This is a genomic window from Roseibium sp. QJM3NY_11 (assembly GCF_056173175.1).
The window spans coordinates 5054264-5108862 of record NZ_CM149660.1 but is presented as its reverse complement, the minus strand read 5'-3'; the positions used below and the strand labels follow the sequence as shown (position 1 = coordinate 5108862).

At 63.0% G+C, this 54599-nt stretch carries 58 protein-coding genes, 1 pseudogene and 1 riboswitch (2 of these 60 running past the window's edge); of the genes and pseudogenes, 27 read left to right on the top strand and 32 right to left on the bottom strand.

Features of this window, described 5'->3' with window-relative positions:
• The 3 genes from AC0VX3_RS23415 to AC0VX3_RS23405 form a co-directional block, all read left to right on the top strand.
• On the top strand, positions 1–968 hold the 3' portion of the coding sequence (locus AC0VX3_RS23415; protein ID WP_475522536.1) for an adenylate/guanylate cyclase domain-containing protein. It extends 799 nt beyond the left edge of the window; the window shows 968 of its 1767 coding nt (coding positions 800–1767); its start codon lies beyond the left edge, outside the window; it ends in the stop codon at positions 966–968.
• Between the two features lie 158 nt (positions 969–1126).
• A complete protein-coding gene (locus AC0VX3_RS23410; RefSeq protein ID WP_475522535.1) occupies positions 1127–2500 on the top strand; it encodes a glutamate--cysteine ligase in 1374 nt (457 codons plus the stop codon).
• Between the two features lie 149 nt (positions 2501–2649).
• Positions 2650–3438, top strand: a complete 789-nt coding sequence (locus tag AC0VX3_RS23405) for a DUF937 domain-containing protein (protein ID WP_475522534.1) — start codon at positions 2650–2652, stop codon at positions 3436–3438.
• A gap of 159 nt (positions 3439–3597) precedes the next feature.
• Here the strand turns inward: AC0VX3_RS23405 and AC0VX3_RS23400 are convergent, their stop codons facing one another.
• A complete protein-coding gene (locus AC0VX3_RS23400; RefSeq protein ID WP_475522533.1) occupies positions 3598–3915 on the bottom strand; it encodes a DUF1127 domain-containing protein in 318 nt (105 codons plus the stop codon).
• 264 nt (positions 3916–4179) lie between these two features.
• On the opposite strand from AC0VX3_RS23400, the gene AC0VX3_RS23395 reads away from it, so the two are divergent.
• Positions 4180–5055 (top strand): LysR substrate-binding domain-containing protein, encoded by an 876-nt coding sequence (locus AC0VX3_RS23395; RefSeq protein ID WP_348145389.1) that lies wholly within the window; start codon positions 4180–4182, stop codon positions 5053–5055.
• Positions 5056–5219: 164 nt separating this feature from the next.
• Positions 5220–6110: a LysR substrate-binding domain-containing protein gene (locus AC0VX3_RS23390; RefSeq protein WP_475522532.1), complete on the top strand. Its 891-nt coding sequence runs from the start codon at positions 5220–5222 to the stop codon at positions 6108–6110.
• 45 nt (positions 6111–6155) lie between these two features.
• On the opposite strand, the gene AC0VX3_RS23385 is transcribed toward AC0VX3_RS23390, so the two are convergent.
• The 3 genes and pseudogenes from AC0VX3_RS23385 to AC0VX3_RS23375 all read right to left on the bottom strand — a co-directional run bounded on the left by AC0VX3_RS23385 (position 6156) and on the right by AC0VX3_RS23375 (position 9169).
• Entirely contained in the window at positions 6156–7073 is a 918-nt protein-coding gene (locus AC0VX3_RS23385) for a DMT family transporter (RefSeq protein ID WP_475522531.1), read from the bottom strand.
• 151 nt (positions 7074–7224) lie between these two features.
• Positions 7225–8362 (bottom strand): annotated as a pseudogene (locus AC0VX3_RS23380) (alpha-hydroxy acid oxidase).
• Between the two features lie 18 nt (positions 8363–8380).
• Entirely contained in the window at positions 8381–9169 is a 789-nt protein-coding gene (locus AC0VX3_RS23375; protein WP_475525238.1) for a FadR/GntR family transcriptional regulator, read from the bottom strand.
• Between the two features lie 205 nt (positions 9170–9374).
• Between AC0VX3_RS23375 and AC0VX3_RS23370 the strand changes: the two genes are divergently transcribed.
• The gene (locus tag AC0VX3_RS23370; protein WP_475522530.1) at positions 9375–10643 is read left to right on the top strand and encodes a DUF3422 family protein; all 1269 of its coding nucleotides are present in this window, start codon (positions 9375–9377) and stop codon (positions 10641–10643) included.
• Positions 10644–10775: 132 nt separating this feature from the next.
• Here AC0VX3_RS23370 and AC0VX3_RS23365 read toward each other — a convergent pair whose 3' ends face one another.
• A complete protein-coding gene (locus tag AC0VX3_RS23365) occupies positions 10776–11171 on the bottom strand; it encodes a c-type cytochrome (RefSeq protein WP_475522529.1) in 396 nt (131 codons plus the stop codon).
• A gap of 183 nt (positions 11172–11354) precedes the next feature.
• Complete coding sequence (locus AC0VX3_RS23360; RefSeq protein ID WP_342891119.1) at positions 11355–12299, bottom strand: LysR family transcriptional regulator; 945 nt, start codon at positions 12297–12299, stop codon at positions 11355–11357.
• Positions 12300–12479: 180 nt separating this feature from the next.
• On the opposite strand from AC0VX3_RS23360, the gene AC0VX3_RS23355 reads away from it, so the two are divergent.
• The 4 genes from AC0VX3_RS23355 to glcF all read left to right on the top strand — a co-directional run bounded on the left by AC0VX3_RS23355 (position 12480) and on the right by glcF (position 17143).
• On the top strand, positions 12480–13961 hold the full coding sequence (locus AC0VX3_RS23355; protein ID WP_475525237.1) for an FAD-linked oxidase C-terminal domain-containing protein: 1482 nt from the start codon (positions 12480–12482) through the stop codon (positions 13959–13961).
• A 12-nt stretch (positions 13962–13973) separates the two neighbouring features.
• The gene (gene glcE / locus AC0VX3_RS23350; RefSeq protein WP_475522528.1) at positions 13974–15200 is read left to right on the top strand and encodes a glycolate oxidase subunit GlcE; all 1227 of its coding nucleotides are present in this window, start codon (positions 13974–13976) and stop codon (positions 15198–15200) included.
• Between the two features lie 44 nt (positions 15201–15244).
• Entirely contained in the window at positions 15245–15604 is a 360-nt protein-coding gene (locus tag AC0VX3_RS23345) for a DUF4870 family protein (protein ID WP_342891116.1), read from the top strand.
• A gap of 201 nt (positions 15605–15805) precedes the next feature.
• Positions 15806–17143: a glycolate oxidase subunit GlcF gene (glcF, locus tag AC0VX3_RS23340; RefSeq protein ID WP_475522527.1), complete on the top strand. Its 1338-nt coding sequence runs from the start codon at positions 15806–15808 to the stop codon at positions 17141–17143.
• Between the two features lie 22 nt (positions 17144–17165).
• Here glcF and clcA read toward each other — a convergent pair whose 3' ends face one another.
• The 3 genes from clcA to AC0VX3_RS23325 all read right to left on the bottom strand — a co-directional run bounded on the left by clcA (position 17166) and on the right by AC0VX3_RS23325 (position 20696).
• On the bottom strand, positions 17166–18521 hold the full coding sequence (clcA, locus tag AC0VX3_RS23335) for a H(+)/Cl(-) exchange transporter ClcA (RefSeq protein WP_475522526.1): 1356 nt from the start codon (positions 18519–18521) through the stop codon (positions 17166–17168).
• Positions 18522–18766: 245 nt separating this feature from the next.
• A complete protein-coding gene (locus AC0VX3_RS23330) occupies positions 18767–19519 on the bottom strand; it encodes a L,D-transpeptidase (protein WP_475522525.1) in 753 nt (250 codons plus the stop codon).
• A 310-nt stretch (positions 19520–19829) separates the two neighbouring features.
• Positions 19830–20696, bottom strand: a complete 867-nt coding sequence (locus AC0VX3_RS23325) for a DUF2927 domain-containing protein (protein WP_475522524.1) — start codon at positions 20694–20696, stop codon at positions 19830–19832.
• 160 nt (positions 20697–20856) lie between these two features.
• On the opposite strand from AC0VX3_RS23325, the gene AC0VX3_RS23320 reads away from it, so the two are divergent.
• Together AC0VX3_RS23320 and AC0VX3_RS23315 are read left to right on the top strand one after the other, a co-directional pair.
• Positions 20857–21561: a protein phosphatase CheZ gene (locus AC0VX3_RS23320; RefSeq protein ID WP_342891111.1), complete on the top strand. Its 705-nt coding sequence runs from the start codon at positions 20857–20859 to the stop codon at positions 21559–21561.
• Between the two features lie 144 nt (positions 21562–21705).
• Entirely contained in the window at positions 21706–22380 is a 675-nt protein-coding gene (locus tag AC0VX3_RS23315; RefSeq protein ID WP_475522523.1) for a DNA-3-methyladenine glycosylase I, read from the top strand.
• 56 nt (positions 22381–22436) lie between these two features.
• On the opposite strand, the gene hisG is transcribed toward AC0VX3_RS23315, so the two are convergent.
• The 5 genes from hisG to AC0VX3_RS23290 all read right to left on the bottom strand — a co-directional run bounded on the left by hisG (position 22437) and on the right by AC0VX3_RS23290 (position 27157).
• Positions 22437–23405: an ATP phosphoribosyltransferase gene (gene hisG, locus AC0VX3_RS23310; RefSeq protein WP_475522522.1), complete on the bottom strand. Its 969-nt coding sequence runs from the start codon at positions 23403–23405 to the stop codon at positions 22437–22439.
• Positions 23402–24553, bottom strand: coding sequence for an ATP phosphoribosyltransferase regulatory subunit (locus AC0VX3_RS23305; protein WP_475522521.1), 1152 nt, complete (start codon positions 24551–24553; stop codon positions 23402–23404). Before AC0VX3_RS23305 ends, hisG begins: the two co-directional genes overlap by 4 nt.
• 3 nt (positions 24554–24556) lie before the next feature.
• A complete protein-coding gene (gene hisS / locus AC0VX3_RS23300) occupies positions 24557–26023 on the bottom strand; it encodes a histidine--tRNA ligase (protein WP_475522520.1) in 1467 nt (488 codons plus the stop codon).
• Between the two features lie 308 nt (positions 26024–26331).
• A complete protein-coding gene (locus AC0VX3_RS23295; RefSeq protein ID WP_342891837.1) occupies positions 26332–26610 on the bottom strand; it encodes a GIY-YIG nuclease family protein in 279 nt (92 codons plus the stop codon).
• A gap of 268 nt (positions 26611–26878) precedes the next feature.
• Positions 26879–27157: a GIY-YIG nuclease family protein gene (locus AC0VX3_RS23290; protein WP_475522519.1), complete on the bottom strand. Its 279-nt coding sequence runs from the start codon at positions 27155–27157 to the stop codon at positions 26879–26881.
• A gap of 414 nt (positions 27158–27571) precedes the next feature.
• On the opposite strand from AC0VX3_RS23290, the gene AC0VX3_RS23285 reads away from it, so the two are divergent.
• The 4 genes from AC0VX3_RS23285 to AC0VX3_RS23270 all read left to right on the top strand — a co-directional run bounded on the left by AC0VX3_RS23285 (position 27572) and on the right by AC0VX3_RS23270 (position 32118).
• Positions 27572–28741 (top strand): glycosyltransferase, encoded by a 1170-nt coding sequence (locus tag AC0VX3_RS23285; RefSeq protein ID WP_475522518.1) that lies wholly within the window; start codon positions 27572–27574, stop codon positions 28739–28741.
• 13 nt (positions 28742–28754) lie between these two features.
• Complete coding sequence (locus AC0VX3_RS23280) at positions 28755–30251, top strand: ArnT family glycosyltransferase (protein WP_475522517.1); 1497 nt, start codon at positions 28755–28757, stop codon at positions 30249–30251.
• A 96-nt stretch (positions 30252–30347) separates the two neighbouring features.
• Complete coding sequence (locus AC0VX3_RS23275; RefSeq protein WP_475522516.1) at positions 30348–31145, top strand: ChbG/HpnK family deacetylase; 798 nt, start codon at positions 30348–30350, stop codon at positions 31143–31145.
• Between the two features lie 283 nt (positions 31146–31428).
• Positions 31429–32118 (top strand): Crp/Fnr family transcriptional regulator, encoded by a 690-nt coding sequence (locus AC0VX3_RS23270; protein WP_342891103.1) that lies wholly within the window; start codon positions 31429–31431, stop codon positions 32116–32118.
• Here AC0VX3_RS23270 and AC0VX3_RS23265 read toward each other — a convergent pair.
• On the bottom strand, positions 32115–32546 hold the full coding sequence (locus AC0VX3_RS23265) for an RrF2 family transcriptional regulator (RefSeq protein WP_475522515.1): 432 nt from the start codon (positions 32544–32546) through the stop codon (positions 32115–32117). The two genes, AC0VX3_RS23270 and AC0VX3_RS23265, sit on opposite strands and share 4 nt — an antisense overlap.
• 96 nt (positions 32547–32642) lie before the next feature.
• On the opposite strand from AC0VX3_RS23265, the gene AC0VX3_RS23260 reads away from it, so the two are divergent.
• The 3 genes from AC0VX3_RS23260 (at position 32643) to AC0VX3_RS23250 (ending at position 33941) form a co-directional block, all read left to right on the top strand.
• Positions 32643–33143: a group III truncated hemoglobin gene (locus AC0VX3_RS23260; protein WP_475522514.1), complete on the top strand. Its 501-nt coding sequence runs from the start codon at positions 32643–32645 to the stop codon at positions 33141–33143.
• The gene (locus AC0VX3_RS23255; RefSeq protein ID WP_475522513.1) at positions 33137–33358 is read left to right on the top strand and encodes a hypothetical protein; all 222 of its coding nucleotides are present in this window, start codon (positions 33137–33139) and stop codon (positions 33356–33358) included. The genes AC0VX3_RS23260 and AC0VX3_RS23255 overlap by 7 nt, the downstream gene beginning before the upstream one ends.
• Before the next feature lie 238 nt (positions 33359–33596).
• A complete protein-coding gene (locus AC0VX3_RS23250; protein ID WP_342891836.1) occupies positions 33597–33941 on the top strand; it encodes an acyl-CoA thioesterase in 345 nt (114 codons plus the stop codon).
• A gap of 36 nt (positions 33942–33977) precedes the next feature.
• Here the strand turns inward: AC0VX3_RS23250 and AC0VX3_RS23245 are convergent, their stop codons facing one another.
• Positions 33978–34325: a hypothetical protein gene (locus tag AC0VX3_RS23245; RefSeq protein WP_475522512.1), complete on the bottom strand. Its 348-nt coding sequence runs from the start codon at positions 34323–34325 to the stop codon at positions 33978–33980.
• Positions 34326–34366: 41 nt separating this feature from the next.
• Positions 34367–34491: riboswitch (SAM-I-IV-variant riboswitch) on the bottom strand.
• An 86-nt stretch (positions 34492–34577) separates the two neighbouring features.
• Between AC0VX3_RS23245 and AC0VX3_RS23240 the strand changes: the two genes are divergently transcribed.
• Positions 34578–35279, top strand: coding sequence for a YoaK family protein (locus tag AC0VX3_RS23240; RefSeq protein WP_475522511.1), 702 nt, complete (start codon positions 34578–34580; stop codon positions 35277–35279).
• A gap of 43 nt (positions 35280–35322) precedes the next feature.
• Here the strand turns inward: AC0VX3_RS23240 and AC0VX3_RS23235 are convergent, their stop codons facing one another.
• The 5 genes from AC0VX3_RS23235 to AC0VX3_RS23215 all read right to left on the bottom strand — a co-directional run bounded on the left by AC0VX3_RS23235 (position 35323) and on the right by AC0VX3_RS23215 (position 39626).
• Positions 35323–36039 (bottom strand): ABC transporter ATP-binding protein, encoded by a 717-nt coding sequence (locus tag AC0VX3_RS23235; protein WP_475522510.1) that lies wholly within the window; start codon positions 36037–36039, stop codon positions 35323–35325.
• Entirely contained in the window at positions 36036–37274 is a 1239-nt protein-coding gene (locus AC0VX3_RS23230) for an ABC transporter permease (RefSeq protein WP_475522509.1), read from the bottom strand. Before AC0VX3_RS23230 ends, AC0VX3_RS23235 begins: the two co-directional genes overlap by 4 nt.
• The gene (locus tag AC0VX3_RS23225) at positions 37271–38284 is read right to left on the bottom strand and encodes an efflux RND transporter periplasmic adaptor subunit (protein WP_475522508.1); all 1014 of its coding nucleotides are present in this window, start codon (positions 38282–38284) and stop codon (positions 37271–37273) included. The genes AC0VX3_RS23230 and AC0VX3_RS23225 overlap by 4 nt, the downstream gene beginning before the upstream one ends.
• Before the next feature lie 78 nt (positions 38285–38362).
• On the bottom strand, positions 38363–39364 hold the full coding sequence (locus tag AC0VX3_RS23220; protein ID WP_475522507.1) for an NADP-dependent oxidoreductase: 1002 nt from the start codon (positions 39362–39364) through the stop codon (positions 38363–38365).
• 37 nt (positions 39365–39401) lie between these two features.
• Positions 39402–39626: a SlyX family protein gene (locus tag AC0VX3_RS23215; protein WP_475522506.1), complete on the bottom strand. Its 225-nt coding sequence runs from the start codon at positions 39624–39626 to the stop codon at positions 39402–39404.
• Positions 39627–39809: 183 nt separating this feature from the next.
• On the opposite strand from AC0VX3_RS23215, the gene AC0VX3_RS23210 reads away from it, so the two are divergent.
• On the top strand, positions 39810–40514 hold the full coding sequence (locus AC0VX3_RS23210) for a glutathione S-transferase N-terminal domain-containing protein (RefSeq protein ID WP_475522505.1): 705 nt from the start codon (positions 39810–39812) through the stop codon (positions 40512–40514).
• A gap of 301 nt (positions 40515–40815) precedes the next feature.
• Entirely contained in the window at positions 40816–41661 is an 846-nt protein-coding gene (locus tag AC0VX3_RS23205; RefSeq protein WP_342891090.1) for a transglutaminase-like domain-containing protein, read from the top strand.
• Positions 41662–41695: 34 nt separating this feature from the next.
• Here AC0VX3_RS23205 and AC0VX3_RS23200 read toward each other — a convergent pair whose 3' ends face one another.
• Positions 41696–42607, bottom strand: a complete 912-nt coding sequence (locus AC0VX3_RS23200; protein ID WP_475522504.1) for a hydrogen peroxide-inducible genes activator — start codon at positions 42605–42607, stop codon at positions 41696–41698.
• Between the two features lie 104 nt (positions 42608–42711).
• Here AC0VX3_RS23200 and AC0VX3_RS23195 point away from each other — a divergent pair, with 104 nt between their 5' ends.
• Together AC0VX3_RS23195 and AC0VX3_RS23190 are read left to right on the top strand one after the other, a co-directional pair.
• Positions 42712–43155, top strand: coding sequence for a Dps family protein (locus AC0VX3_RS23195; protein ID WP_475522503.1), 444 nt, complete (start codon positions 42712–42714; stop codon positions 43153–43155).
• Between the two features lie 67 nt (positions 43156–43222).
• Complete coding sequence (locus AC0VX3_RS23190) at positions 43223–44095, top strand: MBL fold metallo-hydrolase (RefSeq protein ID WP_475522502.1); 873 nt, start codon at positions 43223–43225, stop codon at positions 44093–44095.
• Positions 44096–44161: 66 nt separating this feature from the next.
• Here AC0VX3_RS23190 and AC0VX3_RS23185 read toward each other — a convergent pair whose 3' ends face one another.
• The 6 genes from AC0VX3_RS23185 to AC0VX3_RS23160 form a co-directional block, all read right to left on the bottom strand.
• Positions 44162–44407 (bottom strand): NnrT protein, encoded by a 246-nt coding sequence (locus tag AC0VX3_RS23185; protein WP_342891086.1) that lies wholly within the window; start codon positions 44405–44407, stop codon positions 44162–44164.
• The gene (locus AC0VX3_RS23180; RefSeq protein ID WP_475522501.1) at positions 44404–44592 is read right to left on the bottom strand and encodes a hypothetical protein; all 189 of its coding nucleotides are present in this window, start codon (positions 44590–44592) and stop codon (positions 44404–44406) included. Before AC0VX3_RS23180 ends, AC0VX3_RS23185 begins: the two co-directional genes overlap by 4 nt.
• A gap of 1 nt (position 44593) precedes the next feature.
• Positions 44594–46516: a nitric oxide reductase activation protein NorD gene (locus AC0VX3_RS23175; protein ID WP_475522500.1), complete on the bottom strand. Its 1923-nt coding sequence runs from the start codon at positions 46514–46516 to the stop codon at positions 44594–44596.
• Between the two features lie 12 nt (positions 46517–46528).
• The gene (locus AC0VX3_RS23170) at positions 46529–47338 is read right to left on the bottom strand and encodes an AAA family ATPase (RefSeq protein ID WP_475522499.1); all 810 of its coding nucleotides are present in this window, start codon (positions 47336–47338) and stop codon (positions 46529–46531) included.
• On the bottom strand, positions 47335–48690 hold the full coding sequence (locus AC0VX3_RS23165) for a cbb3-type cytochrome c oxidase subunit I (RefSeq protein WP_475522498.1): 1356 nt from the start codon (positions 48688–48690) through the stop codon (positions 47335–47337). Before AC0VX3_RS23165 ends, AC0VX3_RS23170 begins: the two co-directional genes overlap by 4 nt.
• Before the next feature lie 109 nt (positions 48691–48799).
• On the bottom strand, positions 48800–49252 hold the full coding sequence (locus AC0VX3_RS23160; RefSeq protein ID WP_342891081.1) for a c-type cytochrome: 453 nt from the start codon (positions 49250–49252) through the stop codon (positions 48800–48802).
• Positions 49253–49351: 99 nt separating this feature from the next.
• Between AC0VX3_RS23160 and AC0VX3_RS23155 the strand changes: the two genes are divergently transcribed.
• Positions 49352–49660 (top strand): DUF1858 domain-containing protein, encoded by a 309-nt coding sequence (locus AC0VX3_RS23155; protein ID WP_475522497.1) that lies wholly within the window; start codon positions 49352–49354, stop codon positions 49658–49660.
• A 44-nt stretch (positions 49661–49704) separates the two neighbouring features.
• Here the strand turns inward: AC0VX3_RS23155 and AC0VX3_RS23150 are convergent, their stop codons facing one another.
• Positions 49705–50400 carry a Crp/Fnr family transcriptional regulator gene (locus AC0VX3_RS23150; RefSeq protein ID WP_475522496.1) on the bottom strand — a complete coding sequence of 232 codons (696 nt, stop codon included), beginning with the start codon at positions 50398–50400 and terminating at the stop codon, positions 49705–49707.
• Positions 50401–50521: 121 nt separating this feature from the next.
• Between AC0VX3_RS23150 and AC0VX3_RS23145 the strand changes: the two genes are divergently transcribed.
• Positions 50522–50932 carry a pseudoazurin gene (locus tag AC0VX3_RS23145; protein WP_475522495.1) on the top strand — a complete coding sequence of 137 codons (411 nt, stop codon included), beginning with the start codon at positions 50522–50524 and terminating at the stop codon, positions 50930–50932.
• A gap of 79 nt (positions 50933–51011) precedes the next feature.
• Positions 51012–52193 (top strand): NnrS family protein, encoded by a 1182-nt coding sequence (locus tag AC0VX3_RS23140; protein WP_475522494.1) that lies wholly within the window; start codon positions 51012–51014, stop codon positions 52191–52193.
• On the opposite strand, the gene AC0VX3_RS23135 is transcribed toward AC0VX3_RS23140, so the two are convergent.
• From AC0VX3_RS23135 to AC0VX3_RS23125, 3 genes are all read right to left on the bottom strand, one after another.
• A complete protein-coding gene (locus AC0VX3_RS23135) occupies positions 52160–52981 on the bottom strand; it encodes an SUMF1/EgtB/PvdO family nonheme iron enzyme (protein WP_475522493.1) in 822 nt (273 codons plus the stop codon). The two genes, AC0VX3_RS23140 and AC0VX3_RS23135, sit on opposite strands and share 34 nt — an antisense overlap.
• A gap of 81 nt (positions 52982–53062) precedes the next feature.
• On the bottom strand, positions 53063–54211 hold the full coding sequence (nirK, locus tag AC0VX3_RS23130) for a copper-containing nitrite reductase (protein ID WP_475522492.1): 1149 nt from the start codon (positions 54209–54211) through the stop codon (positions 53063–53065).
• Between the two features lie 159 nt (positions 54212–54370).
• Positions 54371–54599, bottom strand: partial view of a Gfo/Idh/MocA family protein gene (locus tag AC0VX3_RS23125; protein ID WP_475522491.1) — the final stretch only. 773 nt of this gene lie beyond the right edge of the window; only the last 229 of its 1002 coding nucleotides appear in the window; its start codon lies off the right edge, out of view — the gene reads right to left on this strand; it ends in the stop codon at positions 54371–54373.

Sequence of the window (54599 nt, the reverse complement as noted above, 5' to 3'; positions counted from 1 at the left end):
TCTTTCCGGGGTTGCAAAGAATGTTCACGGCGATCTTCACCGAAGTGCAGTCGGGCCCGGCGGCGGGATGGACCCTGGGAACGCTCTATCAGGCGGCCGACTTCGGCGCGGCCCTGGACCAGACCCAGATCGTGCTCTACGCGGCACTGGTGGCGCTGGTCGTCGGGGCTGTCCTGTCCTTCATTGTCGGCCGTCTGCTCGGCCGCCCGCTGAGCAGACTGGCCCATGCCGCCGCGCAGATGCGGACCCTGGAGTTCGCGGCGTCAGAGCGGCTGCCGCGGTCCCGGCTCGTGGAACTGGACGATGTCAACCAGGCCTTCAACGGGTCAATCGGCGCGCTCAACGCCTTTGCGAAATACGTGCCCCGGCAGCTTGTCTCCCGGCTGGTCGAAGAGGGCATGACCAGCACCCGCAATATCGAGATCAAGGAAATGACGATCGTCTTCACCGATCTTGCCGGCTTTACCGATCTGGCCTCGCACATGAGCGCGGAAGAGACGGCTTCCTATCTCAACGGCTATTTCGAAACCGTGTCGGAGGCCATCTCCGAGCGGCACGGCACGATCGACAAGTTTCTCGGCGACGGCGTGATGGCGTTCTGGGGCGCGCCCTCCGACCAGCCGGATCACGCAGCCCTGGCGATCGCGGCGGTCAGGGCGCTGGCCGAGCGGATCGCGCAAATACCCGCAGAGACCATGCGGGTCCGGATCGGCGTTCACACGGGCAAGGTGGTGGTTGGTGACATTGGCTCGGCGGCGCGCATGAACTACACCGTCATCGGCGACGCGGTCAATGTGGCCGCGCGTCTCCAGGAGCACGGCAAGACGGTCGATCCGAAGGCGAAGGTCATCGCGCTCGCCAGCGCGGAGACCATGCGGCACCTGCCGGAGGGCGCGCATGCGACCAGCCTCGGAACCGTGCAATTGCGCGGACGCGAGGAACCGTTATCCGTCTTCAGAATAGCGTGAGATCCGCCCGCCGCCGTTTCCTTGCTTGCAATCTTGTTTCAGCACTCCTAAATCACCGAAGCTTAAAAGCGTTCGTCTTGCGAACGTGCCGGATCATAGCGGTTTGCGGGCGTTGCAACGTCTTTGCTGAGGCGCCGCGCAGAATTTAGGACGGTTACATGGCCCGCGATACGGTCGACTCCACCCCGATTGAAACGGTTGCCGATCTGGCAGCCACGCTCGAGGAGGGGAGCAAGCCGGAAGAGCGGTTCCGCATTGGCACCGAGCACGAAAAATTCGGTTTCTGCCTGAAGGATCTGACCCCCATCCCCTATGAGGGCGAAAAGGGTGTGGAAGCCGTGCTCACCGGGATGGAAAACCTGACCGGCTGGGAACGGATCGAGGACGCCGGCAAGATCATCGGTCTGGCGGACGACCGGGGCGGCGGCGCCATTTCCATCGAACCGGGCGGTCAGTTCGAATTGTCCGGCGCGCCGCTGGAAACCCTTCACCAGACGTGCCGGGAAGCCAACCAGCATCTGGCCCAGGTGCGCCAGGTGGCCGAGCCGCTCGGCATCGGTTTTCTGGGCATCGGCATGACGCCGACCTGGGCGCGGTCCCAGATGCCGCGCATGCCCAAGTCCCGCTATGACATCATGACCAACTACATGCCCAAGGTCGGATCGCTCGGCCTCGACATGATGTACCGGACCTCGACCATCCAGGTGAACCTGGATTTCTCCTCCGAAGCCGACATGGTCAAAAAGATGCGCATCGGCCTGGCGCTGCAGCCGGTCGCGACCGCCATTTTTGCGAACTCTCCCTTTACCGAAGGCAAGCCGAACGGCTTCAAGTCCTTCCGGGGAGAGATCTGGATGGACACGGACGCCGACCGCACCGGCGATCTGGCCTTCGCCTTCGAGGACGGCTTCGGCTTCGAGCAATATGTCGACTGGGCGGTCGACGTGCCGATGTATTTCGTCAAGCGGGGGCAGACCTATCACGACGTCACCGGCACCACCTTCCGGCAGTTCATGAACGGCGCGCTGGAGGGCAAGGTGCCGGATGCGACGCCATCGATCGGCGACTGGAACAACCACCTGTCGACCCTGTTCCCGGATGTCCGCCTGAAGAAATACATCGAGATGCGCGGTGCCGACGGCGGCCCGTGGCGGCGGATCTGCGCACTGCCGGCGCTTTGGGTCGGTCTTCTCTACGACAAGGGCGTGATGGATCAGGCCTGGGAACTGGTGGCGGACTGGACCCACGAAGAACGCGCGGCAATGCGCCGCGACGTTCCGAAAACCGCGCTGGAGACGCCATTCCGGAACGGCACGGTCCTGCATGTCGCCAAGGACGTGCTTGGGCTGGCGCAGGAGGGTCTCAAGCGCCGCAACCGTCTCAGCGACGGTGATCTGGACGAGCGGGTGCATTTGGCGCCGATCGAGGAGGGGCTTGCCTCCGGCATGTGCCCGGCCGACATTCTCCTGCAGCGCTACAACGGCTCCTGGGACGGTGACATCACCCAAGTCTTCCGCGAATACGCCTATTGAGACAGTTGGCAAGGTCACCGGCGTGATTGTGAGGGGACAGCCAGGTGCCGGACAAACACGCGAATTGACCTAAAGCCTGCAAAGGGCCACTCTGCTTGCCCATGGCCTGTTTTCTCAAGGCCTTGCAATTGCGAACCCGGAGCAGGGCAATGACAGGCGGCGAGACGGCAGCTCCCCCATTCGACATTTTCTCCGTGAGCGAGGATGTCCGGAACCGGTTTGGCTGGTCGAACGAGGACCTCAACCGGGTGATGGAACAGCTCATGCCGGCGGCGCTGAACGGGTTCCGCTATTTCGGCAGCACGGTTCCGGGTTTCACCGAGTTTCTGGGGCAGTCGGCGCCCCTGTCCGGCAGTCCGCAATTGCCGTTCGCCGGATATTCCAACCTCTTCCAGACCCCGTCCGAAGCCGCGTTGACACCGTTTTTTGGTCCTGAAGCGGTGCAACAGGCTCTGGCTGGCCAGGTTTCGGTCCTGACCGGGCTGCAAAGCGGCGCCATACAGGAGATGATGCCGGTGGCGGCCACCCTCGCCATGGGCCAGATCGCACGTCCCTTCGTCCAGGGCGAAGCGCGCAATCTTCTCGATGCCTACTTGCGGGGATTCGCGAGAGGCCGGCCCAAACCGCAGCCGAGCCCGATCGACTATCTTCAGGGCTACGCCAATGCCATGCAGTCCTTCTGGGGCGCTTTCCTGCAGCCGGCCAGCATCGTTGAAAAACCGGCCGGGCACGACCCGGAACCGCTGGAAGAAGACGCGCTTTCGCCAGAAAACGTCGACGAGGCCGGGAACGAAGACGACGGCCCGGAAGCCGAAGCAACCGAGCTGGAAGGCATGGTGTCCGACTGGATGTCGGCCGGGCGGGATTTCCAGTCCAGCCAGTTCAAGGCGTTCGACAGCTTCTTTGAAAAGGCGTCGAAGGACTACCGCACGGACTAGGTCTGCTGGCCGGTGTTTCGGACCGAGCCGGTTCCGGATTCTGATAAGCTTCTCAAAAAAAAAAGGCCCGCCAGGGATGGCGGGCCAGTTGTGTCAGCAAGGCTGCCGACAGGGGCTGCATAAAACTATCTCCGGGAACGGGTCCCGGTCGTCGTGGGGTCAGGCGGCCAGTTGGCCATCCTTGCCTGCGCGCTGCGGGCGGGCGAGGGTCAGCGCCGGCCCGGTCAGCGGAGCGTTGGCGGCCAACCTCGGGCGCGGATGTGCCGCGGCGCCGCTCAGAAGAGATGTCGGATCGCGATAGAACGGCTGTGCCATTGCGCGTCGAACATCGCTCCGGGTCAGGCCGATGTCGTTCAACTGCTCGTCGGACCAGGTCTTCAGCTCAGCGAACTTGCGCCGGTTGTTGTATACGCGCCAGACACGGGCAGCCATCTGCCCGGTGAGAGCGAAAAACGGGGTGCTTGCGATATGTGTCATGGCAAAAATCTCCTGTTGGCGACCGGAGGAAGTTCCGGCAGCCCGTTCCGCGCCAGTGCCTGGCAATCCTTGTGTTGGAACACCCTCTAGATGGATGGTTTCCAGACATTAATCCAACGAATGTTTGTGATTGAAACAATCGTTTTTTGTGATGTTTGGCGCGAGGCCGCCTCTCCACACGGGTGAGGGCAGGCGGGTAGAAAACATTTCCCGTTCGAATGGATGGCGTGATAGGCATGAGAATATCTTATAAGTGAGATGCCCATGCTCGACCTCGACCAGCTCCGGACATTCGTGGCCATTGCCGAAAGCGGCAGCTTCACGCGCGCCGCGGAGAACGTACACAAGACCCAGTCCGCCGTGTCGATGCAGATGCGCCGGCTGGAGGAACGCATCGGCAAACCGCTGTTTGTGCGCGTGGGACGTCAGTCCCGGCTGACCGAGCACGGGGAACGCCTGCTGCATTACGCGCGCAGGCTGGTTCAGCTCAATGACGAGACGCTGGCGGCCTTCGACGACACGGAGTTGGCGGGACTGGTCCGGCTCGGCACGCCGGACGACTACGCCGACCGGTTTCTGCCGGAAATTCTGGCCCGGTTTTCCAGATCCAATCCCAAGGCGGAAGTGAGCGTGGTCTGCGCACCGACGCCCAATCTTGCGGACATGATCGCCGAGGGCGAACTGGATGTCGCCATCATCACCCATGTCCAGAAGAAGGGCCGCAAGAATGTCGACGTTGTGCGCCGCGAGCCGCTGCTGTGGGTCGTCTCCGCCCGCCACGCGGTAGAAAACGAATCGCCGCTGCCGCTCGCGCTCGGTCGGGCGACCTGCGACTGGCGCAAGGCGGCGATCAGCGCGCTCGCCGATCAGATGCGCGAACACCGCCTGCTCTATTCGAGCTGGAACTCGACCGCGGTCGGGGCCGCGGTGCTGGCCGGGCTCGCCATTTCGGTGTTGCCGGAATCGGCGCTTCGCTCCGGCATGCGGGTGCTGACGGAAACCGACGGCTTTCCGAAATTGCCGGAGTGCGAGATCGGCATCATGCGGTCATGGCACAACAGTTCGCGCGTCACCGATGCTCTGGTGGAACATATTGTCTCGTCGCTGGACAATCTCTCCGTTCCACAAGCTGCTGAATAAACGAGCTTATTGAATTAGCTGTTTTGGTTCAGGATGTTATAACAATTATCGATTTTCCGGACGACAAGATGCAATTGATTTTTCACAGATTGTGATGTAATCTCGCCTGATCAATTCGCAAATCAAATAGCCCACTGATACGGGGCTCATGTTCAGGGTCCTGCATGAATCACGCATTAGATATCGATCAGTTGCGCACGTTTCTGGCGATCGCGGAACTTGGCAGCTTCACCAAGGCCGGTGAGGCAGTGCACAAGACCCAGTCGGCCGTGTCCATGCAGATGCGCCGTCTTGAGGACCGTGTCGGGCAGCCGATCTTCATCAAGGACGGCCGTCAGTCGCGGCTGACCGAGGACGGCTTGCGGCTTATCGAATTCGCCCGGCGCATGATCCTGCTGAATGACGAGACCCTGTCCGCTTTCAACGGCCACAAGGAAGTCGGACACGTCAAGCTGGGCGTGCCGGACGACTATGCGGACCGGTTGCTGCCGCAGGTTCTGGCTGCCTTCAACCGTCTCAATCCGTCGATCGAGGTGCAGGTGGAGTGTGCGTCAAGCGCCAAGCTGACCGACGCGATCCGCGACAGCGCTCTTGATGTCGCCATCACGACATCGGGCGACACGATGGACATCAGGGGCGAGATCATCCGGCGGGAGCCACTCTACTGGGTCACCTCGACCCAGCATTCGGCTCATACCCAGGACGTGGTCCGGCTTGCGCTTGGCCCGGCGAGCTGCTGCTGGCGGCGGCTGTCGATGGATGCCCTGGACCGGGCAGGACGGAGCTACCGGGTGTCCTATACCAGTTCCAGCGCAGCGGCTCTGGTCGGGGCGGTTCAGTCCGGTCTTGCGGTAACGGTGTTCCCGGAAAGTGCGATTCGCGACGGCATGCGGATTCTCGAGGAAAAGGACGGATTTCCATCGCTGCCGTTCTGCGACATTGCCCTGTTGCGTTCCGGCGGGGCGCGTGATGCGATGCACGACACGCTGTGCAATCATCTGGTTGCGGCGATCGGCAATGTCGGCAATGGAACGGGCCAGTTGGCGGCCGAATAACCGCGTCCGTCGGCGCTTTTTCACTGCGTTTCGGATTGCCGGGTTTCAGCGGGCGCGCAGCATCATCAGGTTGCCGCCCAGCACGCAGACCAGACCCGCGGCGGCGAGCGGGGTCCACTGATAGTCCTCGAAGACGGTCGATACCGTCAGTGCCACCACCGGAAACAGCACCGTTGCGTAGCCGGCCCGGGCCGAGCCGATGCGTCCGAGCAGCGTCAGGTAGGACGCGAATGCGATGACCGAGGCCACGACGGCCAGATAGGTCAAGCCGCCCAGATACCCGAGGGACCATTCCGGCGCGAAGCTGTGGCCGCGCACGGCCGAAAAGAGCCCCAGAAAGATCATCCCGTAGACCATGCCCCAGGCCGTTGCCGGGGTCACGCCGATGCCCCGCCGCTGGGTGTCGGCCGACAGCATGTTTCCCAGACAGAAGGACAGTGTTCCGCCGACGCAGAAGGCCAGCCCGAGCGCGGCACCGGAATTGAATTCCGTACCCGTCAGCTTGGGCAGGAACATCAGGCCGATGCCGGCGAAGCCGAGACTGCCGGCGCCAAGCGCAATCAGGCTCGGTCTTTGCCCGAACAGCACCAGTCCCAGAAACAGGTTGAAGATCGATGCGGTGGAGAAGATGACGGCCAACAGGCCGGAGGGCAGGGAGGCCGACCCGTAGTAGAACAGCGTGAAGTTGGTCGAGAAAATCAGGGCGCCCAGGCCGGCGAAACGCAGGTGATCCCGAAATCCGAAAGACAGATTGTGGCCACGGTAGCGCGCCCAGACCATCATGATCGCCGATGCCAGCACAAAGCGCCAGAACACGGACACCTCGGCAGGGACGGTCGCGACCTGACCCTTCATGGCAACCCAGCTGAATCCCCAGGCCATCACGGTGACGGCATAAAGGCCGTAATCCGTGGTGGTGAGTCCGTTGGACACGGGACGAAGGGCAGGAGAGACTGTGCTCATGACGGGCCGAATTGTTGGGAAACCGGCCACAATGTGAGCTGCCCGACACTTCAGCGCAAATGATTGTTTGTGATATTTTCATCAAGAAGGCGAATATGTCCGCGCCCGGCCTCCTGCGTTCGAAGGAACGCGGGAGGCCGGGCCGCAGGGATCAAAGCACCAGGTTGTGCCGGCCCGCGTTGCCGATGTCGGTCTCGCCGCACAGGCCCATGGTGACATCCAGCTCCTTGCGCATGATCTCCAGAACCTGGGTCACGCCGGCCTTTCCCCTGGCACCGAGGCCATAGATGAAGGCACGGCCGATATAGGTGCTGCGGGCACCCATGGCGACGGCTCTGAAGACGTTCCTGGCCGGAGCGGATGCCGCCGTCGAAATGGACCTCGATCCGGTCGCCGACCGCGTCGACGATGTCTCCAAGAACATCATAGGAGGCCAGGGCACCGTCGAGCTGGCGGCCGCCATGGTTGGAGACGACGATGGCGTCGGCTCCGATATCGGCGGCGATTTTGGCGTCCTCGACATCGTTGATGCCCTTGAGGATCAGCTTGCGGTCCCAGTGTTTCTTGACCCACTCGACCGAAGACCAGTCAAGGGAGGGGTCGAACTGGCTGTTGGTCCATTCCGCCAGCGAACTCATGTCGTCGACGCCCGAAACGTGACCGTGAATGTTGCCGAACTGGCGGCGGCCGGTCTTCAGCATGTTCCAGCACCAGCGGGGTTTCAGTGCCAGGTCGGCCAGCACCAGCGGATTTGGCTTGGGCGGCGCGCTCAGGCCGTTCTTGAGGTCCCGGTGCCGCTGGCCGAGAACCTGGAGATCGAGCGTCAGCACCAGGGCCGAGCAGCCGGCGGCGTCCGCGCGCTGCATCAGGCGTTCGGAAAAGCCCCTGTCGCGCATCACGTAGAGCTGGAACCAGAAGGGCGACTTGGTGTGTTCGGCAACGTCCTCGATGGAGCAGATGCTCATGGTGGACAGTGTGAAGGGAACACCGAATTCTTCCGCCGCCTGAGCGGCCAGAATCTCGCCATCGGCATGTTGCATGCCGGTCAGTCCGACCGGGGCAAGGGCGACGGGCATGGCCACATCCTGGCCGATCATGGTCGTCTTGACGGAGCGATTGTCGATGTTGCGGGCGACGCGCTGGCGCAGCTTCTGGCGTTGCAGGGCGGCTTCGTTTTCCCGGTAGGTGCTCTGCGTCCACGATCCGGTATCGGCATAATCGTAGAACATCTTGGGCACCCGGCGACGGGCCAGGGCCTGCATATCGGCAACATCGGTGACAAGGGTCATTGAACGTCCTCCCGGGACTCAGGAACGATGGATGGATTTTTCTGTTTCAGGGCGCCTGAGGCCGGCGAGCTGTTCCCGCCGGTCCAGATTTTCAGCTTCGGCAAGAGTGCCGCGAACATAGTCGATATGATCCTGCGAGGCGCGTCTGGCGCGATCGGCGTCACCGGACCGGATGGCATCGGCGATGGTGCAATGCTGGCGCAACAGCTCGATGCGGGCGCTCGGATGATCATAGAGCCGGCCCCTGTCGTAAAAGACGCCGTTCTCCAGCAGCCGGTAACAGGATCTCAGCGTGTGCAGCATCACCACGTTGTGGGTGGCGTCGCCGACCGCATGGTGGAACGCCACATCCAGACGGCTTTCCATGGCAAGGTCGCCGATATCGTGGGCCTTGCGCATCTGGCCGACTATTTCGTCGAGCCGGCCAAGGTCGGAAGGCGCAGCGCGCACGGCGGCAAGAGCGGCTGCCTGCCCCTCGATGCCGCGCCGGAATTCGAAATAGTCGTTTCTCGCGGACGGGTGGCGTGCGATCAACTGGATGATCGCTTCCGAAAAGATCGGTCCGATCAGGTCCGCGACGAAGGTTCCGCCGCCCCGCCGGGTCTCTATCAGCTGGCGCTTTTCCAGGATATTCAGGGCATCGCGCAGCACCGGGCGGGACACGGCCATCTGCTCCGCAAGGTCCCGTTCCGCCGGCAGACGGTCGCCTGAACGCAGCACACCCTTGAGGATCAGGTCCTCGATCTGCTCGACCGCCCCTAGGGCGGTCTTCCGGTGGTCGACAGGCTGGAACAAGCGCTCTGGTATCCTCGTGTTGGCGCGGACGCTAGCGCCACAGGCGCAATTGGTCAAATTTTTTAACCAGTTTTGACGGCAGGAGCCGCGTGAAAGGCGCGGTGTGACAATATTGAGGGTTGGCTTCCACCATGCCTTGGGGGAAGGTGACACACCACGAACGCGTGTTCATGCCAAGGGGGGCATTTTGGATCAGGGGTCTGAAAACGGGTCGTCCTTGCCCAAGTTCAGAACATCGCCGTTGCGCGAGAGGGTTCTGGGCGAAGTTCATGCCCGACCATTCCGGCCGATGAGCGGTGCGCGCTCGGTTCTGCTCTACGCCTTTCTCACCAATGCGGACGAAGCGGCAAGCGACGAAGCCTGGCTGACGGAATTCTGTATCTCGCGCGGGGGACATGGACCGGCCGCGGGCACCCGCCATCACACGATCCCCTTCGGCGGCGGAACGCTGAGCTGGGAACAGCATGCCGAATTCACCACCTATTCCTGGGACGGCCCGGCCGTTCAGGGCGGCATCTTCGAACAGTTGCCGCGCTCGCATCCGTTCGGGGCCGCATTTCGCGCGCCGGGTGACCTGCTGGTCGCCGTCCGGGTGGAGGTGCGGGACGAGAGCGAGTCGGAAGACTGGCGGCGGCACTTCGACGGCGGCAGCCTGACGGTCTCCAATGTGGAAGACAGCGCCGCCCGGGTGGCCACCGACTTTCACCAGGATGGCGACGGGCTGACCCGGTTTCTGGTCTTCAACCGGTCCCTGGGCGCTGTCCAGATGGGCGCTGTGGTACAACGTCTTCTGGAAGTGGAGACCTATCGCACGCTGGCCATGCTGGGCCTGTTCGAGGCAACCAGGCTCCAGCCGGATATCCGCCGCTTCGAAATCGAGCTCGCCGAACTGACCGGCCAGATGCGGGACAGTTCCGCGCTGGGCGCCAACCAGGGCCTTCTGGACAAGTTCATGGCGCTCGCCGCCGCGCTGGAGGCGGGTGCGACCGCCAGCACGTTCCGCTTCGGTGCCAGCCGGGCCTATGCCGAGATCGTCACGGCCCGGTTCCAGACCTTGCGCGAACAGGCAGCCCCCGGAGAACTGTCCCTGGCGTCGTTCCTGGTACGCCGGCTGGCGCCGGCGATGCGCACCTGCCAGGCGATAGAGGACCGTCAGGCGATGCTGTCGCGCAAGCTCGCCAGGGCGACGACGCTCCTGCGCACCCGTGTGGATGTCGAACTGGAAGAGCAGAACCGCAGCCTGCTGCAGTCGATGAACCGGCGCGCGCGCCTGCAGCTCAGGCTGCAGCAGACCGTCGAGGGGCTGTCGGTCGCGGCCGTGAGCTACTATGTGGTCGGTCTGATTTCCTACCTCGCCAAGGCGGCCAAGGGCGCGGGCCTGAACGTGCCCGATGCCAATATCATGACCGGTCTGGCCGTGCCTGTCGTCGTCCTCGGGATCTGGTGGACGGTGCGCAAGATCCGTCACCGTCATGATGAGGACTGACCGGCTGGGGTCTGCGGACAATCAGGTTCGGGCGCGCGGCGCCGTTGCGTCCGGGATGGCCGGTTCGAAGGGCTTCAAAATAGAAAAGGCCGGGAATTCCCGGCCTTATCCAGATGCGGTTCCTGCTGGAGCCTATTCGCTCGTGCCGTCTTCCTTGAACTGGGCCAGATAGGCGATCACGTTTTCACGATCCGCTTCCTTGCGCAGGCCGGCAAAGGCCATCTTGCCCTTCGGGATGACGTCCTTCGGCTTCAGCAGATAGGCGTCGAGCGTTTCCACGTCCCAGACCTTGCCGTCGCCCAGTTCAATCAGAGCCTTGGAATATTTGTAATCCTCGACCTGGCCCCAGGGACGGCCGACAATGCCGTTGAGCTGCGGGCCGACCTTGTTCTTGGCCTTCTCTCCGACAGCGTGGCAGGCGGCGCATTTCTTGAATACCTTCTTGCCCTTTGCAGGGTCGCCTTCGGCGCTTGCCTGAACTGTCAGGGCCAGAAGCGCGGTTCCGGCGATCATCAGCAGTCGCTGCATGTGTTTCTCCCTCGATTTGGGTGTGTTCAAACCCGTTGGAACTGAACAGGATCCGGCTCGCGGATGCAAGCGACGCAGCGTCGCAGACCGTCACCGCACGATCCCGCATTTCCGGCAAGGCATCGCCGGTTTCGCAAGTTCGGCGCCCCATTGAAAACCTGTCTGGCTCGCGCGCGGCCGAGGTCAACCCGCCCGGGCCGTGTTCGGCAGATGCAGCCATTCCTCCAGCCCGGTATCCCAATAAGGCGATGAGCCGTAAAGGTTTGCGAGAAAGTCGATGAACACGCGCACCTTTGCCGGCAGGAACTGGCGGCTCGGATAAACAGCGTAAAGGCCGACATCCTTGGAAGCCCTGTACTGGGGCAGCAGGATCTGAAGCTTGCCGTCGCGCAGGTCCGGGCCGACGTCCCAGGTTGACCTGAGCGCGATGCCGATACCCGCCAGCACGCATTCGCGCACCACCTCGTTGGAGTTGGTCTTGACCGGCGACTGTGTGCGCACGGTCTCGATGCCGTTCGGTCCTGCAAGGCGCCAGGGGTCCTGATTCGTGGCGGCGATAGTCACGTGGTGCGCGACGAGATCCTCGATGGACTCCGGTTTGCCGCATCTTTCGATATATTCCCGGCTGGCGCACAGCACCCTGTGAACGGGCGCCAGTCGACGGGCAACCATGCTTGAATCGGAGAGTTCGGCGATCCGGATAGCCAGGTCATAGCCGTCACCGACGATGTCGACAAAATCATCCGACAGATCGAGATTGACCGACAGGTCGGGGTTTTCGGTCAGAAACTTGCCCAGATGCGGGGCGATGTGCAGACGGCCGAAGGAGGTGGGCACGGCCACCTTCAGATTGCCGCGCGCCTTCGCGGACCCGCGGGAGACAAAGGTTTCAGCCTCTTCCACCGACGCCAGGATGGCGACGACGCGTCCATAGAAGCCCTGGCCGGCCTCGGTCATCGCAATCTGGCGGGTGGTCCGTTGCAACAGGCGCGTTCCGAGTTTTTCCTCCAGCCGCCGGATGCGTTTGGAAACCACCGCGGGCGACAGGCTCATTTCGCGTCCGGCCGCCGACATGCTGCCGGCGCTCACGACGCGCGCGAAAATCTCCATGTCGGTCAGGTTGCTCATTTTCAATCTCTCAGAAAGACAATTATTCTTGTCCGATTGCCTTGCCCGGGCTTGCGGACCGCCGGCTTTTGGCGAACCTTGTACCCGGACCGTTTCTTGGCCGTCACATGTTACGACAGGCCTACCCCGACGGATCAACGTTGTACACCAGAAGGAGTCGACCCGGTGACCGCAATTGCGATGCCAGCGCCCGATCAGGCCGTGATCGCGCGCCGCAAGGAAATCCTGAGCGCGCTGCAGGCCATCGTGCCGGGAGAGGGCGTGATCCACGACGAACGCGAAATGCGGGTCTATGAAACCGACGCGCTGACGGCCTATCGCCAGCTGCCGTTGATCGTTGTCCTGCCGGAAACCGTCGATCAGGTGTCGAAGGTGCTCAGGTATTGCCACGACAACGATGTCAAGGTGGTGCCGCGCGGCGCCGGCACCTCGCTGTCGGGCGGTGCGCTGCCGCTGGGAGACGGTATCCTCTTGTCCATGATGAAATTCAACCGGGTCATGGACATCGATTTCGACAACAGGGCCGTGGTCGTCCAGCCGGGTGTCACCAATCTGGGCATCACGCGGGCAGTCGAGCACGAAGGCTTCTACTACGCCCCGGACCCGTCCTCCCAGATCGCCTGTTCCATCGGCGGCAACATCGCGGAAAATTCCGGCGGTGTGCACAGTCTCAAATACGGGCTGACCACCAACAATGTGCTCGGCCTGGAGATGGTGCTGATCACCGGCGAGGTCATCCGCCTGGGCGGCAAGCATCTCGACAGCGAGGGGTACGACCTGCTGGCGCTGATGACGGGGTCGGAAGGACTGCTTGGTGTCGTGACGGAAGTGACCGTGCGCATCCTGCAGAAACCGGAAACCGCGCGGGCCCTGCTGATAGGGTTCCCGACGAGCGAGGACGGCGGCCGCTGCGTGGCCGACATCATCGCCGCCGGCATCATTCCCGGCGGCATGGAGATGATGGACAGGCTTGCCATTCACGCAGCCGAGGACTTCGTCAACGCGGGCTATCCGCGGGACGTTGAGGCGCTCCTGATCGTGGAGCTGGACGGTCCGGAAGGCGAGGTCGATTATCTCATCGGCCATGTCGAGGAAATCGCCAGGACCAACCAGGCCAGTCAGGTGCATGTTTCCGAAAGCGAAGAGGAACGCATGACCTTCTGGGCCGGGCGCAAGGCGGCCTTTCCGGCGGTCGGACGGATCTCGCCCGACTACCTGTGCATGGACGGCACGATTCCGCGCCGCGAATTGCCTAAGGTGCTCGCCCGCATGCGCGAACTGGGCGAGAAGCACGGGCTCCGCGTCGCCAATGTCTTTCATGCCGGTGACGGCAACCTGCATCCGCTGATCCTCTACGACGCCAACAAGCCCGGGGAACTGGAGGCGGCCGAGGCCTTCGGCGCGGATATCCTGCGGCTGTGCGTGGAGGTTGGCGGCGTGCTGACAGGCGAGCATGGCGTCGGCATCGAAAAACGCGACCTCATGACGGACATGTTCACCGAGGACGACCTGAAGCAGCAGCAAAGGGTCAAATGCGCCTTCGATGAAAAGCATCTGCTCAATCCGGGCAAGGTCTTCCCGCTGCTTCATCGCTGCGCCGAACTCGGCAGGATGCATGTCCACAAGGGACAGTTGCCCTTTCCCGATATCCCGCGTTTTTGAGGAAATTTCCGAATGGATGCATCGTTCAAGCCGCGTGCAACGCAGCAGGTTGAAGACGCGGTCAAATGGGCGGCAGCCGAAGAACAGCCTCTGGAAATCGTCGGGCACGGATCCAAGAGAAAGCTCGGCCGTCCGGTTCAGGCAGCCCATGTCCTGAACCTGTCCGATCTCACCGGCATCGACAGTTACGAGCCGGCGGAACTGGTGCTGACCGTGAAGGCCGGGACCCCGGTCGCCGAGATCGAAAAGCTGGTCGACGACAACGGCCAGGAGCTGTCCTTCGAGCCGATGGATTATGGCCCTCTGCTCGGCGGCGATCCCGGCCGGGGAACCATCGGCGGCGTGCTGGCGGCCAATCTTTCCGGTCCGCGCCGCATCAAGTCGGGCGCCGCGAGGGATCACATTCTGGGGATGGAAGCCGTTTCCGGCCGGGGCGAAATCTTCAATTCCGGCGGCAAGGTGGTCAAGAACGTCACCGGATACGATCTGCCGAGAGCGCTGTGCGGGGCGTTCGGCACACTGGCCGTGGCGACCACGGTCACGCTCAAGGTCAATCCGAAGCCGGAAACCTCCGCGACCTTCCTGCTTGGCGGACTGAACGAGGCGGACGCCGTCAAGGCCTTGTGCCGGGCCATGGGATCATCCGCGGAAGTGTCCGGGGCCGCCCACTTGCCCGCGGACCTGCCCTTCGGCCCGAACGGTGATCTGCCTGGCGGCCTTGGCGGCACGTCCGCCAGGACCCTGCTGCGCCTGGAAGGGTTCGAAACCTCGGTCGATTACAGGTTCAGGACGCTGGAGAAGCTTCTCGGGGATTTCGGCACGCCCGACCGGCTGGAGGCGCCCCAATCCGAAGAACTGTGGCGCAACATCCGGGACGTGAAGGTCTTTGCCGGCTCCGGGACCCCCGTGTGGCGCGTGTCCGTCGCGCCTTCGGACGGTCCGCGCCTGGTGGCGCGCCTGAAGGCCGCGTTCGATGTGAGCGCGTTCTATGACTGGAGCGGCGGTCTTGTCTGGTTGTCCTGCAACGACGGGGCGGTGCACGACGGCGAAATCCGCACGGCGATTGCCGCGGCCGGGGGCGGCCATGCGACCCTCGTGCGCGCCGATCCGTCCGTGCGCGCGAACGTCGCCATATTCCAACCCCAGCCCGATGCTCTGGCGGCGCTTTCCCGGCGCCTGAAAGGACAGTTCGACCCCAAGGGCATTCTAAACCCTGGACGAATGGTCACAGGTGTGTAGTCTGATCAGTCTATTTTACGTGGATATTTTTTGCGGAGACCAAAATGGATCAACAATCCGATGCGGCAGGCTATATTGAGCCCGGCGGCAAGAATGTCACCCTCGTCTACATTCTTTATCTCCTGAGTATTCTGATAGGTTTCACGTCGCTGATCGGCATCATCTTCGCCTATCTGAACAGGGGCAAGGCCGGCGGCTGGGTCGATACACATTACACCTTCCAGATCCGCACATTCTGGATCGGACTGCTGGGCAGCCTGGTCGGCATTCTGCTGACCTTCGTGGTCGTCGGCATCTTCCTGCTGATCGCGCTTTTGATCTGGATGATCATCCGCTGCATCAAGGGCCTGCAGCTTGCCTCGCGCGGCGAGCCTGTGCCGGATCCGCAGACCTGGCTGTTCTGATAGTTCTTGACGATCGAACACAAGACCCGGCCACGGGATCGCGGCCGGGTCTTGTGTGTTGAAAGCTGAATTCATTCCGCCGTGGGGGTGCTCTTGTGCCGGAATGACGCCTTGTGTGGTGAAATGCCAGCCCCTACGATCCGGGTCAGTCGGAAGGAGACGCCCGCAGGAAATGCGGGCAATTGAGGGGCGCCGGACAGAATGCAGACCAACTTCACCGCAGAGCAGCTCAAGGACCGCCATGTTGCGGAGTCCGAAAAGATCCTGCGCAAATGCGTGCATTGCGGCTTCTGCACGGCGACCTGCCCGACCTTCACCCTGCTCGGCGATGAACTCGACAGCCCGCGCGGGCGGATCTACCTGATCAAGGACATGCTGGAGAACGATCGTCCCGCCGACGAGAAGGTCGTCAAGCATGTCGACCGATGCCTGTCCTGTCTGGCCTGCATGACCACCTGTCCGTCCGGTGTGCATTACATGCATCTGGTCGATCACGCCCGCACTCACATCGAAAAGACCTACAAGAGACCGCTTTCCGACCGGGTGACGCGCGCGCTGCTTGCCTTCGTGCTGCCCTATCCCAACCGGTTCCGGCTCGCCTTGACCGGGGCGTTTTTCGCCCGCCCGCTCGCCGGGGCCTTCAAGGCGCTGGGCGGGCCTCTGGCCAGGCTTGGGGCAATGCTTGAACTCGCGCCCGCAAGGTCGCCCGGGCGCGGCATGCACGAGGGGCCGGGCGTGTTCGAGGCGGCCGCGCCGGTGCGCAAGGGCCGCGTCGCCCTGCTCGGCGGCTGTGCCCAGCCGGTCCTTAACCCGGGCATCAACGACGCCACCATCCGGCTTCTCCGCCGCGCCGGCTACGAGATCGTGCTGCCGGAAGGCGAAGTCTGCTGCGGGGCCCTGGTCCATCATATGGGCCGCGAGGACTCTGCCCTGGAAAACGCCCGCCGCAATGTCGATGCCTGGACCGCGGAAGCGGAGGGGGAGGGCCTCGACGCGATCCTGATCACCGCATCCGGCTGCGGCACCACGATCAAGGACTACGGCTATATGCTGAAGGACGATGCGGTCTATGCCGAAAAGGCCAGCCGCGTTTCCGCCTTGGCAAAGGACGTCACCGAGTTCCTGACCGGTATCGAGCTGGGAGCTCCAGCGGTCACTCCCGACCTGACCGTTGCCTATCATTCCGCCTGTTCCATGCAGCACGGCCAGAAGATCACCCGGCAACCGAAGGATCTTCTATCTGCGGCCGGATTTCGGGTGAAGGACGTGCCCGAGGGGCACCTGTGCTGCGGTTCGGCGGGCACCTACAACATTCTTCAGCCGGAAATCGCCCGCCGCCTGCGCGACAGGAAAGTCGCCAACATCGAAAGAACCGCACCTGACGTTATCGCGACCGGCAACATCGGCTGCATGACCCAGATCGGCCTCGGCACCGACATACCGATCCTGCACACGGTGGAACTTCTGGACTGGATCTATGGCGGCCCGTGTCCGGAAGGCCTGCACCCGGTGACTGCGCCGATGGAAGCCGCGCAATAGCCGCGCCGGCTGTCTTCCGGGGTCAGCCGTCCCGCGTGCCGAGTTGCACCGGCGTCACGTCGGTCTCCTTGTCGGGCGCGGCCCCTGCAAGCCGCAAGGTGCGTTCCAGGAGTTGTTCGTAGATCGGGCGGCCGCCAAGATGATGCGCGGTCAGCGAGGCGGCCGTGCAGGTGACGAGAACCGGCATGATCAGCGTATAGGCGCCCGTCAGTTCCATCACCAGCACGACGCCGACAAGCGGCGCCCTCACGGAAGCGGCGAAGAATCCCCCCATCGCGGCGACCGCGCAAGCGGCCCGGAAATCGTCATCCATGGGCAGGATGCTCGTCGTGGCCACCCCGAATGCAAGCCCGGCGCAGGTTGCGATGGACAGCATCGGCGCGAAAATGCCGCCCGGGACGCCTGAAGCATAGGAAAACAGCACGCCGCCGAAGCGCAGCACCGTCAGCGCGATCAGCACCATCACGCCGTATTGGGACGTGACCAGACCATGGACCAGGTCTTCACCGCCGCCGGTCGCATCCGGAAACGCGATCAGGAGCGCCCCGGTGACGCCGCCGATCGCGAGCGCCGGCAACAGGCGCAGCCTCGCGGGGATCTTCTGGAAGAGATCCATGGCCTTAATCAAAGCCCAGTTGAAGAACACACCCAGACCGCCGAGAACGATGCCCAGAAGGCCCAGCAGAACAAGGCTCCATACCGGCACATAGGACACCTCGACAAGCAGCGGCGGGCCGATATGGGTCAATTGCTCGGTGACCGCCGCGCTCAGGATGGAGGCGATGATGACCGCCATATAGGTCCGGTAGCCGAAGGGAAACTGGCGCCGGGTTTCCTCGACGATAAACAGGATTGCGGCCAGCGGCGCGTTGAAGGCGGCGGCCAGACCGGCCGCTGCGCCTGCGGCCAGAAGCCCCTTGTGGTCGGAGGGCGACACGCCGTTCGACCTGGAAATCGCTTCTGCGGTCATCGCTCCCATGTGGATGGTCGGTCCCTCCCGGCCGAGCACCAGACCGGATCCGAGCGCAAGCAGGCCCCCGAAGAACTTCGCGATCAGCACCCGCACCCAGTTGAGCGGCCGCTTGTCTTCCATGGCGCCTTCAATTTCCTGAATGCCGCTGCCCGCGGCTTCCGGGGCAACCCGCTGAACCAGCAGGAACGCTCCGGTGACGCAGGCAGCCGATATCGCCATCGAGACGACATAGGGCAAAAGGCCGGTGCCGAGTGACGCCCGCAGCGCCGCATACTGGCCGAACAGAAACTCCAGCCCGGTGTGGAAGCCCGTCGCAAGGCCGCCGACCAGCAGACCGACCAGCGCGGCCTTCAGAAAATAGGCGGCGTCGGATCCGGAGGAGAGTGATTTCAAGGGGTCTGTCATGCCATGAACCGGCTTTTTTCAAGGTAGGTGGCGGATCGGTCGGAACAATTCGCCGGGACGCAGCAGGGCACACGCGAAACGGCCTCCACCGTGAGGCCGAAGCGGTTGCATGTGAGGCCGGGTGACACGGAACCGGTGAAGGCACCCTGTGTGCCCGCTCCGGCCGGTCGTCGCGTGGGGGCGGGAAAACGCGCTGGCAGAGCGCGCGTTTTCCCGGAAGACACCGAGGTGCCGGGCCGGTCGTGTCAGAGGACGATGACCCTGGTTCCGACACCGACCCGCTCGTACAGATCCGTCACGTCCTCGTTGCGCATGCGGATGCAGCCGGAGGAGACCGCATGGCCGATGGTCCAGGGCTGATTGGAACCATGGATGCGGTAGAGCGTCGATCCGAGATAGAGCGCACGCGCTCCGAGCGGGTTCTGGGGGCCGCCGGCCATGAAGACCGGCAGGTCGGGGCGGCGTTTACGCATTTCCGCGGGCGGCCGCCAGTCCGGCCATTCCGCCTTGCGGGTGACCTTGTGGGTTCCGGCCCATTCGAAGCCGGGCTTGCCGACACCGACGCCGTAGCGCCGGGCGGTGCCGTCCTTCTGGACCAGATAGAGATAGCGGGCATTGGTATCGATCACGATCGTGCCGGCCTTCTGTCCGCCGTCATAATCGACGATCGTCGGCAGGTACTGCTGCGCGATCTGACGTGTTCTCGGCTTCTGTGCCTGTTGCGGCTGCCGGCGCACAGGCTGCTGGCGCACCGGCTGCTGGCGGGGAGACCACCAGTTGGTACGCCGGACCTTCGGCTGCCGTTGCTGCCGTTGCTGCTTGAACTGGTACCGCCGGGCCGTCGACCTGCGCTCGACGCGCGGCTGCAATTGCAGCAACCATGGTTCGGTCAGGTTGGGGCTGAGAACGAGCGGCGGCGGTGACACCTGACCGGCGCTCGCCGGCGCGGCACTCAGACCGGCGGAAAGGATCAGGGCACCGGCGAGGCCGAGAGCCATGCCGGAAATTTGGCCGGAAATTTGGCGCGAAATCTGGCGCAAAAACAACATTGCAGCACCTTTAAACTTGTCATCGACAACGTTCAGCGGAAATGAGGCCATCTCAAATCTGCCGGTTTACGGAATGGAAAGGATGATAAGGTGCTGAAATCAGTCAAACGTGAATCCTGCTTAGAGAATTCAGGTAATCTTTTCTTATGGTTATTGTTTGGTTTATGAACAGGATTAATAAAATACGGCCGGTAGCCAAGGTCTATGGTTAATTTTTTCTTTTGAGACTGACTCTGCGGCGTTTTCCGAGATTCCTTGGTTAACGCACGCGCCAGCGGGCATCCCTGACCACGAGCGGCAGGATCTGCCGTGTCTGCTTGCGGGACATGCCGGGTTTGATCCGCGGATCATAAAGCATGTTCATGATGATCTGGTCGAAGACGGTGAAGCGGCTGTGGCGCGAAGAATCGTTGAACACGGAATGAATGAGGTCTGCATCGTCGTTCATCGGGCCGAGACCTTGCAGCAATTCCTCGACCAGGCAGCGCTTGAACAGAAACTCGCCTTCGTCCGAGACGATCACGGCAGCCGAACGCTTGATGCCCTTGCGGCCGGAAACGACGCGCACGAGGCAGCGGCCGGGAACACGGGCACGGTCGTTCTTGTAGATGTTTTTCTTCACCACCTGTTCGTATTGCGCACGGTCGACCACATAGACGTTGAAATTGGCCGCCGCGGGATCGTTGGTGACCGCCGTGCTCAGGCCGCCAACACGGTTGCCGATCTCCTGAATGAAACGATGAACGGTTTGGGTCCGGTCACGTGACGACAGGCTGTACACATGGAACAGCACGGGCCGGGTGAATTTCTTGACCAGATAGGGCCGCCAGCTCCAGCTGCGGTATTCCAGGCCGAACACGGTTTTCTCAAAGCCGCTCAGCAGCTCATCGGTGGTGAACGAATCGCTCGAAGCTGCGGCGGGAGACCCGGACGCCCCGCACAAAAGAAGTAGAAATACGAGAAAACCACGCATGAATTTCATATAGCCCAAAGCATCGATTGCGACCACATTAGCACCGAGAATATGGCCTGTGCATGCATCTGGCGGTTGCGTTGATCTTTTATATTGCAAGAATAACCAATGGTTCGCAGAGAGGAAAGCCAAGAAACCGTTACCAAAGCCCAAATCTGTCTCCCGGCAGGACACGTCGGCGGAAAAACAATTCCTTAAACTTCCACTGTTATAGCTGGGAAATATTACGATTAAAGGTAGCCTGCAGGGGCAATGGACGGGAGTAGGCATGGCCGCGGTGAAAAGATCCTTCCGAGCGGAAAGCTTGATTAAAATGAATTCCGGGGCGAGTCGTGACCCCGTCCTTGCTGAAGAGCGTCGGCATCAGGAAGTTCTGGCTGAAATCGCCAGTCTGAAATCCCTGGTGGGCAGTGGCGCGGAACAGCAGGCGGCGCTCGATCCGCAGGCGATGAGCGAACAGTTCATGTCCGAATTCCGAAAGGAATTGTCGGAAGCCGCCAAATTGAAGGTCGAACTCGACGCGATCTACGAGGCGATTGCCCAGACCAAGAAAGAAATCGCGACCCTGCACCAGACCACGGGCTCCGAGGGTGAGGATATGACCCGCGTGACCAACGAGCTGGACGCAGTGGTCTCGGGGACGGAAGGGGCGACGGAAACCATCCTGTCCGCCGCCGAGTTCATCGACGAGACCGCCAATACGCTGTCCGCGCGGGTTGGCAAGGAGGAATCCGAGCTCGCCGGCGACATCCGCGACCAGGTCGTCCAGATTTTCGAAGCCTGTAACTTCCAGGATCTGACCGGGCAGCGCATCACCAAGGTGGTTGGAACGCTGCGCTTCATCGAGGACCGCATCGAGCAGATGATGGATATCTGGGGCGGCATCGAAACCTTCAAGGAAATCGAGACCGAGATGCGCAAGGCCAAGGAAGGCGATGCGGCCCTTCTCAACGGCCCGTCGCTGGAAAGCGATGTCGACGTTGCGAGCCAGGACGACATCGACGCCCTGTTCGCCTGACCTTTTTTCCTGTCAGTCACGAAAAACCCGGCCATGTGCCGGGTTTTTTGTATCATATCGGGGCACCGCGCCGTCAGCGGCCTTGCACCGGCCTCCGTTCGCCTTTACCAGAGGGAGAACAAAGAGTGAATAAGGGGCAGGCCCATGGCGGAAAAGATCACCGGCAGCACCGTGAAGGCGGAGCGCGACCCGGAAACCGGCTTGCTGACGGGCCCCGATGGCAAGGAACGATGCTGGTGGCATGCGAACCTTGAAGACTACCTGCTTTATCACGACACCGAATGGGGCTGGCCGGTCGACGAGGACCGCCGCCTGTTCGAGAAAATCTGCCTGGAGGGATTTCAGTCGGGGCTCTCCTGGCTGACCATTCTGCGCAAACGGGATGCTTTCCGCGCGGCTTTCGCGAATTTCGAGGTCGAAAAACTCGCCGCCTTCACCGATGCGGACGTGGAGCGTTGCCTGGGTGACGCGGGCATTGTCCGCCACCGCGGAAAGATAAAATCGACCATCAACAACGCCCGGCGGGCAATCGAGTTGCGGGCGGAATTCGGATCGCTCGCGGCCTATGTCTGGTCGTTCGAGCCGAAGCCGGAAAACCGGCCGGCCAGAATCGACTTCGCCACCGCAAGAACCCTCGGCAAGACGGACGAAAGCACCGCGATGTCGAAGGACCTCAAGAAACGCGGCTGGAGCTTCGTCGGCCCGACCACGGTCTATGCCTTCATGCAGTCCATGGGCATGGTCAACGACCATCTGGAAGGCTGCTGTTGCCGGGACGCGATCGAGCAGGCGCGGGCGGATTTCACGAGGCCGGTGTGAATTTGAAGAGTGCCCTGTCAGAGTTTTTTATCGCAGAGCCGTCCTTCTTGCCCGGATTATCCGCCAACCTTGTCCTTCAGCGGCGCGAACAATCTGTTTTCACGGGAAAAGACGTAGTCCAGCGTTTCGACGGTGACTGTTTCCGCGCCGGCCTCTATCAGCAGCTGGGCGCAGTCGGCAACGGTGTCGCGGGGGCACAGAATGCTGACATGATGGCTGTCGTCGCTGTCGGAGAAGCGCTGAACGGCGCCGATCTGACTGACGGATCTGAGCGCTTGCGTGCGGTCGTCGACGACGGCCTTGACCAGTTTGACATTGCGCGCGGCTTCTTCGGCCGCGACCCTGTCCAGGATCGCTCTTGCAGCGGCTAGAGCGGTGTCGGACCAGTCGGCACTCAGGGACGCCACCAGGTTGGCCTGGCTTTTCAGCATGACGCCGTCGGTGAGGATCTTCAGGTTGTTGGCGGCAAGCGTCGAGCCGGTGGTGGTGATGTCGACAATCAGTTCAGCAGAGCCGGCGGCCGGCGCGCCTTCCGTGGCGCCCGCGCTTTCAACGATCCGGTAGTCGGCGATCCCGTGGCTTGCGAAGAAGGACCGGGTAAGGGTCACGTATTTGGTCGCGACGCGCAGACGGCGGCCGTGGCGATTGCGGAAATCGGAGGCGACATCGGAAAGATCCGCCAGTGTCTCCACGTCGATCCAGGCCTTGGGCACGGCCACGACCACGTCGGCCGCCCCGAACCCCAGCGGCGTCACGATGTGTACGCTGGCTTCCGGGTCGGTGATGTTCTCATGCACCAGATCGAGCCCGGTGATGCCGAAATGGACCGCGCCCTCGGCGAGTGAGCGGGCGATTTCGGAGGCCGACAGAAAGGCGATCTCGACATTGTCCAGGCCCTTGATGGCGCCCCGGTAATTGCGCGCGCCGCCCGGCTGCAGCACTTTCAGCCCCGCGCGTGCGAAAAACCCCTGGGTGTTTTCCTGCAGGCGGCCCTTGGAGGGGATGGCGATGATCAGTTTGCTCATGATGCAACACTCGCGGCTATGCGGTCGAGCCACATGGAAAAGCCGATCGCCGGCACGTCTTCCCCGGCGCCCAGCAGGGTGACCAGCTTGTCGTAGCGTCCGCCACCGACCAGAGGCCCTTCCAATGAGCGGTTGGCGGCGTAAATTTCGAACACGAAACCGGAATAATAATCGAGACGGCGTCCGAAATCGGCGGAAAAGGACAGCCGGGACGGGGCGATGCCCCTGGCCTCGACGGCAGCGAGCCGCTGTTCGAAGGCGGCCAGAGGCGTGTCCAGGCCCAGGTTGAAGGTGCCGGCAAAATCGCGCAGCGCATCGGCGGCGTTGGCGCCGTCGGCCTGAAGCGACAGATAGGCTGTCAGGGTCTCGGCGGCCCTGTCGTGTCCGCGCGCGCCGCTGGCCAGCGCCGCCTGCTCCAGGAAGCGGTCGGCGATCTCGCTCGGTGTGCGGCCTCCGACAGCGGAGATGCCGGCGATCGACAGAAGATCCTCGACCACCGCATGGGCAGCTTCCGGATCGGTGCCTTCCAGCGCGGACAGGAACCCGAGACGGACGTCGCGGCGCTCGTCGTCCGCGGCAGCGCTTCCGGCCATGCGGCCGATGGCGGCATTCAGGCGGTCGGTCTCGCCGAACAGATCGCGCAGCCGCCTGCGCCAGACGGTCGGCAGGTCGAGGCCTTTCAGGACGGCGGCGAACAGCGTCTCGTCGCCAATGCGGATCCGGCTGTCACCAAGCCCGAAAGTGTCCAGCGCCCTCACCGACAGCGCCAGGAGATCGGCATCGGCCTCGGCGGTGTCCGCACGCCCGAGGCTTTCGGCACCGAGCTGTGGAATTTCGCCCAGCCCGTCCGGGCGCTGACGGAACACCGGCCCGTTGTAGCAATAGGCCGCTGGCAGTGTCGCACCGGGCTCCCCCAGGTGATGCCGGCAGACCGGAATAGTGAAGTCGGGCCTCAGGCACAGGTCGATGCCGTCCGTGCCGCTGGTCAGGTAGAGACGGCGGCGGATATCCTCGCCGGTCAGGTCCAGAAAGACATCCGCCGGCTGCAGGATCGGCGGGCTGACTGGTGTGTGGCCTTCGGCCTTGAACAACTCCAGAACCGCGTCGATCTTCGCCGGGTCCAGTGCCTGTGTCCGTGCTGCCGTCATCGCTCAGCCCTCATTCGCCCGTTTGCGATCCTCGGCATGGCCGTTCAGGATGTCAGTGACGGTTTTCAAAAGGTCGGTTTCCTTGACGGTGACCTGCGCCGGCCGGCTTTCGCGCCAGGTGACGTTGTCGGTGATCTCTTCCGACAACCGCTTGCCCTCGATCAGGTCCTTGACCTGGATCTCGCCCGCGTCGCGCTCGTCCGATCCCTGGATGATCGCAACCGGACAGCCGCGCCGGTCGGCGTATTTGAGCTGATTGCCGAATTTCTTCCAGTTGCCCTGGTACATCTCCGCGCGGATTCCGGCTTCGCGCAACTCCTGCGCCATTTTCTGGTAGCGTCCAAGGGCGTCCACGTCGCCGTCCATGACCGTGACCAGAACCGGTGCAGTCACATCGGACGTGTCCAGCTTGCCGAGGTTCTTCAAGGCGGACATCAGCCGCGAGACACCGATGGAAAAGCCTGTCGCGGGCACGTCGCGGCCGGTGAAGCGCTTGACCAGCCCGTCATAGCGCCCGCCGCCACCGACGGAACCGAACTGGACCACTTCGCCCTTCTCGTTGGTAACGTCGAACAGGAGTTCAGCCTCATAGACGGGACCGGTGTAATATTCGAGGCCGCGGACGACGGAAGGGTCGATCTTGATGCGGTCGTCACCGTAGCCGCAGGATGCGAAGATCGAAGCCATGGAGTTCAACTCGGAGACACCTTCATTTTCCGAAGTGCCGGTCCCCGAAACGAAGGCCACAATGTTTTCGATCGCAGTTGCTTCCAGTCCCGCTCCCTTGGTGAAATCGCCGCTGTCGTCCTTGCGCCCTTCGCCTAAAAGCTGGCCCACACCCTCGACGCCGAACTTGTCCAGCTTGTCGATGGCTCTGAGAACGGTCAGCCGCTGTTCGGCCTGGTCGTCGCCGCCAAGGCCGATGGCTTCCAGCACGCCGTCCAGAACCTTGCGGTTGTTGACGCGGATGACATATTGCCCGCGCGGAATGCCGAGGGCTTCCATGGTGTCGGCCATCATCATGCACATTTCCGCGTCCGCCTGGACGCCCGGCGCGCCGACCGTGTCGGCGTCGAACTGCATGAACTGACGGAACCGTCCCGGGCCCGGCTTTTCGTTGCGGAACACCCAGCCGGCCCGGTAGCTGCGGTAGGGGAGCTGGATCTCGTTGATGTTTTCAGAGACATGACGCGCGAGCGGCGCGGTCAGGTCGTAGCGCAGGCTCATCCACTGTTCGTCGTCGTCCTGCACCGAGAACACACCGGCATTCGGCCGGTCGGTGTCCGGAAGGAACTTGCCGAGGCAATCGGTATATTCGAACGCCGGCGTTTCGACCGGGTCGAAACCGTAGCGCTCGTAGACGCCGCGAATCCTGCCCAGCATCTCGTCGGTGGCGCGGATATCTGCGGCCGAGCGGTCGACGAAGCCGCGCGGCAGGCGTGCCTTCAGTTTGTTCGGTTTCTTGGCCATGAGGTCTTTTTTGTCCTGGCGAGTGCGCCGCCGGTGACAAGCTTGAAAACCCTTGGCGTCCGGCAGTCCGATAGTGCCGCTGTCCTAGACGAAACGGACCGCAAGGGCAAGGTGGAGCAGGGGGTGGGGAGGGGACGCCACTATGTCGATGTCACCCCGGCCGACCACAGGGAGAGCCGGGGCCCACTCGTTTCCAGAGGTTTCGGAACGGGCAAGGCGGTCGCAGCGCAATCAAACAGGCTTTGGCAAGTCGCACCGCGAGTAGGCCCCGGATCTCCGCTTCGCTGCGTCCGGGGTGACATCGGGAGTCATGGCGCCAGGAGGTCTTTCCAGTCCGGATTCTCCCGTTCAATGAGCTGCACCTTCCAAGCCCTGCGCCACTTTTTCAGCCTCTTTTCCATCGCGATCGCCTCGTCGACCTGATCGAAACTCTCGGCATGGACAAGTCTGTGAACGGAATGCTCTCTTGTGAAGCCTGTGGCGGTTCCGTTGCGGTGCTCTTCCATCCGCCGGCCGAGATCATTGGTGACCCCGACATAGAGCGTACCGTTCATCCGGCTGGCAAGGATATAGACGAAGTAAGGCATCTGGCAGCTTACAATGCGTGTGCGCTCAAGCACAATTTATAGCTGAATGCGTGGATGTAAAACATGGGGGAGGCAAAACATGGTTGAGTTGATTTTCGTCTCCCCATGATGTCACCCCGGCCGACCACAGGGAGAGCCGGGGCCCACTCGTTTCCAGAGGTTTCGGAACGGGCAAGGCGGTCGCAGCGCAATCAGACCGGCTGCGGCAAGCTGCACCGCGAGTAGGCCCCGGATCTCCGCTTCGCTGCGTCCGGGGTGACATCGGGAGTCATGGCGCCAGGAGGTCTTTCCAGTCCGGATTCTCCCGTTCAATGAGCTGCACCTTCCAAGCCCTGCGCCACTTTTTCAGCCTCTTTTCCATCGCGATCGCCTCTTCGACCTGATCGAAACTCTCGGCATGGACAAGTCTGTGAACGGAATGCTCTCTTGTGAAGCCTGTGGCGGTTCCGTTGCGGTGCTCTTCCATCCGCCGGCCGAGATCATTGGTGACCCCGACATAGAGCGTACCGTTCATCCGGCTGGCAAGGATATAGACGAAGTAAGGCATCTGGCAGCTTACAATGCGTGTGCGCTCAAGCACAATTTATAGCTGAATGCGTGGATGTAAAACAGGGGGAGGCAAAACATGGTTGAGTTGATTTTCGTCTCCCCATGATGTCACCCCGGCCGACCGCAGGAAGAGCCGGGGCCTACTCGTTTCCAGAGCGGTGGGTATGGGCAGCGTAGTCACGACACAATCAGACCGGCTGCGGCAAGCTGCACCGCGAATGGGCCCCGGATCTCCGCTTCGCTGCGTCCGAAGTGACATAGGGTGAGCGCAGATCAAATTGCCTAAACCGCATTGCCTGCCTTGCTCGCGCCACGGTTCGGCTTAAAAGGGCCCGGTCTTTTCTTGAATTTAATCTCCGGCAGGCTATGGTCCGCGCCAAATGCGGGCAGAGCCGGCGAAAAAGGGTGAATAATGGACAGTGCGGTGCGCGTGGCGGACGAGAACTCCGGCGATGGCAGCCAATCGGCACGGGCGGCACGGGCGGCCCGGGCAGCCACGACCGCGGAGCTGAGCGTTATCCTGCCCAGTTTCAACGAGGCGGCCAACCTCCCGATCCTGATCGGTCTCCTGGACGAGGCCCTGGCCGGGATTGCCTGGGAGGCGATCGTCGTCGACGACAACTCCCCGGACGGCAGCACCGAAGTCGCCCGCACCATTGCCCAATCCGACGGACGTGTCCGCGTCATCCGCCGTATCGGCCGCCGTGGTCTTTCCGGCGCCTGCGTCGAGGGCATTCTGGCCTCCTCCGCGCCGTTCGTGGCGGTGATGGACGCCGATCTGCAGCATGACGAGACCCTGCTGCCGAAGATGCTGGCGGAACTGAGGGCCGGCGACGTGGATCTGGTGGTTGCCAGCCGCAAGGTCGACGGCGGCACGGTCGGCGAGGGGCTGTCCCGGATGCGCGCCTTCGGATCGAATATCGCCAACGGCCTTGCGCAGAAGCTTCTGAACGTCACTCTTCAGGATCCCATGAGCGGCTTTTTCATGGTCCGGCGCGACAAGGCCGAGGCGCTGGCGCCGAAACTGTCGCCGCAGGGCTTCAAGATCCTGCTCGACCTGGTGTCGAGTGCCGACGGCGCCTTGAAAATCAAGGAACTGCCTTTCACCTTCCGCGAGCGACAGCATGGCGAGAGCAAGCTCGATACGCTGGTGACACTCGACTATTTCGGCCTGCTTCTGGCGAAATACTTCGGCGACATCGTCTCCGTGCGTTTCCTCATGTTCGGGCTGGTCGGAGCAAGCGGTCTGGTGGTGCACCTGATCGCGCTGCGCATGTTCCTGCTCGGCGGCCTGGAGTTCAACATGGCCCAGACGGCGGCCTCGTTCGTCGCCATGACCTCGAATTTCTTCCTGAACAACCAGCTCACCTATCGTGACCGGCGCCTGACCGGCATGGGAGCGGTCGTTGGCTTGCTGACCTTCTACGCGGTCTGTTCGGTCGGCGTGCTGGCCAATGTCGGTGTCGCCAACCTGATCTATGCCGATCCGGCCTACTGGTGGATTGCCGGCACGGCGGGCGCGATCATGGGCGCCGTCTGGAACTACGCGGCAAGCTCGGCCCTCACCTGGCGGAAGTCCTAGGCCGGTGGGCGACGTGACGACCGCCCAGCGAGACGAACTGCCGTTCTTCCTGCGCCCGGCCAGACTGACCCTGCTGGTCGGACTGCTGACGGCGCTGAAGGTTTTTGTCGCCGCGAACAGTCATTTCGTCGAGGACGAGGCTTACTATCGGCTCTGGGGCCTGTCTCCGGCCCTGAGCTACTATGATCATCCGCCGATGATCGGCTGGTGGATCAGCGCCGGCCAGGCCCTGTTCGGCGATACGGTGTTTGCCGTGCGCGCGCTTGTGGTGGCCTCCGGCGTGATCGGGTCGCTGGCGCTCTGGCGCACGACATGCCTGCTGTTCGACCGACAGGCGGCCGGCTGGGCGGTGCTGTTCCTCAATGCAAGTCTTCTGGTCGGCATCGGCGGCATTCTGGCCACGCCCGACGCGCCTTCCGTGCTGTTCTGGGGGCTGAGCCTGTGGGCGCTCGCCGAGCTGTCAGCCTCGAAGAACGCCAACTGGTGGCTCGTCGTCGGACTGATGGCGGGGTTTGGCCTGCTTGCCAAATACTCCGTCCTGTTTCTGGGAGCCGGCATCGTCCTGTGGCTGCTGTGGGTGCCGCAGGCGCGCCGCTGGCTTCAATCCTGGCAGGTTTGGGCCGGCGGTCTGATCGCAGTGCTCTGCTTTTCTCCGGTGCTGTACTGGAACCACCTCCACGACTGGGTCAGCTTCAGCAAGCAGTTCGGCCGTGCGGGCGGCGGCGGCTTCACCGCCAGATACATCTTCGAGTTTCTGGGCGGTCTGATCGGCCTGCTGAACCCGCTGATCGCGGTGCTGGCCGTCGCTGGTGCCGTGCTGCTGGCAAAAGGGCTGAAGGCGCGCGACACGGCGGCCTCGCTTCTTGTCCTGACGGTGCTGCCGTTTCTTGTGTACCTGCTTTATCATTCGCTCCACGCCCGGGTTCAGGCCAACTGGCCGGCCCCCCTGTTTCCGGCCCTCGCGATGATGGCGGCGGTTTTCGTTGCCGGTCTGCAGCCCGGACAAAGGTTCTGGCAGGGGCTGGCCCGGGCCGGCGTCGTCCTCGGGCTTGCTATCGCCGTGCTGGTGCAAACCCATGCGGTCGCGCCGCTCACGGGCAGCCTGGCCCGCAAGGACCCGACCTTCCAGTTGCGCGGCTGGCCTGAAATCGGCCGGCAGGTGGCGGCAATCGCGGAGCGCGAGGGCGCCACCTTCGTCGCAACCACCAGCTACGGCCTCAACGGCCAGCTCGATTTTCTGCTGAAAGACACTGTGCCGGTGGCCCAGGTTACCGAGCGCATCCGCTACATCATGCAGGGAGACCCGGACCCGGTCCCGTTCGACGGGCCGGGGCTCTATGTTGCCGAAAAACGCCGCGACAATGCCGGTCAGCTGGAACAGGCCTTCGCCTTTGTCGAGAAACTCGCAGACCTGACACGCAAGGTCGATGATGTGCCGCTGGAAACCCTGGTGGTCTACAAGGTCCGGGACCGGATCGGACCGGTTTTCGAAGCGCTTCCGGGAAGATAAACCGGAAAAAGACACCGCTCACTGCCAACAACCGGCTTGCAAAGCTTCAGCGAATGCCGCAGGGATGTGACTGATTATTCAGTTGCTTGGTCTTTCATGAAGCGCATTACACTTGGAGCATTGGACTACGGCCTTGCCTTCGGGGTCGACCGCGCCCTGCGCGAGCTGGTCGAGCAGGGCCGGCTGAGCGCCCTGGGAGCGATGGTGGCAACGGACTTGTGGCCGCGCGAATTCCGTCCGCTTCAGGAAACGGCGCAAAAGGTCGGCAAGCGCGCGCTTTTCGGTGTGACAATTGCTTTCAGCGGCGACCGGGTCGTGCCTGTCAGTGCCCGCATGCAGGAAACCTATGGCGACCGCATGTTTACCCGCGAGCAATTGCAGCGGCGCGCGTGGTTGCGGCTGTTGCCGGACGAGCTCCTGTTTGAGGAAGCCGAGGCGCAGCTTGCCCGTTACAGCGTGCTGATGAAACGGCAACCCGATTTCGTGGCCGTGCGCGAGGGCATGCTGGCCCGCACCTCGCTGGCGCGTCTTGTGTTCAAGGCGATCGAGCGTGCCGATTACGCCGTGCCGCCGCTGGTGATTTCGCCGGTCAGGTCCGGCCTGAAAACCCTGCGTCTGGCCCGCCTTGCGGCGGCGCACGGGCTGAAGATGCTGGGCAAGGCCGATCCCTTGCCCGAAACCGACGATCCGGAAGAGTTGCACCGGCTTCTGCACAATCATTTCGACGGCATGAAAGAGCTGAGTTTTGTCGCCGCCATTCCCGGGCATGCGGACGACCGGCTGCGCCGCGACGAGCCGCGCAGGAAGGTGGCGATCCGCGAGTGCCAGTATGAGGTTCTTGCCAGCGACCGGTTCTTCCACACGCTGGAAAAGAAGGACGTGTTCCTGAATTGACGGGGCGTGCAGCCTGAATTCGGAAAATGGCGCTTGAGTAACAGGCGTGACACTGACACCTTGTCATCGCTGACAGGGCGGGAATGCCTGCCGGACAAACGAAAAAACGGTCCTGCGGGGAACAGGACCGTTTTTCGCGGAGGTCTGGAAGGGGGAGGGGCGACCCCGCTTCCATGTCCATCGATATAGGGCTATTTTGTTCGAATGCACGTGACGGGCATCACAGGAATTCGTTTGACCATGAAAATTCGCGGGCGTCGGAACTTCGTTGCAGGGGGAAAATGTGGCGGAAATTAAGGACTTTTTGAAAAACAGCTTTTCACTGGAAGGGCTTGATCCGGAACTCGCGGTGGGGCTGTCCCGTCTGGCGAGGCCCATGAAGATTGCCGCGGGAACGATCCTCTTTGAAAACGGCGACCCGGGCAACGGCTGTTACGCGGTGCTGGAAGGCTCGCTGAAGGTGGCGCTGCTGTCTGTGGACGGCGACGAACAATTGCTGGCCGTTCTCGGCCCGGGCGATCTGGTCGGCGAACTGGCGTTGCTCGACGGGCGGCCGCGTTCGGCGACGGTCAGCGCCCTGAAGGAGGCCCAGCTCGCCTTCATCGACAAGGCCGCCTTCCAGAGATTTTCCGACGAGCATCCGGCCGTCTACCGTCACATGCTGTCCATCGTCGGCAAACGCCTGCGTCATGCCAATGATGTCCTTGCGGCGCGCTCCTTCCTGCCTTTGCCCGGACGTGTCGCCCAGACGCTGCTGCAACTGGCCGAGACCTTCGGCAAACCGCTCGACGACGGCCGCCTGCTGATCCATTACAAGCTCAGCCAGGCGGACATCGCCAACATGGCCGGTGCTGCCCGCGAGAACGTCAGCCGTGTCCTCAACAATTGGAAGCGCGCCGGCACCATCAGCCGGATTTCCGGATATTACTGTCTGGAAGAGCTCGAGTTTCTGGAGCAGGCCTCGACGCTTTAGCGCACGCCTGTCGGCAGGGGCACCTGCTGGGTGCCCGCCAGGATCGAGGCCAGTGTCTCGGAATTCAGACTGTCCAGAAACGCTTCCGCCGCCCGCGCCATGGCCCCCTTCAGCGCGCAACGCGGCAGGAAGACACAATCGGCGGGTGCCGGTTTCAGGCAGGCGACGACGCCGAGATCCGGTTCGATCAGACGAACCACGTCTCCCAGCCGGATTTCCGCCGGCAGCCTGGCGAGCCGGATACCGCCGCCACGTCCGCGCGTGGTCTCCAGATAACCGGCCCTGGCCAGCAGCGCGACGATCTTCATGACATGGGACTTGGCGAGGCCGAGCTGCGTCGTCAGCTTGTCGACTGTCTGCGGCGCATCCGACTGGCCGGCCGCCATCAGTATTCTCAAGGCGAAATCGCTGGCCTGACTGAGGCGCATGGGAGGGTCTCATATAACATTCATCTGGAATGTTGATTTTAGCGTCAGGCTGTGTCATTTAAAAGATGCATTTAGAATGAATGTTTGGAGGCGGCGATGGAAGCCCGCGATACACAAGGCCATCGATACAAGTTGCAGGCGCACCGACCCGTCGGGACCGGCGATCGCCTGCAGCGCTACGAACAGGTGGACGAACAGGCGATCCGGGTGATGGTGCACACGTTTTACGGCTGCATCCGCAAGCACCCGCGCCTGGGCGGGATCTTCGAGCGCAGGCTGGAGGGACGCTGGGACGAGCACCTGCCGAAAATGGAAGCTTTCTGGCAATCGGTCCTGCTGAAAAACGGCGCCTACAAGGGAAGGCCGGTCCCGGCCCACCTGAAACAGAAAGAACTGGTCAGCGCCGATTATGGCGAGTGGCTGGGCGTTTTCCGTCCGGTTGTCCGCGAGCTGTTCGTTCCCGATCTTGGCGACGAGATCATTGCCGTGGCCGAACGCATTGCCCAGAGCCTGTGGCTGGCCACCTTCGGCACGCCCGGGGCCAATCCACCTGAGGAGCTGTGTTCGCATCAATCCGACGGGAGGGGGGCATGCTGATTGCAATCGTTCTCGCCGCGGAAGGGCTTGCCGTGGTGAGGTTCGTCGTGTCCTCGCTCATGCTGATGTCGATGTATCTCGACAGCCGGGGCATGCCGGAGCCGAAACGCGACCTTTCCGGGCAAACACTTGTCGGCAACGCCAAAGTCGCGTTTCTGGCGGGTTTGACCGCGCTCACGATCCTGACTGTCCTGGAAATTCAGGCAATCGCCTGATCACGACCCTCGCGGAGCAGATCAATGTCCAAATCCACGCTGCTGACCCGGGGCTTGCCGATCCTGCTGATCTGGGTCGCCGCGCCCCTCCCGCTCTGGATCGTGGCCGCGCTGATGCTGGCCTATTGATAAAGAAGACTTGTGATCCTGCCGCCTGCTTGTAGTCTTTCGAAGAGAATCAGAACAGGGGGCGGGCTTGACCGACGAACAACCACAAGGCGATCTGACCTTGCGCACGATGGCCATGCCGGCCGACACCAATGCGTCCGGAGATATTTTCGGCGGCTGGGTCCTGTCGCAGATGGATCTTGCGGGCGGCATTGCCTCCGGTCAGAGGGCCGAGGGCCGCGTGGTGACGATCGCGGTCGACAAGATGAAGTTCATCCGCCCGGTGCATGTCGGCGATGTCCTGTGCATCTACACGCATGTCGGCCGTGTCGGCAATTCGTCCATGGAAATCACCGTCGAGGCCTGGTCCCTGCGCCACCGCTACGGCCACCGCGAGAAGGTGACGGAAGCCATCTTCACCATGGTCGCGGTCGATGACAGCGGCAAGCCGCGCCCGGTGCCGCGCCGGGGGTGAGACGGATCGCGCAGCCTGAAGCCGGGAGTGCGGACCTCAGGATGACGTCGGCATTGAAGCCGATGCCGGTCTGATGGCAGGTCGGGGAAAACGGGTTTTCGAGTGCCGGCGCAGGATGTCGGCGAAGAGTTCCTCGTCGACGGCGCAGGTGCAGCCGTTCGCCCACAGCGTCAACAGGGTTTTCAGACGTTCATGGCGGGCCTGGGGGCCGAGCGGTGCCTTGTGGCGCGGCAGGCCGCCCAGAATACGCAGGGACTTGAACCGCGCGAGCACGCAGTCCTCGGCCGCGGTCTGCCAGATCGTGTCCGCCGCAAGCTGTGTGCCTGCCGGCGTCCTGTGCCCGATCAACTCCGCCGCGCGTCCGGCAATTGGGTCCTGAGACAAAAAATCCTCCATCGGTTGCCCGAGGAGGACTGGCGCATGAAAATCAACCGATTTGTTACCGGAAAGCCTCTGTTGAGGATCTGACCGGCCGCATCCCTGTTGCGGAAACCACCTTGCCCGGTTCGGCAGGTTGGCGAGGGCGCCAGCCCTTCTCTTGATGAGGGCGCGCTTATGCCATGTCCGAACCGCCTTGGCAAGATCGCCGGTGCATGGCACATCTTCCTGAAACGAACACCTCTGGAGCCCGCAAACTTGGACAGATCCGCCTCGCATCAGAGCCTGCCGATGGTTCCGGTCCTGCTCGCCTTTTGCGCCTGTTTCGTCGATGTGATCTGCATCCTCGGCCTGTTCCACACCTTCACGGCCTTCATCACGGGGACACTCGTGGTCCTGTGCACCGAAGTCTTTCACAAGGCAGAGAACGCGTCATTGAAGCTGTTTGTGCTGGCGATGTTCTTCGCCGCCACGCTCTTCTGGTTCACGGCCGTGTCGCGGCTGGTCAGGACTGGAAGGGTCACGGTAAGGCACCTCTTCGCAGTGGAGGCCGCGCTTGTCGGCGCGTTCATGCTGGTGGCCGGCCTGGGGGACCCCGGGGCCTCCGGGCCGCTCTCCGCGGTGACGCTTGTCGCCGTCGGCCTGTCGACGGTGGCCATGGCCTTGCAGAACGTCACCATGCTGACCATCCTCAATCACCATGTCCCGACCACCATGATGACCGGAAATTCGCTGAAGCTGGTGCTCGGCATCGCGGACTATTTCCAGCATGCCGATACGAGGGCCGACAGCCGGTCCAGGATCGTCCAGCAGGCCCTGGTCCTGGCCGCCTTCGCGGCGGGCGGCCTGCTGGCAAGCCTGTTGATGAAGCTCATCGGGTTCTGGGCCCTGTCGGTTCCGGTCGCCGTGCTGCTGTTTCTGGCCACCGCGCACCCGGCGGGACAGGACCAGCCGGCCTGACCGGACTTCCGGTCGACATCAGGTCCCGGGGTGCGAGATGTTCCTACAGCCGCCGGTCATAGTCGATGCGTCCGTCCACCAGATGAATGCGCCGCTCCATTCGCGCGGCCAGATCCAGGTCGTGGGTGACGGCGACCACCGTGGTCTGTTCGGTCTCGACGATCTTTTGCAGGCTCTGGAAGACCTGTTCCGTGGACGCCGAATCCAGGCTGCCGGTCGGTTCGTCGGCGAGGATCAGGTCGGGCGCGTTGGCCAGGGAGCGGGCCACGGCGACGCGCTGGCGCTGACCGCCCGAGAGCTGCTCCGGCCGGCGGTGCAGGAAGTCCTTCAGGCCAAGCTCGGCCAGCAGGTCCGTGGCATGGTCGAGCTGCGCCTTTGGCGACAGCTTCCCGAGCCGCTGCATGGGGATCATCACGTTGTCGAGGGCGGTAAACTCCGGCAGAAGGAAGTGGAACTGGAAGACGAACCCGAGTTTTTCAAGGCGCAGGTGCGCAAGCTCGGCGGAAGACAGGTTATCGGTCCTCTGACCTTCGATCAGAACCTCGCCCCCGGTCGGCCGGTCAAGCAGGCCGAGCAGATAGAGCAGCGATGATTTTCCGGACCCCGATGGACCGGTGATCGCCACGAATTCCGCTTCGCCGATTTCGAAATCGACATCTTCCACCAGGGTGACCGGCACCACGGCGGGCAGGATACGGGTGAGCTTCCGCGCTTCCAGAAGCGGTGCTTTCACGCGTCCGGGGGCGGGCGGGCCGCTCATGTTGCCCCCCGGATGATGTCGACGGGATTGAGCCGGGCGGCCTTGCGTGCCGGAATGAAGCCGGCAACGGCGGAGGAAAACAGAGCCAGCAGGCAGGCGATGACGTAGTGCAGAGCGGAAAAGTGGATTGGCAGATGGGTCATTTCCACGTCGGTGGTGAACTCGAACCTGACGGTGGCAAGGTAGCTCGACAGCGCGAACCCGAGACCGGATCCGGCAATGGCCCCCAGCACGCCGATGACAAGGCCTTCCAGCACGAAGATCCGCTGGATGTCGCCTTCCGGAAACCCGAGCGACTTCAGGATGGCGATGTCCCGGGCCTTTTCGTGAACGATCGTGGAGACGATGTTGAAGATGCCGAACCCGGCGACCACGAGGATGGCGCCGACCACCGTGTACATGATCACGTTGCGTACGACGAAGGCCTCCATCAACCCTTCGTTGGCCTCCTCCCAGGACACGGCCTTGTAGCCAAGCTGGCGTTCGGCCCGTGCGGCGACGGCCCTGGCGTCCTGGATGTTTTTCAGGCGGATGGAAATGGAATTGATGATGTCGGGCTTTTCAAGAAGGATCTGGACTGCCTTCAGCGGCGCATAGGCAATGCCCTCGTCGCTTGTCGTGATCCCGGTATGAAACATGCCGACGATCTTGAAGCGCCTGGCGACACCGTTCGCGGAGGTCAGCGTGACCGTGTCTCCGATATCCGCGCCCAGCCGCTGTGCGGCCTTGTCCCCGATCACAAGGCCGTTCGCGGTTGCTTCCAGGTCCTCGAACGACCCCGAACGCATGTCCTCCCTGATCTTCGAGACGTCAAGTTCGCGCCGCGGCACCACACCGATCAGGGTCAGGCCGATGTCCTGTCCGCTGTAACGCAGCACGGCCTGGCCGCTCAACCGCTGTGCCATGGTGCCGCTGACCCAGTCGCGCAGCGAGGTTAGTGCCTCGGTCGGATTTCGGATGCCGCGCAGGTCTTCCTTCGGCCTCAGTCCATGAAATACCACCGCGTCATAGATCCGGCTGGCCGGTTGGGTCTCGGGAAAGCGCCGTTCGTCCAGGATCTCGACATTCGGGATGGCTTCGATGAGCGTTGACATGAAATCCCGCTGCGATCCTTCCATCAGGCTGGCCATGGCGACGGAAAAGCCGACCCCGAGCGCAACGCCGAGTGTGGAAACCACCGTCTGCCGCAGGCGGGTGCGCACATGCGTGGCCGCGATCCGGAGCAGCAGCATCATGACCTGTTGCCGTCCAGGGGCCTGACGATGTCGCCGTCGCCGAGGGCCGGATTGAACGGTACGACCACACGGTTGTTGTCACCCACGCCCTCCAGCACTTCGACGGACCGGGTGCCGCGAATGCCGGTCTTCAGCGTGACCACCGAGATCCGGTTGCCCTCGCCGACGATCTGGACACTGGACCCGTCGAACGCCGCCAGAGGCAGCAGCACGGCGCTGTTCTTTTCTTCCGTGACGATATTGATTTCCGCGGTCATGCCGATGCGCAGCGGCGTGTCTTCGGGCAGATCGAGATAGACACGATAGTTCTTCAGCACCGGATCGCCCTTGGGCGTGATCCGGGCGACGACCGCCGTCAGGTCCCGGTCCGGAAACGCATCCGCCCTGATGAGCGCCGTCTGACCGCTGGCGACCTTCGGAATGTCCTCCTCGTTGACCTCCGCCACCAGTTGAAGCGGCGCGGGCTGACCGATCCAGAACAGGATCTCTCCAGGTTCCGCGACCTCTCCGACAGAACCGTCCTGACGCAGGACCATTCCGTCCATCGGGGCGACGATGCGATAGTCGCGCAGGCGTTCGGTCTGGGCGGCGATCAGGGCGTTGACGCGGATCAGCTCGCTCTGCGCCTTGTCGTAGACCTGTTGGCTGACCACCCGCCGCTCAAGCAACTGCAGGGCGCGCTCCCTGTCGGACCGGGCAAGCGCCTGGCGGGCTTCCAGTTCGGCCAGGGTGGCCCTGGCATCACCGCTGTCAAGTTCGGCCAGTTCGTCCCCCTGGCTGACCTCCATGCCTTCGCAGCCACACAGGGTGACGATCCGCTTGCGGATGACGCTGGTCACCTTGGCCCAGCGGACCGGTTCGACCACCGCGGTCGCATAGACGATTTCCGCGGCCCGGCCCGTGACGGGCGTGGCGATCTCGACCTGGGAGGGGCGCTCGCTCCACCAGAGCCAGCCGGCAACGGCGGCGGCCACCAGCACGATCAGGGACAGGGGTTTCATAAAACGCATGGCATACCTTCAAGAGAGCTGCCGGAGCATACCCTCTTGAAGGCGACGCGTCAGGATCTGGATCAAATTCCAGGCGTGTCAGAGATCGGAAACCCGGACCACCAGTTTGCCGCTGTTGGTTCCCTCAAACAGCTTGTCGAGCACGGCAGGAGCGTTTTCCAGACCGTCCTCGATGTCGAGACGGTATTTCAGTTTGCCCTGCATCATCAACTTGCCGAGTTCCTGAAAGATCGCGGGAAAGCTTGCATAGTGGTCCGGCATCGCGAACCCCTTGATGGTCAGTCGCTTGCGGACGATGGCGGTCATGTCCGGCACGTCCTCGACCGGGCCGCCGTTGTAGACGGAGATGAACCCGCAGAAGACCATGCGGCCGAAGGGGGCCATGTTGCGCAGCGCGGCCTTGAACGGCTTGCCGCCGACATTCTCGAAATGCAGGTTGATGCCGTCCGGCGCGAAGGCCTTCAGGCCCTTGTCGAGGTCGTCCGTGCGGTAGTTGAGCGCGGCGTCGAAACCGAGTTCCTTCGTCAGCCAGTCGCATTTTTCCTGGGTGCCGGCAATTCCGATGACCCGCAGACCGAGGCTCTTGCCGATCTGGCCGACAAGGGAACCGACGGACCCGGCGGCGCCGGTGATGCACAGGGTTTCGCCGGCAGCGGCCCGACCTTCGGTGACCAGACCGTGATAGGCGGTTGCGCCGGGCAGGCCGAGCACGCCGATGTAATCCTCGATCTTTGCCAGCTTCGGCACGACCGTCAACTGGCCGGGCATAACGTCAAGGTACCGCGTCCAGCCGGTCATGCCGGTCACCCAGTCGCCGGGCTTGCAGGCGTCCGTCCTGCTTTCCTCGACCACGCCGACGCCGAGCGAGCGCATGGTCTCGCCGAGCTGAACCGGCGGAATATAGCTGTCCGTGCTCGGCGAGACCCAGCCGCGCATGGCCGGGTCGAGCGAAACATAGACGACCCGGACCCGGGCCTTGCCGTCCTGCAGCGGACCGAGATCTTCGTCGACTTTGGTGAAGTGGTCCGGCCCGAGCCGGCCTTCCGGACGTGCGGTCAGAGTGAAACGTTCATTGTGCATGGTAAGGCCTTTTCGCGGGCGGGTCGTGCCGGCGCGTTCAGTAATGCGGGGGTTTTTCGATCTGGTGGCCGGGCTGGGAATTTTCCATCAGCTCTTCGACCTGATCGGTCATGTTTGCCATGGCCCGGGTCATCCTGTCGATCTGCCGGGCCTGTTTGAACACCACCGTGTTGAGTTCCTCGATGGTGTTGACGGCATGGGCGAGGTCGACTTCGAGCTTTTCCAGCCGGGCTTCGTGCCGGGCTTCGTGATCGTCTGCCATGGAACTTCCTGAAACTGCTGCGGATAGGTTGATCGGAGGTGCCGGCAGGTATAGGCGCGTTGCCGCGAAAGCACAATTCCGCTCATCGCGCCGGTGGAAAGGACCTGAAAGCAACGCTCTTTGGTATGACTGCCGGCCTTGCCCGGATAAGCTCCCGGAACCAGATGACTTGGAGATCGCGACATGTCTGCCTTGAACGCCTTTGAAATCGCCCGCAAGTGGCCGGCGCAGTATCCCGACCGGATCCAGCTCTATTCCCTGCCGACGCCGAACGGTGTCAAGGTCTCCGCGATGCTGGAGGAAACCGGCCTGCCCTATGAAGCCCACAAGGTGGATTTCGCAACGGGCGACCAGAGGAGCCCGGAATTTCTGTCGCTCAATCCCAACAACAAGATCCCGGCGATGATCGATCCTGACGGGCCGGGCGGCAAGCCGCTGCCTTTGTGGGAATCCGGCGCCATGCTGATCTATCTGGGTGAGAAATCCGGACGGCTGTTGCCGGCTGACCCGGCCCGCAAGGCCGAAACGATGCAATGGTTGATGTGGCAGATGGGCGGTCTCGGGCCGATGGCCGGCCAGCTCGGCTTCTTTCACAAGTTCGCGGGCCGTGACTATGAGGACCGCCGCCCGTTCGAGCGCTACCGCGACGAGGTCAAACGGCTGATCGGGGTTCTGGACCGGCACCTGGACGACCGGGATTTCATCATCGGCCCCGACTATACCATCGCCGACATTGCCTGCTGGCCGTGGCTCCGCAATCTCGGCGGCTTTTATGAGGCGGGCGAAGTCCTTGGCCTGCCGGATTTCAGGAACGTGATGCGCTGGCTGGACACGTGCCTGAGCCGCGCGGCCAGCGAACGGGCGGTCAATATTCCACCCAGGGATTGAGCGGTAGCGGGCCCGGAGAGGAAACCGGCTGCGGGCCTTGCTGCCCTGACCAACGGAGGCCGGTGGTTCGATTTGTGAGACCGTGAGGGAACCTGGGGCGGGGCCTGGGCGTTCACTGAGGCTTGCACCAGTGGCGGCCAGACGGACAACGCTATCGGTCTCCTGAATTCAGTCCCCAGAATGCAGCCTCACGAATGTGGTGCATTTGAATTTTGGATACGGCAAGATCCGGATGGCCCTGCCTGTTTTGATGGGCACGACGTTGGCCGGCAAGCACTTGTAACTTCTTTGGAGCACTATCATGCGTATGCGACTGGGGTGCCGGCTGACTTTCGATCTTCCCGCACCGACACCAATGATCTTGTTGCTCAACGTCCATTATTCGCGCGCGAGCGATCTGGAACGGCCGGACCTTCTGGTAACCGACCCACCGGTCGCAATCGAGGCCTATCGTGACAGTTTCGGCAACTGGTGCAGCAGGGTGGTCGCGCCCGCCGGCCTGATGACGATCTCGACCGACGGGGTGATCAGGGATGACGGGCGTCCCGACCCGGCCGATCAATCTGCCGAGCAAATTCCGGTGGAGCTGCTGCCGGCAGAAGCCCTGGCCTATCTGCTCCCGAGCCGGTACTGCGAGACCGATGTCCTTTCGGACTTCGCCTGGGCGCAATTCAACCATGAGCCCCAGGGTTGGCCGCGTGTTCAGGCGGTCTGCGATTTCGTGCACGAAAAAATCCGTTTCGGGTACGAACATTCGCGCCCGACCCGGACGGCCGTGGAGGCGCTGAATGAAGGCGTGGGTGTCTGCAGGGACTACACCCATCTGGCAATTACCCTGTGCCGGTGCCTCAATATCCCTGCACGCTACTGTACGGGATATGTCAGCGATATCGGTCAGCCCATGCCGCATTCGGCCATGGATTTCGCCGCCTGGATGGAGGTCTATCTCGGCGGCAGATGGTGGGTTTTCGATCCGCGCAACAACGACACCCGGTTTGGCCGTGTCCTTATTGCCCAGGGCCGGGACGCCGCCGACGTGCCCCTGACCCACAGTTTCGGCCGCCACGAACTGAAAGGGTTCGAAGTGTGGATTGACGAAGTCGGGGAGGCCGATGAGCCCTCCGCCAGACTGCAACAGGCGCTCTGAACGAACCTGCCTGTGTCCCGGCGGCGGGAGGGCTTCAGGACCGGAGTGAAGCAGCGCGGATCTGGTTTCTCCGCGCCGCTTTCAGGGCCTCGCCAAGCTGGAGAAAAACGGTCTTTCGGGCCGACCCGGGGCGCCAGGCCAGTGCGATCCGGCGCGGGCAGGCGCGGGGCAGGGGGGTCAGCTTGATCGTGCCTTCCGGGACGATGCCCGCATCGATCGCCAATTCGGGAAGAAGGGTGATGCCCAGCCCCTCCGATACCATGGAAATCAGGGTCGTCAGGCTGGTCGCCGAAAAACTCTCGTCCTGCTCCAGATGTCGGTTCGGCAACGCCTTCAGGGCATGGCGCTGCAAGCAATGGCCCTTTTCCAGCAGCATCAGCCGGCTGCTGGTCTCCAGCACGTCCTCGCCGAGAACGGGAGCCGGGGCATTGCCGGGTGTTGCCAGCATATAGCCGTCCTCGAACAGGGGAGCGATCTCCAACGACCCGGTCTCGAACGGCAGGGCGATCAGGATCAGGTCCAGCCTGCCCTGGCCCAGTCCCTCGATCAGGCTTTCGGTGAGCTCCTCGCGCAGGAACAGCTTCAGTTTGGGGAAACGGGTCCGGACGAGCGGCAGCGCGGCGGGAATGAGATAGGGGCCGACCGTCGGTATCGACCCGAAGCGCAGCTCGCCTTCACCCGGGTTGCGGTGTGCCTTGGCGAGCGTTTCGATCGCTGCCGCTTCCACAAGAACCGACCGCGCGCGCCTGGCAACGTCTTCGCCGAGAGCCGTCAGCATGACGCTCTGACGGGTGCGTTCGAAAAGCTGCGCGCCGAGCCGGTCCTCGAGTTCCTTGATGCCTGCGCTCAAGGTCGGTTGCGTTACCGAACACCGCTCGGCCGCGCGCGAGAAATTGAGCGTGTCGGAGAGCGTGACGAGGAACCGCAGCTGACGCAGAGTGATCATTATTGAAAATCTCTATAACAATAAGTGTTATTATCAATTTCAAATGGCCGAGGCAAGCTCTTATGTTCAGCTTGTCGAAACGAGTTACCGAAAGGATCAGTCGGATGACCGCCATACAGCAAGCCAATATCGATGCTCTGAAAAATGTTCTGGGTCAGACGTTCCGGCTCTACGTGCAGACGCACGGCTACCATTGGAATGTCGAGGGGCCGGGCTTCCGCCAGTTGCATGCCGTCTTCGAGGAGCAATACCGCAATCTGTGGGACGCACTCGACGAGATCGCCGAACGCATCCGTGCCCTGGGAGCCTATGCTCCCGGTTCCGTGTCCGATCTGATGGCGCTCGCCGGTGAAGAAGCGGCCGCTCCGCAGTCGGCGGACGACATGGTGGCCAAATTGATCGCGGCGCATGACAGGATCGCTGCTGTCCTGCGGGAAGCAATCGCAACAGCCGGCGAAGCCGGTGACGAGGTCTCCACCGGTCTGTTGACCGACAGGCTGGCGTGGCACGAGAAGGAACTGTGGATGATGAAGGCCGGATCGCGTTGATCCGGTCTGCCGTAGAAGTCGATAGCCAGGGTGCCGATCGTCATGGTGCCCAGACAGGGAACTGCCCGTGTCAAATCCAATTGTAAAATCCTTCTGGGATGAGATCACGGGCAGCTGGCAATATGTCTTCCATGACCCGGAGACGATGCAAGGTGCGGTTGTCGATCCTGTCCTTGACTATGATCCCCTGTCCGGCGCGACGGGCACGGCCAATGCCGAACGGCTTCTGGCCTATGTCGAACAGGCGGGGATCGAGCTTGTCTGGATCCTCGACACGCACCCGCATGCCGACCACTTCTCGGCCGGGCCGTTTCTGAAGTCCAAAACCGGCGCGGCGACGGCGATCGGAGCCAGGGTGACGGATGTGCAGAAGTTGTGGCAGGAGATCTATCACCTGCCCGATGACTTTCGCACGGACGGGCATCAATGGGACCGGCTATTCGACAGCGGCGAGCAATTCATGGTCGGGACCGTTCCGGTCACGGTGATTTTCTCGCCGGGTCACACACTGGCGTCGATCACCTATCTGGCGGGCGATGCCGCCTTCGTGCATGACACGCTGATGATGCCGGACAGCGGCTCGAGCCGGGCCGATTTCCCGGGCGGCAGTTCGAAGGCGCTGTTTGCCAGCATTCAGGAAATTCTCGCCCTGCCCGATGAAACCCGCGTGTTCGTGGGCCACGATTACGCGCCGGCCGGTCGCGAGGCCGCGTGCGAGGCAACGGTTGCCGAGCACAAGGCGTCGAACATCCATTTCCGTGATCATCCGGGCGAGACGGACTATTGCGCCGTGCGGGATGCCCGCGACAGCACGTTGCCCCTGCCCAGGCTGATGCTCGCCGCGCTGCAGGTAAACATCCGTGGCGGGCGGCTGCCCGAAGTTGAAACCAACGGCCGCTCCTACCTCAAGATACCGCTGAATTATTTTCAGCCGCGTTAGGTCAAGACGACGCCCGGGCTGGCCTCGCAGGAGGCAAGGCTTGTTGAAGAGCGGTCGCCGGCCCGCTCAGCCGGAGGCATCGGCTTTTTCCATCAGCGATCTGATGTGCCGGGCGAACGCCCAGGTGGCGGGCAGGCCCAGGATCAGCCCACCGGCGACGGCCTCCCAGGGGGTCAATACCCGCCAGCCGACCCAGCTGAGGATCAGCGACGCGAAGAACAGGTTGACCGCGGCGGCTCCGGCACCGAACGGATAGAGCGCGGCAAGCAGTTTCCAGCCCGGCCGGAAAGCCGGCTCGAAAAGCGTTCTCATCTTCGCGCGACCAGCCAATGCACCGCGGCCAGCGCCAGCAGAAGCCCGATCGAGGCCGCGAAAAACCACATCTCGGCGGTTGCCGTTTGCGGATTGGGGATCGGCCGCTGGACCCCGGCGGCAAGGGCCTGGGCCGGAACCGCCAGCGATGTCCCCAGGGCGGCAAGAACGGAAAAGATGCGCATGTCAGGTCTCCTGTACCAGTGAACGATAAATGTCGGGAAGCGCCCGGGTCAGACGCGCCGGGTCCGGCAGAAGCGTGAAGCCGGCCCGGTTGAAGATCCGGGCGAACCAGTCCTGGCCGTCGGCATCGATGATGACCGCGTGCACCGCCTGGGCCTGCATGCGTGCCTCGCGGACGGCCATGCGGCTGTCCTCTATTCCGTGCATGCCTTCATAGTGATCGAGATCGTTCGGCTTGCCGTCGGTCAGCACCAGCAGCAGCTTGCGCGCCGCGCTCTCCCTGGCCAGTTGCGCCGAGACATGGCGAATGGCCGTGCCCAGCCGCGTGTAATGTCCGGGACGCAGGCCGGCGATGCGGGAGGTCACGAGTTCCGACATGGGGGCGTCGAACCGCTTGCAGCGCGTTAGGAACACCCGGTCGCGGCGCAGGGACGAGAACCCCCAGATACCGAAGCGATCCCCGGCCGCATCGATGCCCCCGGCCAGCGCCATCAACGCCTCCCGCGCCGTGTCGATCACGGAACGGGTCCCGATGACGGCCTCCGTCGATCGTGAGCAGTCCATCAGCACGGCAACGCAAAGATCCCGTTCGGTGACACGCAAGCTTTGATAGATCCGGTCGCTGCCGGCGCCCGTGGCGCGCAGGCAAACCTGGGCGGCAATCAGCGCATCGAGATCCAGTTCCGCGCCCTCGATCTGGCGCGGGCGCAGGATACGGCGCGGATGTAAGGTCTCGAATTGACGGCGGACGCGGGCGACCAGACGCGGATCGGCGACAATGCGTTGCGCCGCATCGGCCGTTGCGTCGACTTCCAGCACGCGGCAATGGTCGGGCATGTAGCTGCGGGAGCGGTGGTTCCATTCCGGGTAGGTGCTCTGGTCCGACAGGCGTTCGTGGTCGGCGTCCTGGGGAGCGAGATCCAGATGCAGGCGCAGCCGGGTCGCGGCGCGCTTGTTGTTCTGCGACAGGGTGATGTGATCCTGGTCTTCGGCCGCCTTCTGGGCATTGTCCTGATCGTCGTCGTCGACCGAGCGGTTGAGGTTCATGCTTTCGACCCAGCTCAGGATCGCCTCGAAACGGTGGATGATGAAGCTGTCCTTGCGGTTGGCCTGCTCACGTTCTTCCCGAATACCGACTTTCCGCGTCGTCGTGGCCAGTCCGGGAGGGGCCGTTCCGGGGTCCTGTTCGGCGGCCGCCTTGCCGGGTTCACCGCGCTCCAGCCGCAACCAGATCGGCACCGGTGCGACCGGCGCATAGCCGCGCGGCGCCCGCAGCGTTCCGGCCCGATACCGGTGCATCAGATCGCCGGCAGCTTCCGTGAGCAGAACCGGTTCGCCCAGATGCCGGCGCGTCAGCTCCTCGACCAGGGCCTCGGTGCCGCCACTGGTGTGGGATACGCGCGTCTCCAGAAGAGAGGCGCGCAACGCCGCATGTGGCCGCTCCAGTCCCGGACAGGCCTTCAGGACACGAGCCGTCACCGCCTCCATCGCCGCCAGATGGTGCAGATCCGCGACCAGGGGGTCCGCAGGCGCTTCCGGGTCGCTCAGTCCGGCGCTGCAGCCCGCCATCGCGGCCAGCCAGAGATAGGCGGCGCGGTTCAGGTCCGGGGCGGGAAAAACATCCATCACCGGTGGCAGCCGCAGGCGTTCGCCATCGAAACCGGCAATATGTTCCAGTTGCCGCGTGTCGCCAATCGTGCGCGCCACGCCACGACGGTGGCGCGACGGCTTGGCCGCCGCCGCCCCGATCTCGGCGCCGCCGGCACCGCCAAGCGCCCGGAACAGGACCGCAAGGCTGACGCGGACCGAGTCCAGGGAAACCGCACACGCCTCGTAGCCTTCGGGCGCGGCCATATGGCTTGCCCAGTTGTGCCAGAGATTGCCGACGGTTTCCTCGGGTTCCATCAGGTCCAGCGGGCGGATCATGGCGGCTTCTTTCTACCCGTAGACCGCGGCGATCAGATCGCGCAGGGCCTGTTGCACATCCGGCTCGTCCGTCAGCGGTTCGATCACCGCCGATTCCAGCGCCTGTTCAAGCGGCATGCCGCCGGCAATCAGCGTCGCGGCATAAATCAGCAGGCGCGTGGAGACGCCTTCCTCCAGATCCATTCCCGACAGGGCCCGCACATGGCCGGCAAGCCGCACCAGCAGGGCGGTCCGGTTTTCCTCCAGCCCGCTTTCGCGTGACACGACCGCGGTTTCGGTCGCCGGATCGGGGAAACCGAAGCCGATCGACAGGAACCGTTGCCGGGTCGAGGGTTTCAGACGCTTGAGGATATTCTGGTAGCCGGGGTTGTAGCTTGCCACCAGCATGAAGCCGGCCGGGGCCGCCAGTTCCTCGCCGGTCCGGTCGATCAGCAACCGGCGGCGGTTGTCGGTCAGCGGATGCAGCACCACGGTCACATCCTTGCGCGCCTCGACCACCTCGTCGAGATAGCAGATCGCGCCTTCGCGCACCGCCCGGGTCAGGGGCCCGTCGACCCAGTCCGTCTCGCCGCCGCGCAGAAGGTAGCGGCCAATCAGGTCGGCCGCCGAAAGGTCGTCATGACAGGCGACCGTGTAGAGCGGACGGCCGAGCCTGGCCGCCATATGCTCCACGAACCGTGTCTTGCCGCAGCCGGTCGGCCCCTTCAGCAAAAGGGGCAGACCGTTGGCGTGGGCCGTCTCGAAGAGGGCGCATTCGTTGCCGACCGGAGAATAGAACGGGATATCCTGCTCGGCCGCGATGCCGCTCATATGCGCGTTCATGCCCGCTCTCCTTCCGGCAGCACATTCACTCTGCCCGGTTCGACAATCTCGCGCCGGACAACCAGTTGGCTGTAGATGAACAGCAGGGCTCCGATCACCACCGCCACACCTGCACCGAAGCGCATGATGTAGAAGATTTCGAGCTGGTCCTGCACGTCCATGTAGTAGTCGCCGACGACCCGCTGCATGTGGGTCTGGATGGTGCCGGCGAAGGTCAGCACGAAGGTCATGAAGGCCATGCCGCCGGTCATCAGCCAGAAACTGGCCATGTTGAGCACCTGGTTGTAGGGCTCGCGGCCGCGCAGCATCGGCATCGCGTAGGTGAACATCGCCAGGTTCAGGGCGACATAGGCGCCATAGAAGGACAGATGCCCGTGCGCCGCCGTCACCTGGGTGCCATGGGTGTAATAGTTCACACCGTGCAGCGTGTGCAGGAACCCCCAGACGCCGGCGCCGAAGAAGGCGACCGTCGCGGATCCCAGCGACCACAGCAGCGCCGCCTTGTTGGGATGATTGCGCCGGCCTTTCCAGACCATCAGGAAGGCGAAGCTCATCATGGCGAAGAACGGAACGACCTCGAAGGTCGAGAAGATCGAACCGACCCATTGCCAGTACTGGGGCAGGCCGATCCAGTAGAAATGGTGGCCGGTGCCCAGAATGCCGGAAAACAGGGCCGTGGCGACGATCACATAGAGCCACTTCTCGATCACCTCGCGGTCGACGCCGGTCAGCTTCAGCATCAGGAATGCCAGGATCGAGGCCATCACCAGTTCCCAGGTGCCTTCGACCCACAGATGAACGATGAACCACCAGTACATCTTGTCGAGGCTGAGGTTCGCCGGATTGATGAAGGCGAAGATCCACAGCAGCGACAGCATCCACAGGCCGGTCAGCAACACGTTGGTGATCGCGGTCTTGCGTCCGGCAAGCACCGTCAGCGAGATGTTGATCAGGAAGATTACCGCCGCCACCAGGATACCGAACTTGACCCACAGGGGCTGTTCCAGGAATTCGCGCCCGCCGTGAATGCCGACAAGATAGCTTGCGACCGCGCCCAGCGTGCCGACGACAAGGATGATCAGCTGCAGATAGGCCAGCTTGACCGAATAGATCTCCCGTTCGCTTTCTTCCGGCACGAGGTAATAAGCCGCCCCGAAGAACCCCAGAAGAAGCCAGACAATCAGCGCGTTGGTGTGGATCATGCGAATGATGTTGAACGGCAGAAGCTCGGACAACGTGTTGGGGGAAATGTAGACCCAGCCGGCCAGCAGGCCGCCGGCCACCTGAATTCCGAACAGCCCCATGGCCGCCAGGAAGTAGGCATATGCGACTTTTTGCGATTGATATTTCATGAGTTTTCTCCCTTGAAGCATTGGCCGTTCAAGAAACGCCGATGCGCCAACACTTGGAAATCGATCAGTTTGAGAGCGACAAGCCGTACCCGTCGTGTCGTCGGCTGATCTAACCCGCGTCGTTCGGCGGCCAGTTCTGGGTGTCGGTCTGGTCGGCCCAGCGCAGGAATTCGGCCAGGCCGCGCATTTCTTCCTCATTGATGTCGAAATGCGGCATCTGGCGGCGGCCCTCCACGCCGGACGGTTGCGCCTGCATCCAGCCATCGAGAATTTCGTAGGCCGCCTCGGGATCGTCCAGGACATCCCAGCGCGTCATCACATTGCCCAGCTCGGGTGCGAAATAGGCGCCTTCGCCATGCAGCGTATGACAGTTGATGCAACTGTGACGCTCCCAGACTTCCTTGCCGAGCTTGACCTCTTCGCTCAGCGGCATGCCCGCGGTCGATACGGCCACCACATAGCGGTGGCTGTGAATTGTCATGGCCACGAAAACGACTATGAAGAACAGGGATCCCCCATAAAAAACGTTTCTGGCCCGCGACTTGGTTAGGATCTCTGACATGGTGCCGAACCTGATCTTTGTTGCGGAAGCAATCGGATTACCGCGATCCGAAACGGGCGATGTTGTCGCAGCACAAAGAAGGCGGAGAATTCGCGTGTCATGAAGGAGGCATTCGCCGCCGGGACCTGGGGCTCCCGGTCCTCTTTGAACAGCAAGCTCCGGGGCGCTTCGAATTGCACGGGGTATCGTGCCATGCACCGATCGAACATCGACGATCCGGATCTGACGCTGACCAGTCTGTTCGAGCTCTGGCCGGAAACCCCCGCCGTATTCCTTCGGCACAGGATGCTCTGTTTCGGATGTCCGATCGCACCGTTTCACACGGTCATCGATGCCTGCAGGGAATACGGTCTGGACGAACAGGCCTTTCGCGCGGAGCTTCGGGCGGCGGTGAAGCAGGTGGGGTAATGATCGCGGGGCCCGGACCAAAAGGTCGATTCACGCGTGGAGGCTCAGCCCGCGGCGCCGCTCAGCAGGACCAGTTGATGGGGCCGGGTCACGACAATGTGGCGCCGGGTGCTCTCCACGATGCCCTGTTTCTGCCAGGCGCTCAGCACCCGACTGACCGTGTGCAAAGTGGTCCCGGTCATTTCCGAAATGTTCTGGCGGGTCACCGGAAAGCCGATTTCGATGCCGTTGTCGACTTTCGTGCCGGACTGGTTGACCATTCTCAGAAGCGCCGAGGCAAGCCTCTGTTCCACCGCCTGGGTCGCCAGCTCGGCGAGCTGCGCCTGGACTTCCGCAAGCCGGTCGCCGACGACCTTGTAGGTCTCCGAAGCGAAGCCGTCGTAGTTCGCAACGAACTCATCCCACAGACGCACCGGCCAGGACAATGCCAGCGTCTCGGCGGCGGTCAGCGCGGTCGCCGGATAGGTCTCGCGTCCCAGGGCCGGCGCGATGCCGAACAACTGCCCCGGTGCGATATGCATGGCAATGATGGTTTCTCCGCCGGGCGTGGTCTTCTGCACACGGATATAGCCGTCGAGCAGAAGATAGAAGCGCTCGGCGACCATTCCCTGGGAGAACACCGTCACGCCCTCGTCGAACCGCTTCGAGACGGCGAGATCGAGGATTTCACGGATTTGTCTTTTCTCAAGACGCCGGAACGGCGGGACACCCACCAGAAGACTTTCGTCGATTTTCGTCACGCGTCGTACCGGAGTTTGTTGCAGCACAAAGTCTATCCGCGGTGACTAAAGCATAACGGCGCCACAGAAAACACACCGGAAACGAAGAAAGGGATTTCCGATGCTACGTAGAACTCTCGCAGTGGCTTCAGCTCTCGCCCTGATGACGGCGTCCGCATTTGCGGAAACCCATGAAGTCAAGATGCTCAACAAGGGCGAAACCGGGTCCATGGTGTTCGAACCGGCCTATGTTGCGGCGGAGCCTGGAGACACGGTCACCTTCGTTTCCGTCGACAAGGGACACAATGCCGAGGGCATCAAGGGCATGCTCCCGGACGGGGTTACGCCTTTCAAGAGCAAGATGAGCAAGGACTTCTCGCTCGTCGTCGAGGCCGAAGGTCTCTACGGCATCAAGTGCACCCCCCACTACGGCATGGGCATGGTCGCGTTGATCCAGGTCGGAGAAGCCGTCAACCTCGATGCGGCCAGCGCGGTCAAGCAGCGGGGCAAGGCCAAGAAGCGCTTCGTCGAGATCTTCGCCCAGGTCAAGTAACCGGCTAACATGTTGAACTCCAGCAGGGGCGGTGCCGGCAACGGTCACCGCCCCTGTCTGTCAGGACCAGGGCACTGCCATGACACGACCCAATCGGAACTCCTATGACGGACCGGCCCTTTTCAGCTACGGCTTCCGGCCCTTTTTTCTTGCTGCATCCCTGTTCGCGATCGCGGCCATCCTGATCTGGATGCTGGCCCTGGAGGGGGAGCTGGCGCTGGGCGGTCCGTTCACGCCATCGGACTGGCACAGCCACGAGATGCTGTTCGGCTATGCGTCGGCGGTCATCGCGGGCTTTCTGTTCACCGCGATCCCGAACTGGACGGGTCGGATGCCGAAACAGGGCTGGCCCCTGGTCCTGCTGCTGGTTCTGTGGATCGCCGGCCGGCTTGCCTGCGCGGGTCTCTTCGGGCTTGGCGCCGTGCTGGTGATGCTGCTCGATACCGGGTTTCTGGCGGCAATCGCAGCCATGGTGATCGTGGAAATCATCGCCGGCCGCAACTGGCGCAACCTGATGGTGATGGTGCCGGTCCTGCTCCTGCTCGTCGCGAACCTGGGGTTTCATCTCGAAGCACTGGCCTTCGGCGGTGCCGATGTCGGCCGCCGGCTCGGCCTCGCGGTGGTGATCTTCCTGGTCACGCTGATCGGCGGGCGCATCATTCCAAGTTTCACCCGCAACTGGCTGGTCAAACGCACTCCGGCACATCTGCCGGCCCCGGCCAGCCGCTTCGACGCGATCAGCCTTGTCGTCGGAGCGGCCGCGTTGCTGGCATGGGCATTTCATCCCCATGGCGGGCCGGTGGGCGGATTGCTGCTGGCGGCCGCCGCGCTGCATTTCATTCGCCTGAGCCGCTGGCAAGGCGCCCGCACGGGCGCGTCACCGCTGCTGCTGATGCTGCATGTCGCCTATGGCTTCGTGCCGCTTGGCCTCGCGGCGACCGCAGCCGCTTCCGTCGATCTTCTGCCGGTCGCGGCGGGTGTCCACCTGCTCGGCATCGGCGCCATCGGCGGCATGACCATCTCGGTGATGATGCGCGCGTCCCTGGGACACACCGGCCACGCGCTTGTCGCCGGACCGGTCCTGACGGCCGCCGCCGCGATGGTCTTCCTGGCGGCCCTGATCCGGGTCCTTGCCCCGGACATGTTCTTTTCCGGTGTCAGCGGACTCTGGATCGCGGCCCTGCTGTGGGCCGCGGGCTTCTCGGTGTTCACCCTGCGCATCGGCCCCTATCTGGCCCGCACCAGCCGGAAGCCGACATAATCCGCCGGAAGGCCGGCGGCACAGCCGCCGACCTTCGGGTTGCGCACCAGGTCGACGATGATCGCGCGGTGCTTGCCTTCCGCGATATGGGCACCGCAATATTCCTGCTGCCGGACAGGCGCCAGCCCCTCTTCCGTCAGATCCGAGTTCGCCACGCAGGTGGTGGTCCATTCCCAGACGTTGCCGGCAATGTCGGCCACGCCGTGAGAATTCTCTCCGAAGGTGCCGAGCGGCTGCGGCTCGGCGGCGATGTCGCCGCGTGACGCGACATTGCGCGCATAGGCCGCGAGCCAGCGCTGCGCCGGATCGTCCTCGTCCTCGGCAACGATTTCTTCCTCGAAAAAACGCTCGGCTGCCGCGCGCTGCCACTCCCGGTCGTCGGGAAGGCGCCAGTTCTGCCGGGTCTTGCGGGAAAACCAGGCGGCGTAGGCGGTGGCGTCATACCAGTTGACTTCAGTTTGCGGCAACGCGGCCCCCGCGCCGCCACTTTGCGGCGGGGTTGAGGCCTGACATGCCCCCTCGGTGACGCAAGCGGCATATTCGGCACGGCTGACCTGGTATTTCATGATCTCCAGGGGATGCTCCGCCACCGGCGATTCCAGGGGTGCGTCGACCAGCTTGCCATAGAAGCGATAGGTCCCGGCCGGACGATAGGTGAAGGCCCCCGGCGCAATCACGACGGTTTCCGGCAGGTCGGTGAGTGCGGGCCGTGTCAAGGTCCAGGCGGTCACGGCGACGGCTGTGGCAGTGACCGCCAGCGCCGCGCCGGCAAGCAGTCGGGATGTCATCTCGGGCTCCTTTCACATCGCAAAAGGGGGCAGCCGCTGAACGGCCGCCCCCGATTGCCGAGTTCGCACTTCTTGCCGTGCTTAAGGCAGCGCAGTCTTGCCCTCGAAGGCGACGTCATATTCGGTCGGAGCGACGAGTTGTTCCATCAGGTCGTTGTTCCATTCCCCCTCGACCAGCACATGCGCCGTGGCGCCGAGATTGACCGCCTCGATGAGATTGTGGTTCACGTAGGCGTAGACGCCCGGCTGCAGAAACTCGTAGAGCGCTGCCCCAGCGGAGCCGCCGCGGATAAACCAGGTTTCCAGGTCACGGGAAGGCGGATTGTTGAACTTGCCGAGTTCCCAGACCAGATCGCCGTGGCCGCCGATCAGGTGCGGGCGTGAATCGCGGTTTGCCTGACTGTGGACGAACAATACCCGTTCGCCCTGATTGGCCGTCAGCGCGCCTTCGCCGGTCAGCGCGCCGACCTTGCCGTTGAACACCACATGACTGGGGATCAGCCCGTTCATCACTTCGAGCGTATCGGCATAACTGTCGCCGGCATCCTCGAAACGCATGTAGTCGCCGGCTTCGTCCTTCGGAATGTAGAAGTCGTTCTCTCCGATATAGTAGACGCGGTCGTAAGCGACCGGCGCGCCGTTGTGATCGCTCAGCCCCTTGCGCGGCAGCACCATGATGGCGCCGGACATGCCGGATACGACGTGCCAGGGGATCATCGGGCCACCCGGTGCGCAGTGATAGACGAAGGTTCCGGCCCGGGTCGCCTTGAACCGCAGCTTGGTCTTTTCGCCCGGATTGACCAGCGTCAGGGACCCACCGCCAAGTGCGCCCGTGGCCGCATGAAAGTCGATATTGTGCTGCATGGTGTTGTCGGGACCGTTGAACAGTGTCAGCTCGACATAATCGCCCTCATGGACCACCATCAGCGGCCCCGGCACCGACCCGTTGAAGGTCATTGCCTGGAGATAGGCATCGTCGGCCACCTGGACTTCCTTCTCGACGATCTTCATCTCGAATTCGACGATCCGCGGCTCAGCAGGGGCGATCTGATCATGGTCATGGACGAAAGGCGGCGCCACCAGCTTGTGCTTGATGCGTTCGAGACCGGACAGGTCGGTGGGCGGGGCCATGGATGTATCCATGATTTCCTCACTCTGTACCGTCTTCACGATGAAAGGGCTGGCGGCAACGCCGGCTGCCCCCATCAATGCGGCTCTGCGCGTCAACATCTGTCTCTCCTTCGGGTTGTCGAACTGTCCCGAAGAATTTAGCAAATGCCGGTACGGCGACGTTGTTCCAGCACAAGGTTGAAGGAGGCAAACCCTGTGCGCCGGCCTGTTCCGGCAGCTCACGGCGGGGGCACCGGCGTCCCGGAGACGGGCATCCGTTCAGGGCAAACCGATCGCGATGGTCCGGTGGCTTGCCGCCGAGGCGGCGACGGCTTCCGCGATCATGACATCGGCCACAAATTCGGCGGGAGTGTTGCGGCATGACCCGGTGCCATCGATCGCGTCGAGAAAGCACTGCGCCTGGGCCAGAAAAGGCCTGTCCCCGGTGAAAACCTCCTGCGTGACCTTGCCACCCGAATGGACCTGCAGCGACCCCGGCCCCTCGTCG

Bases quoted from the DNA above. Each gene is read 5' to 3' on its own strand.
- AC0VX3_RS23250 (WP_342891836.1), top strand. From the start codon at position 33,597: ATGGCCATGCCGGCCGACACCAATGCGTCCGGAGATATTTTCGGCGGC.
- AC0VX3_RS23215 (WP_475522506.1), bottom strand. From the start codon at position 39,626: ATGGCAGACGATCACGAAGCCCGGCACGAAGCCCGGCTGGAAAAGCTC.
- AC0VX3_RS23185 (WP_342891086.1), bottom strand. From the start codon at position 44,407: ATGAGAACGCTTTTCGAGCCGGCTTTCCGGCCGGGCTGGAAACTGCTT.
- AC0VX3_RS23265 (WP_475522515.1), bottom strand. From the start codon at position 32,546: ATGCGCCTCAGTCAGGCCAGCGATTTCGCCTTGAGAATACTGATGGCG.
- AC0VX3_RS23395 (WP_348145389.1), top strand. From the start codon at position 4,180: ATGCTCGACCTCGACCAGCTCCGGACATTCGTGGCCATTGCCGAAAGC.
- clcA (WP_475522526.1), bottom strand. From the start codon at position 18,521: ATGACAGACCCCTTGAAATCACTCTCCTCCGGATCCGACGCCGCCTAT.
- AC0VX3_RS23170 (WP_475522499.1), bottom strand. From the start codon at position 47,338: ATGAACGCGCATATGAGCGGCATCGCGGCCGAGCAGGATATCCCGTTC.
- AC0VX3_RS23400 (WP_475522533.1), bottom strand. From the start codon at position 3,915: ATGACACATATCGCAAGCACCCCGTTTTTCGCTCTCACCGGGCAGATG.
- AC0VX3_RS23320 (WP_342891111.1), top strand. From the start codon at position 20,857: ATGAATTCCGGGGCGAGTCGTGACCCCGTCCTTGCTGAAGAGCGTCGG.
- AC0VX3_RS23305 (WP_475522521.1), bottom strand. From the start codon at position 24,553: ATGACGGCAGCACGGACACAGGCACTGGACCCGGCGAAGATCGACGCG.
- hisS (WP_475522520.1), bottom strand. From the start codon at position 26,023: ATGGCCAAGAAACCGAACAAACTGAAGGCACGCCTGCCGCGCGGCTTC.
- AC0VX3_RS23135 (WP_475522493.1), bottom strand. From the start codon at position 52,981: ATGACATCCCGACTGCTTGCCGGCGCGGCGCTGGCGGTCACTGCCACA.
- AC0VX3_RS23295 (WP_342891837.1), bottom strand. From the start codon at position 26,610: ATGCCTTACTTCGTCTATATCCTTGCCAGCCGGATGAACGGTACGCTC.
- hisG (WP_475522522.1), bottom strand. From the start codon at position 23,405: ATGAGCAAACTGATCATCGCCATCCCCTCCAAGGGCCGCCTGCAGGAA.
- glcE (WP_475522528.1), top strand. From the start codon at position 13,974: ATGGATGCATCGTTCAAGCCGCGTGCAACGCAGCAGGTTGAAGACGCG.
- AC0VX3_RS23405 (WP_475522534.1), top strand. From the start codon at position 2,650: ATGACAGGCGGCGAGACGGCAGCTCCCCCATTCGACATTTTCTCCGTG.
- AC0VX3_RS23315 (WP_475522523.1), top strand. From the start codon at position 21,706: ATGGCGGAAAAGATCACCGGCAGCACCGTGAAGGCGGAGCGCGACCCG.
- AC0VX3_RS23255 (WP_475522513.1), top strand. From the start codon at position 33,137: ATGCTGATTGCAATCGTTCTCGCCGCGGAAGGGCTTGCCGTGGTGAGG.
- AC0VX3_RS23225 (WP_475522508.1), bottom strand. From the start codon at position 38,284: ATGCGTTTTATGAAACCCCTGTCCCTGATCGTGCTGGTGGCCGCCGCC.
- AC0VX3_RS23385 (WP_475522531.1), bottom strand. From the start codon at position 7,073: ATGAGCACAGTCTCTCCTGCCCTTCGTCCCGTGTCCAACGGACTCACC.
- AC0VX3_RS23160 (WP_342891081.1), bottom strand. From the start codon at position 49,252: ATGTCAGAGATCCTAACCAAGTCGCGGGCCAGAAACGTTTTTTATGGG.
- AC0VX3_RS23345 (WP_342891116.1), top strand. From the start codon at position 15,245: ATGGATCAACAATCCGATGCGGCAGGCTATATTGAGCCCGGCGGCAAG.
- AC0VX3_RS23180 (WP_475522501.1), bottom strand. From the start codon at position 44,592: ATGCGCATCTTTTCCGTTCTTGCCGCCCTGGGGACATCGCTGGCGGTT.
- nirK (WP_475522492.1), bottom strand. From the start codon at position 54,211: ATGTTGACGCGCAGAGCCGCATTGATGGGGGCAGCCGGCGTTGCCGCC.
- AC0VX3_RS23330 (WP_475522525.1), bottom strand. From the start codon at position 19,519: ATGGCTCTCGGCCTCGCCGGTGCCCTGATCCTTTCCGCCGGTCTGAGT.
- glcF (WP_475522527.1), top strand. From the start codon at position 15,806: ATGCAGACCAACTTCACCGCAGAGCAGCTCAAGGACCGCCATGTTGCG.
- AC0VX3_RS23275 (WP_475522516.1), top strand. From the start codon at position 30,348: ATGAAGCGCATTACACTTGGAGCATTGGACTACGGCCTTGCCTTCGGG.
- AC0VX3_RS23175 (WP_475522500.1), bottom strand. From the start codon at position 46,516: ATGATCCGCCCGCTGGACCTGATGGAACCCGAGGAAACCGTCGGCAAT.
- AC0VX3_RS23195 (WP_475522503.1), top strand. From the start codon at position 42,712: ATGACCGCCATACAGCAAGCCAATATCGATGCTCTGAAAAATGTTCTG.
- AC0VX3_RS23260 (WP_475522514.1), top strand. From the start codon at position 32,643: ATGGAAGCCCGCGATACACAAGGCCATCGATACAAGTTGCAGGCGCAC.
- AC0VX3_RS23230 (WP_475522509.1), bottom strand. From the start codon at position 37,274: ATGATGCTGCTGCTCCGGATCGCGGCCACGCATGTGCGCACCCGCCTG.
- AC0VX3_RS23355 (WP_475525237.1), top strand. From the start codon at position 12,480: ATGCCAGCGCCCGATCAGGCCGTGATCGCGCGCCGCAAGGAAATCCTG.
- AC0VX3_RS23155 (WP_475522497.1), top strand. From the start codon at position 49,352: ATGAAGGAGGCATTCGCCGCCGGGACCTGGGGCTCCCGGTCCTCTTTG.
- AC0VX3_RS23290 (WP_475522519.1), bottom strand. From the start codon at position 27,157: ATGCCTTACTTCGTCTATATCCTTGCCAGCCGGATGAACGGTACGCTC.
- AC0VX3_RS23410 (WP_475522535.1), top strand. From the start codon at position 1,127: ATGGCCCGCGATACGGTCGACTCCACCCCGATTGAAACGGTTGCCGAT.
- AC0VX3_RS23285 (WP_475522518.1), top strand. From the start codon at position 27,572: ATGGACAGTGCGGTGCGCGTGGCGGACGAGAACTCCGGCGATGGCAGC.
- AC0VX3_RS23205 (WP_342891090.1), top strand. From the start codon at position 40,816: ATGCGTATGCGACTGGGGTGCCGGCTGACTTTCGATCTTCCCGCACCG.
- AC0VX3_RS23210 (WP_475522505.1), top strand. From the start codon at position 39,810: ATGTCTGCCTTGAACGCCTTTGAAATCGCCCGCAAGTGGCCGGCGCAG.
- AC0VX3_RS23360 (WP_342891119.1), bottom strand. From the start codon at position 12,299: ATGAGCAACCTGACCGACATGGAGATTTTCGCGCGCGTCGTGAGCGCC.
- AC0VX3_RS23365 (WP_475522529.1), bottom strand. From the start codon at position 11,171: ATGCAGCGACTGCTGATGATCGCCGGAACCGCGCTTCTGGCCCTGACA.
- AC0VX3_RS23200 (WP_475522504.1), bottom strand. From the start codon at position 42,607: ATGATCACTCTGCGTCAGCTGCGGTTCCTCGTCACGCTCTCCGACACG.
- AC0VX3_RS23165 (WP_475522498.1), bottom strand. From the start codon at position 48,690: ATGAAATATCAATCGCAAAAAGTCGCATATGCCTACTTCCTGGCGGCC.
- AC0VX3_RS23220 (WP_475522507.1), bottom strand. From the start codon at position 39,364: ATGCACAATGAACGTTTCACTCTGACCGCACGTCCGGAAGGCCGGCTC.
- AC0VX3_RS23390 (WP_475522532.1), top strand. From the start codon at position 5,220: ATGAATCACGCATTAGATATCGATCAGTTGCGCACGTTTCTGGCGATC.
- AC0VX3_RS23235 (WP_475522510.1), bottom strand. From the start codon at position 36,039: ATGAGCGGCCCGCCCGCCCCCGGACGCGTGAAAGCACCGCTTCTGGAA.
- AC0VX3_RS23140 (WP_475522494.1), top strand. From the start codon at position 51,012: ATGACACGACCCAATCGGAACTCCTATGACGGACCGGCCCTTTTCAGC.